We start from the raw sequence: 56,301 nt of genomic DNA, 5'->3' as shown, positions 1-56,301 counted from the left end.
CCACGCCCCGGCCCATGCCCCGGCGCCGCCCCGGTCGCCCGGCGCGGGCACCCTCCGGCCGCGCCGTACGGCTCCCTGGCAGGCCGACCCGTACACCGACGCGCTGCGCACCGGCCGGGGCCCGCTCTTCCTGCGGCGCTCCGACGGCTGGCTGCTGCCGCTGGAGGTGGAGCGCTGGTGCGGGGAGCCCGACAGCGCGGATCTGACGGTGCTCGAACGCTGCCGGGGCACCGTGCTCGACATCGGCTGCGGACCCGGCAGGCTCGTGGCGGCGCTGGCGTCCCGGGGCCGCCCCTCCCTCGGTATCGACATCAGCCCGGCGGCCGTGGCACACGCCGTGCGCGCGGGCGGCAGCGCGCTGGTGCGGTCGGTGTTCGATCCGCTGCCGCGCGAGGGCGGCTGGCACACCGCGCTGCTCATGGACGGCAACATCGGTATCGGCGGGGACCCGTTGGCGCTGCTGGCCCGGCTCACCGGGGTGGTCCGCTCGGCCGGTTCGCTGATCGTCGAGACGGCCGCGGCCGGGATGGACGCCGAGCTGGACGAACGCGTGCGGGTACGGGTCGACAACGGCAACGGCGCCCCGGGCGAGGCGTTCTCCTGGGCCCGCGTCGGCGCCCGCGCGCTCATACGACACGCCCGCGCCACGGGCTGGACCCCGTCCGAGCAGTGGACCGCGGCGGGCCGCCGCTTCGTCGCACTGGAACGTCCGGGCTGATCCCGCCCACCCGCTCGTGGACCTCGTGGACCTCGTGCGTCGCGTGGGCCGCGTGCGCCGGTCAGTCGTGGTACTGCCGCGCGAGCCAGGGGAGATAGAAGCGCGGGAAGTGCTGGGGGGTGGCGGGGCACGGCACACGGCAGCGCTTGCCGCTGAGGTAGGCGTCGAAGAGCCGTTGTTTGGACGCGGTGACTCCCACGTTCAGGTTCGCGAGGAGCGACGCGCTCGGGTATCCGAGATAGTGCACCAGCCGTTCGATCTCTCCGGCCCGGAGCGCGGACACCGCGCTGGTGACATACCTCCCCACTTCCGTGTGATCGGAATGATCCCTGCCGGTCGCGTGAAATCGCGCCATCACGGAGCCCGGGTCCAGCGTTCTGACCGTGTCGGCGCCGGATTCGGCGATGAGGGTCCCCAGGGTGTGTGTCAGCTCCTCGGACGTGAGGCTGTTGACGCCGTCCACCGAGACCATGCGGGGAATCTCCCCCTCCGCGAGTTTGCGCAGGCTCTGCCAGTGCCGCGCCCTGTCGCCGGTGCCGTGGCTGTGTCCGTCGGGGAGCCGCAGGAACGTCAGATGGACTCGGGGACGGTGGGGAACGGCCAGTTCGTAGCCGAGGAAGCGACGCCCGTCCGCCCACGTGTCGGCACGGCGCCAGCGCGGGGCCGCATCGGCGAGTGCGGCGTAGGCGGCGCGCATCCCTCGCTCGCGGGAGAGGGTGTACTCCATGGGCTTTCCGGCGTCGCCCGCGGTCACGTACACGACACGCAGACATCGGCCGTGCTTGAAGTCATCCATCAGGTCGGGGTTGAGGAACAGAAGATCGTCGTCCTGGTGGGCCACCACCGCCACGGTCGAGCCCCGGCAGGGGGCACCGCTCTCCCGGGCCGCCGCGCCGGGGGATACGCCGCACAGAGCGACCAGGATGGCGATACCGGCGCGGAGTGGGGTTCGCATGGCCCATCTTCGGTTCGCCCGCGCGTGACGCGCCAACCGGGTACGCCACTCAGCCCACGTACACCCAGGCGCCGTCGTGCCGCGCGAACCGGCTGCGCTCCTCCTGGACACCCGGTTCGCCGCGCCGGGTGAAGTGGGCCCGGAAGGTGACCGTGCCCGTGGTGTGGAACGGGCTTCCGTCGGTGGTGTCCAGGATCTCCAGGCCCGTCCACCGTGTCGCGGGGTCGAGATCGATGGCCGGCGGCCGGGTGGCCGGGTCCCAGGAGCGCAGCAGATACGCCGCGTCGAGGACGGCGAAGGCGCTGTAGCGGGAGCGCATCAGCAGCTCGGCGGTGGGCGCGGTGGCGGCACCCGCGTGGAACCGCCCGCAGCACGCGCCGTACGTGGCGTCGAGTCCGCAGGGGCAGGGCGAGTCGGCGGTGACGGCGGACCGGCCGGACGGGCTGGACCGGCCGGGGCGGGCGGAGCGTGCGGGGCGGTTGGTGCGGGCGGAGCGTCGGGCCATACGCCCATTCTCGCCGCTGATCGGCGCTCGCCGTACCCGGGGCCGCCACACACGGGCCCGACGCTTCACCCTCCACGGTCACCGCCGGCTCATCACCGCCCGCGGTGACCGAGCCGCGCCGAGAGCGCGCCCGCGCCCTTCACCGCGAGCTGGGCGAGCTCCTCCTCGCGCGCGTCGCTCCACCGGATCATCGGGACGGAGATGGACAGGGCCGCGACGACCCGGCCCGCGCTGTCCCGCACCGGCGCCGCCACACAGCTCACATCGGGGTTGGACTCGCGGTGCTCGACGGCGACGCCGCGCTCCCTGATCCCCGCCAGCTCCGCCCGCAGCACCTCCGGATCGGTGATGCTGGCGGGCGTCATCGCGGTGAACTCCCGTCCGGCGATACGGTTCTCCAGCTCCGCGGCGGGCAGTGACGCGAGCAGCATCTTGCCGACGGAGGTGCAGTGGGCGGGCAGCCTGCGACCGGCCGCCGAGACCATTCTGACCGCGTGCGTGGAGTCCACCTTCGCGATGTAGATGACATCGGTCTCCTCCAGGATCGCGACATGCACGGTCTCGTCGCAGGTCTCGGCGATCTCGCGGGCGACATGCCCGCCCTCGGCGGCGAGATCGAGCTGTTCCGCGTATCTGCTGCCGAGTTGGTAGGAGCGCACGCCGAGCCGGAAGCGGCCCGGCTGGCCCGGGACCGCCGCCAGATACGAGCGGGCCGCGAGCGTGGTGAGCAGCTCGTGCACCGTGGTGCGCGGCAGTTCGAGCTTTCTGATGACATCCGGCGCGGAGAGCGTGCCGTCGCCCTCCAGGAACAGTTCGAGTATGTCCAGGGCCCGCGTCACCGCGGGGACCAGCCGTCCCACGACCGCTCACCCACCCCTCTTGTTCGGTACTTCGGCCATCGACCGGAATGACGAACACAGGCTAACCGCCGCGCAACCCATTGACACCCCTCGGAGTGCCTGAATACCGTCACGCCACGATTTCGAACGTGTGACGAAATACCGAACGAGCCGAGGGGCAACTGCCGTGCGCATGACGGGAATCAGCACACACGTGGTCGGTACGCCCTGGCGTAACCTCACCTATGTCCTCGTTCATACGGACGAAGGACTCACCGGGGTCGGCGAGACGCGGATGCTCGGCAGGACGGACGCGCTGCTCGGCTATCTGCGCGAGGCCGAGGCCAACCACATCCAGGGCTCCGACCCGTTCGCCGTCGAGGATCTCGTGCGGCGGATGAAGTACGGCGATTACGGGCGGGCCGGCGAGATCGTGATGTCGGGCATCGCGGTGGTGGAGATGGCCTGTTGGGACATCAAGGGCAAGGCGCTGGGCGTGCCGGTGTGGCAGCTGCTCGGCGGCAAGGTCACCGACCGGGTCAAGGCGTACGCCAACGGCTGGTACACCACGGAACGGACCCCGGAGGCGTACCACAAGGCGGCCGAGGCGGTGATCGCGCGCGGCTACCGGGCCCTGAAAATAGACCCGTTCGGCACCGGCCACTACGAGCTGGACCGGGCGGCGTCGAACGAGGCGGTGGCGCTGATCGAGGCGGTACGGGACGCGATCGGGCCCGACGCGGAGCTGATGCTGGAGATGCACGGCCGGTTCAGCCCGTCGACCGCCGTACGGCTGGCGCGCGAGCTGGCGCCGTACGCCCCGGCCTGGCTGGAGGAGCCGGTGCCGCCGGAGAACCTCAAGGCGCTGAGCAAGGTCGCCGACAAGGTCGAGCTGCCGATCGCGACCGGTGAACGGATCCATGACCGGATCGAGTTCCGTGAGCTGTTCGAGTCGCAGGCCGCCGACATCATCCAGCCCGATGTGGGGCACATCGGCGGCATCCTGGAGACCCGGAAGCTGGCCGCGACCGCCGAGACGCACTACACGTTGATCGCGCCGCACAATGTCGGCGGTTCGGTGCTGACCGCCGCGAGCCTTCAACTGGCCGCCTGTACACCCAACTTCAAGATTCTTGAGCACTTCAATGACTTCGCGGACGCGGAGATCAAGAAGGTCGTCACCGGCGCTCCGGAGGTCGATCCCGAGACGGGGTGCTTCGAGGTGTCGCACGCGCCGGGCCTCGGGGTCGAGTTCGATGTGGCGGCGGCGGCCGAATTCCCGCAGCAGCACGCGCGGTTCGACCTGTGGGCCGAGGGCTGGGAGAAGCGCGAGCCGAAGGAGCCGCGATGACCCGGCGCCGGCCGCCGGGCCCGGCGGCGGACGCGGCGGACGCGGCGGACGCGGCGGTCGGCCGCGCGATCGTCGTCGACCGGCCCGGCGTCCACCGGCTGGTGACCGGTCCTGTGCCCGTCCCCGGGCCCGGCGAGGTGCGGGTACGGGTCGCCGCCGCCGGGATCTGTATGAGCGACCGCGAGGTGTACGACGGCCATCGCGACGCGGCCTATGTGCGCTATCCGGTGACGCCCGGTCATGAATGGGCGGGGACGGTCGACGCGGTGGGTGAGGGGGTCGATACGCGGCTGACCGGCCGCGCGACGGTCGCCGAGGGGTTCCGTGCCTGCGGAACCTGCGCGCGGTGCCGGGCCGGTGAGACCTCGCTGTGCGCCGGCGGCTACGAGGAGACGGGCTTCACCGTCCCCGGCGCCTTCGCCGACCATGTCGTGGTGCCCGCACGGCTGTTACATCCCCTCGCCGATGACGCGGACCTGCGGGCCGCCGCCCTGCTGGAACCGGCCGCCGTGGTGGCCGCGGCGGTACGGTCCAGCCGGCCGGAGCCGGGTGAGCGGATCGCCGTGGTCGGCGCGGGCACGCTGGGGCTCCTCGCCGTACAACTGCTCGCCGCCTCCTCCCCCGCCGAGCTGGCGGTGATCGATCCACGGACCGAACGGACGCTGCTGGCAACGGAGTTCGGCGCGACCCTGATCGGGACCCCCGAGGACGCGAAGGAACTGCACGGCGGTTACGACCTGGTGGTGGAGACCGCCGGGGCACCATCCACGGCCGCCTCGTCCTGTCTGCTGGCCCGGCGCGGCGGCCGGGTGGTGCTCACCGGGATGTTCACCCCCGGCGCCACCGGGATCGATCCGGTACTGCTGACACTGAATCAGCTGACGGTACGGAGTGTCTTCGGCGCGCCGTCCGCCGCCTGGGCCTTCGCCGTACGGGCGTTCACCGCCGGGCTGCTGGCCCCGGCCCCGCTGATCACCCATGAATTCCCGCTGGAGCGGTACGGCGAGGCCGTGTCGCTGGTCGGCGGCGGCGCTCCCGGCACCGGGAAGGTGCTGCTGCGCCCCTGACCCGGATCCGTACCACCACGCGCTCCACTGAACCGAAGGACTCGTCCGTGACCGACGTATCAGCCCCCGCCCCCCGCCGCCCCGGCGAACAGGCGCTCGCCACGCTCGGACTGGCCGCGCCCGCACCCCACCCGGCCGACGCCTCCCCGCACGCCTTCCCCGACGGTGGCCGCTGGCGTACCGAGATCCCCTCGGTCGAGGGCCCCGAGAGCCTGGCGGAGGTCCTCAAGGAGTCCGCCCGGCTCGATGTGCCCATCCACCGCGTCAGCCAGGGCAGCGGCGTCTGGATGCTCTCCGACGCCGATATCACCGAGATGGCCGACGCCTGCGCGTCGCGTGACATCGAACTGTGCCTGTTCACCGGGCCGCGCGGGACGTGGGACACCGGCGGCTCGACCCGTACGGACTCCGGCGGCGCGGGGCTCCGCGCCCGGGGTCATGACGCCCTGGCCGGCTGTGTCGAGGACGCCCTGCGGGCGACGGGACTCGGGGTGAAGTGCCTGCTCGTCGCGGACGAGGGCGTGCTGTGGACCCTGCACCGGCTGCGGGCCCGGGGCGTGCTGCCCGCCGACACCACCTTCAAGGTGTCGGCGCTGATCGGCCCGGTCAACCCGGCGTCGTACGCGGTGTTCGAGCGGCTGGGCGCCGACTCGGTCAATATCCCCTCGGACCTGGCGCTCGCGCATTTCAGCGAGATCCGCCGGACGAGCCGCGCGCCGATGGACCTCTATATCGAGGCGCCCGACGATCTCGGCGGGTATGTGCGGATGTACGAGACGGCCGAGCTGATCCGGCGCGGCGCGCCGCTCTATCTGAAGTTCGGACTGTCGAAGTCGCCGGGTATCTATCCGTACGGCGCCCAGCTGCGGGACACCGCCCTCAGCAGCGCCCGTGAACGGGTCCGGCGCGGCCGGCTCGTCCTCGATCTGCTCTCCCGGCACGGCGCCGACGGCGGAATGTCGCCGCTCGGCTCCCGGCTGCCCGGTCCGCTCAGCCGCTTCCCCCTGACCCCAGACCAGCCATGACCCCAGACAAGGACTGATGCATCCATGCGTACTCGCCGAGCCGCACTCGCCGTCACCGCCGTATCGCTGGCCCTCTCACTCGCCGCCTGCGGGCAGAGCAGTGAGGGCGGCAGCAAGGACGACACGAAGGGCGGGGAGGGATCCACCATCGGCATCTCGATGCCCACCAAGTCGTCGGAACGCTGGATCGCCGACGGCAACAACGTTGTCAGCGAGCTGAAGAAGCTCGGCTACAAGACCGACCTCCAGTACGGCGAGGACAACGTTGCCCAACAGGTCGCCCAGATCGAGAACATGATCACCAAGGGCGTGGACGTACTGGTCATCGCGGCCATCGACGGCAGCGCCCTGAGCGATGTCCTCCAGCAGGCGGCGGACCAGAACATCAAGGTCATCTCGTACGACCGGCTGATCCTCGGCACCGAGAACGTCGACTACTACGCCTCGTTCGACAACGAGAGGGTCGGCGTCCTCCAGGCCACCTATCTGATCGACAAGCTGGGTCTGAAGGACGGCGGCGAGAAGGGCCCGTTCAACATCGAGCTGTTCGCCGGCTCCTCCGACGACAACAACACCCAGTACTTCTTCAACGGCGCGATGAAGACCCTCAAGCCGTACCTGGACGACAAGCGGCTCGTCGTCCGGAGCGGACAGACCCAGCTGAACCAGGTCACCACCCTGCGCTGGGACGGCGGCACCGCGCAGAAGCGGATGGACGACCTGCTCACCAAGTCGTACGGCTCGCAGAACGTGGACGCGGTGCTCTCGCCGTACGACGGCATCTCCATCGGCATCCTGTCGTCGCTCAGGTCCGACGGCTACGGGACGTCCGCGAAGCCGTATCCGGTGGTCACCGGACAGGACGCCGAGGTCGCCTCGGTGAAGTCGATCATCGCCGGCCAGCAGACCATGACCGTCTACAAGGACATCCGCCTGCTGGCCAGGACGGCCGCTCAGATGACGGACGCGATGCTGAAGGACAAGAAGGTCGAGGTCAACGACGAGAAGTCGTACAACAACAAGGCCAAGGTCGTCCCGGCCTATCTGCTGAAGCCGGTCAGCGTCGACAAGGAGAACTACCAGAAGGAACTGGTGGACTCCGGCTACCTCAAGGCGAGTGACCTGAAGTGACGGCGCCCGTCCTGGAGATGCGCTCCATCGTGAAGACCTTCCCCGGGGTCAGAGCGCTCTCCGATGTCAGCCTCACGGTCGCGCCCGGCGAGGTGCATGCCATCTGCGGGGAGAACGGCGCGGGCAAGTCCACCCTGATGAAGGTGCTCAGCGGCGTGCATCCGTACGGGAGTTACGAAGGAGAGATCCTCTTCGAGGGCGTTCCCTGCGCCTTCCGCGACATCCGGGCCAGCGAGGCCCAGGGCATTGTGATCATCCATCAGGAACTGGCCCTGATCCCCTACTTGTCGATCGCGGAGAACATCTTCCTCGGCAACGAGCACGCCACCCGTGGCTTCATCAACTGGAACGACACCCTCAGACACGCGGCCTCGCTGCTCAAGCGGGTGGGTCTGGACGAGCATCCGCAGACGCGGGTCGCCGATATCGGGGTCGGCAAGCAACAGCTCGTGGAGATCGCGAAGGCGCTCGCCAAGCGGGTGAAGCTGCTGATCCTGGACGAGCCGACCGCCGCGCTCAACGATGGCGACAGCGCCCAGCTCCTGCGGCTGATCGGCGAGTTGAAGGAGCAGGGCATCACCTCGATCATCATCTCGCACAAGCTGAACGAGATAGCCGAGGTGGCCGACTCCGTCACGATCCTACGGGACGGCCGGACCATCGAGACCCTCGCGGTGAAGGCCGGGTCCACCACCGAGGACCGGATCATCCGGGGCATGGTCGGCCGCGATCTCGACCACCGCTTCCCCGAACGCACCCCCTACGAGGGCGATCCGGGCGCGCACCCCGCGCTGGAGGTGCGCGACTGGACGGTGCACCACCCGATCGACCAGCAGCGCAAGGTCGTCGACGGCGTCTCGGTCCAGGTCCGCAGGGGCGAGATCGTCGGGATCGCGGGGCTGATGGGCGCGGGACGCACGGAACTGGCGATGAGCGTCTTCGGCCGCTCGTACGGCAGGAACATCAGCGGCACCGTACTCAAGGACGGCCGCGAGATCGGTACGCGGACGGTGCCGGAGGCCGTCGCGCACGGCATCGCGTATGTCACCGAGGACCGCAAGCAGTACGGGCTCAACCTCATCGACACCATCGGCCGGAACATCACCCTGAGCGCTTTGTCGAAGGTCGCCCGGCGCGGGGTGGTCGACGAGCACGAGGAGACACGGGTCGCCGAGTCGTACCGGGGAAGCATGAACATCAAGGCGCCCACGGTCTTCGAACAGGCCGGCCGGCTGTCGGGCGGCAACCAGCAGAAGGTCGTCCTCAGCAAATGGATCTTCGCGGGTCCCGATGTGCTGATCCTCGACGAGCCCACGCGCGGTATCGATGTCGGCGCGAAGTACGAGATCTACACCGTCATCGACCGGCTCGCGGCCGAGGGAAAGGCCGTCATCTTCATCTCCTCCGAACTCCCCGAGCTGCTCGGTATGTGCGACCGCGTCTACACGATGGCGGCCGGCCGGCTCACCGGTGAGATCCCGCGGGCGGAAGCGACCCAGGAAGTCCTGATGCGTCACATGACCAAGAACACGAGGTAGTCGACATGGGTCCGGTCACCACCGATACGCCGAAGGGCGACACACCGAAGGAATCCCCACCGTCGCCTCCGTCCGGGCGGAGCGGTACGGGGGCGCTCCTGCTGGAGGCCGCGCGCCGCAATATGCGGCAGTACGGCATGCTGATCGCGCTCGGCCTGATCGTCGTCCTGTTCGAGATCTGGACCGACGGCGTCCTCCTCAAGCCGAACAACGTCACCAATCTGGTGCTCCAGAACAGCTACATCCTGGTCCTCGCCATCGGCATGATGATCGTCATCATCGCGGGCCATATCGATCTCTCGGTCGGCTCGCTGGCCGCGTTCGTCTCCGCCGCCTGCGCGGTGATGATGGTCGAGCACGACATCCCGTGGGTGCTCGCGCTGGTCCTCGGGCTGCTCATCGGGGCGGTCGCCGGGGCCTGGCAGGGGTTCTGGATCGCGTATGTCGGTATTCCGTCGTTCATCGTCACGCTCGCCGGGATGCTGCTGTTCCGCGGCGGTACGCAGATCTTCCTGGGGTCGCGTTCACTCGGACCGTTCCCCGAGGGCTTCCAGAAGATCTCGACCGGCTATCTCCCCGAGATCGGCCCGGCCACCAACTACCACAATCTGACGCTGTTGTTGGGGCTGGCGCTGCTGGCGTTCGCGCTGTTCCAGGAGTTCAGGGACCGGCGCCGGCAGCAGGCGTACGACCTGGAGGTGCTCCCCCGTAACCTCTTCCTCGTCAAGTGCGTGGCGCTCGCCGCCGCCGTACTCGCCTTCACGATGACGCTGGCCAGCTACCGGGGTGTGCCGGTCGTCCTGCTGCTGCTCGCGGCGCTGCTGATCGGCTTCGGCTATGTGATGCGCAACGCCGTCGTCGGCCGCCATGTGTACGCGCTCGGCGGCAACCAGGCCGCGGCGAAGCTGTCCGGGGTGAAGGACAAGCGCGTCACGTTCCTCGTCTTCGTCAATATGGGGGTACTGGCGGCGCTGGCCGGAATCGTCTACGCGGCCCGGCTCAACGCGGGGGTGCCCCAGGCCGGGATCAACTTCGAACTGGAGGCCATCGCGGCCGCGTTCATCGGCGGCGCGTCGATGAGCGGCGGTGTCGGCACGGTTCTCGGCGCGATCATCGGCGGGCTGGTGCTCGGCGTGCTCAACAACGGCATGTCGCTCGTGGGCATCGGCACGGACTATCAACAGGTCATCAAGGGGCTGGTGTTGCTGGCGGCGGTCGGCTTCGACGTCTGGAACAAACGCCGGGTGGGTGCCTGAGCCGTCAAAAAAAGGGGGTCGGCGCGGCGCCGCAGCACACCTGAATTTGTGCTGCGACGCCGCGCCCCCGTTACCGGTTACAGCTTGCGTGCCACCGCCGCGTACCCCGGGATCGGCTCGTTGCCGGAGACCGGCACGACCTCACCCAGCTCAGGACGCCAGTCGGCGGCCAGCGAGACCCCGGGCTCGACCAGATCGAGCCCGGTGAAGAACGCGGCGAACTCGTCCCGCGAACGGAGGGCCAGGGTCAGACCACGCTGCCGGTACAGCGCACGGGCCTGGTCCGAGCTCTCCCGGTCGAAATCCCCCGTGGCGTGGGAGATGACGAGACAGCTGCCGGACGGCAGCGGATCGAGCAGCCGGCGCACCAGCTCGTACGCGCCGTCCTCGTCCGGGACGAAGTGGAGCAGCGCGACGAGCGAGAGCGCGACCGGACGGGTGAGGTCCAGGACCGCGCCGGCGGCCGCGATGATGCTCTCCGGCTCGCGGACATCGGCCTGGACATACTCGGTGACGCCCTCCGGGGTGCTGCGCAGCAGCGCCTCGGCATGCCGGAGGACGATCGGGTCGTTGTCGGTGTAGACGATCCGGGAGTCGGGTGCGACCTCCTGGGCTATCTGGTGGAGATTGGGCTCGGTGGGGATGCCCGTACCGATGTCGAGGAACTGGCGCACCCCGCCCTCGGTGCAGAGCCAGCGGGTGGCGCGGTGCATGAACGCCCGGTTGACCCGGGCCATTTCGGGCCCCCGGGCGTCCAGTGCGAGAAGCTGCTTCGCCATCTCCTCGTCCACCGGGTAATTGTCCTTGCCGCCGAGGAACCAGTCGTACACCCGGGCCGGATGCGGCTTGGTGGTGTCGATCGGGTCATGCCCGGTCATGTGCGCTCCATGAGTCTCAGGTCAATGAGTCGATGAGTGGACAGGTGGAGAGAGCGGGGGCTGAGCAGGATCGGCTGAGGGGATCAGGTGAGCAGGAAGTCCGCCTGGCCCGACTTGGCACCCTGGATGAAGGCGGCGATCTCGTTGGTGGTGTAGATCAGTGCGGGGCCGTCAGGGTCGGCGGACTGGCGCACAGCGACTCTGCCGTCGGCCAGCTTCATGGCCTCGATGCAGTTGCCGCCGTTGCCACCGCTCCACGGCTTGTGCCAGCCTTCGGCGCCGAGGTCGGCGGCGGGCATGCCGTTGTATATGGGATCCATTCACAGCTCCTTGCGGACATCCTTGAGGATCTCCTTCGTGCGTTGTGCAGTTGCGGCCTGGGCCGCCATCCGGTCCATGACCTCCAGGTGGGTGGCCACTTCGGGACGGGCATCGAGATAGACAGCACCGGTGAGGTACTCGCTGTAGACCATGTCCGGCAGCTCCGGTACGGCGAAGCGGAAGATCACGAACGGCCCGTAGGTACCGGGGTGGTGTCCGGACGAGAATTCCGCGATCTGCAGGGTCACATTGGTCAGGTCGGTGGCTTCGAGCAGCCGGTCGACCTGTTCGCGCATGATCTCCGGGTCCTCGCCCACCGGGCGGCGCAGCACCGTCTCGTCCATGATCACCCAGAACTTCGGCGCGTCCGCACGGGTCAGCAGCGACTGGCGTTCCATCCTGAGCGCCACATGGCGCTCGATGTCCTCCGGCTGCGCCTGTCCCACGGCGCCGGCGTTCATGACGGCGCGCGCGTAGCCCTCGGTCTGGAGCAGCCCGGGGACGAAGTGCGGTTCGTACGCCCTGAGCAGCGCCGCGGCCCCCTCCAGGCTCACGTACATGCTGAACCAGTCGGGCAGGATGTCGTGGAACCGCTGCCACCAGCCGGGCTTATTGGCTTCCTCGGTGAGTTCGACGAACGCGTCGGCCTCGTCCTCGGGGATCCCATAGGCCCTGAGCAGCACCTGCACATAGGGGATCTTGAGGGCGACCTCGGCCGTCTCCATCCGGCGTATCGTCGCCGACGCCACGCGGAGGAGCTTGGCGGCCTCCTCGCGTTTCAGGCCGGCGCGCTCACGCAGGTCCTGTAGGCGTCTGCCCAGTACGACCTGTCCCACGGTCGGGGCGGACCGCGGTTCGCTCACTTTTGGGTCCTCCCCACGCACGGTTGACAGCAGTCTGCCATGTCTCCACCACGAAGAATACGGCACTCTGGAAAATTCAGAGTGCCACTTGCCAAGTGTCCTCGGCGGGTGGAGAGTGGGTCGGTGAACCAGTTCACACGGTTGTCGCGCTCTGCCACGGGAGAGGTCTTGCGCGCGACTGCCGCTCCCCCACCGTTAGGAATCGGTCGTGGCACCTGGTAACGCGCTCACCCCCCAGCTCATAGCCCTGTGCCCCGGCAACGTCGTCCGCCGTTACGGGTTCCAGTTGCCTGCTCACGCGGAGTCCGTCAGCCGCGCGAGACAGCTGACCCGTGACCGGCTCGGCACCTGGGACGTGGACGAGGAGACCCGCGAGACCGCGGTGCTCGTCGTGTCGGAACTGGTCACCAACGCGGTGGTGCACGCCGCGGGCGACCATGTCATCTGCGAGATACGGCAGAGCAACGGAAAGCTGCGGATCGCCGTGGAGGACCAGGGGTACGGACCGACCGGGCCGCAGCTGCACCGCACCGCGGAAGGCGAGTGCGAGGGCGAGGGCGGCCGGGGACTGTTTCTCGTCGATTCCATATGCAGCGGCTGGGGAGCCCACGACACCTCGGGATACGGACCTGGACGTGTCGTCTGGGCGGAACTGTCACACGGAGCGGAGCAGTCATGCTGAAGACCGCGCTGCGGCGCCTTTCGCGCGGCCTGAGCCACGAGTCATCTCCCGGACACGTACAGCTGCCACTGCCGCCGACCCTGCCCGCCTCGCTGGGGTGTGACGCCGTGGGTATCCCGGCGCAGCACGGCTTCCGGCTGATGGCGCGGCTGCCGCGGAAGGGCTGTATCTTCGCCGACGCCGAGTGGTGGTGGTGGATCGTTCCGGCGGGCTCGGACCTCGATCTGACCTGGCCCTCCCCGGCCCGCTATGTCGCGGGGACGACCGTGCCGGCGGCGCACCCCCGGCTGATCCACTGGCCGGAGGACCCCACGCCGTACACCCCGCCGATCCCCCTCTATCTCATGGTCTGCCAGCTGACGGGCACGGCCCCGTCCTGGGCGCCGGACGGCACGGCGGGGACGGTCCCGGCACAGCACGGCTAGGAGATATTCCGGAGCGGGGACCGGCTGATCGGCCGGTCGGCCTGGCGCTCCGCTCCCCCCACCGCGGGCCGATCACATAGGCTCGTCCGCGAGATGAACAACAACCACACCTCCCTCGGTCCGAAGGCCGACAAAGAGACCGTGCGCCGGCACAATCTGAGCCTTGTGCTGCGGGCGGTACGGGACGAGGGCGAGGCGACCAGGGCCGGTGTCGCGGCGCGGGTGGGTCTGACCCGGGCGGCCGTGTCGTCGCTGGTCGAGCAGTTGCTGGACAGCGGGTTCCTCTCCGAGTCCGGCAAGACGTTCAGCGGGCAGGCCGGGCGCCCCGGCACCGTGCTGAAGGTGACCCGCACGGGACCCGCGGGGATCGGCGTCGAGATCAATATCGACTATGTGTCGGTGTGTGTGGTCGACCTGTCCGGCACCGACCGCGTCCGGCTGACCGAACACCTCGACAACAGGGGCTCCCGGCCGGCCGAGGTGCTGGCCCGCTGCGCCAGGATCGCCGCCCGTACCCTGGACTCCGCCGCCGAACAGGACTTGCTGCCGGTCGGGGTCCAACTCGCCCTGCCGGGGCTGGTGTCGGGCGGTACGGTCCGGCAGGCCCCGAACCTCGGCTGGAACCTCGTTCCCACCGACGAGATGTTCGCCGCCGCGCTGGCCGAGCTGCGGCCCGATCTGCCCCCGCTGCCGGTGAGTTCGGAGAACGAGGCCAATCTCGCGGCGCTGGCGGAGCTGTGGTTCGGTGAACTCGGCCCGCTGCGCACCTTCCTCTATCTGACGGGCGAGATCGGCGTCGGCGGCGCGCTGGTGCTCAACGGTGAACTGCTGCGCGGGGCCCATGGGTTCGCCGGGGAGATCGGCCATGTGGTCGTCGATCCGGAGGGGCCGCTGTGCCGTTGCGGCTCCCGGGGGTGTCTGGAGCAGTACGCGGGCCAGTCCGCGCTGCTGCGGGCGGCGGGGATCGACGAGAACGCCGGGGTGCCGGGCGTGGCCGAGCTGGGGCTGCGGGCGGACGCGGGCGACCCGCAGGCCATCGCCGCCGTGGAGCGGGCCGGGCGGACGCTGGGCCGGGTGCTGTCGGGTGCGGTGAACCTCTTCGATCCGGACGCGGTCGTCCTCGGCGGGATCTACCGGGAGCTGATGCCCTGGCTCTCGCCGGCCGCGGACCGGGAGCTGACCGCCCGGGTGGTGTCGGGGCTGTGGGAGAGCGGCAGCGGGCGGCTGCGCGGGTCCTCCTCGGCGGGGGACGCGGCTCGCGGCGCGGCGGCCCTGGTCGTCCAGGCGGTGCTGGCCGATCCGGTGGCGTACGTGCACCGCGAGGCGCGCGGGACAGGCTGACGTACGACACGGCCGAAGCGACGCGGGACGGGCCGGCGTACGCCCGTCCCGCGCGCCCGCTGCACGGCTCCCGGGGTCAGCGGACGCCGAGGAGGTGGTCCATGGCGAGCTGGTCGAGGTGCTCGAACGCCATGCCGCGCGCGGCGGCCGCGTCGACGTCGAACTCCTCGTAGGCACTGCGGTCGGCCAGCAGCGCGGCCACGCCCTCGGGGGCGGTGGGTCGCGCCAGTTCGTCCACGCGGGAAGCGCGCAGCGCCTCCTGGACGAGCGGGTCGGCGCGGAAGGAGGCGGCCCGCTCCTTGAGGATCAGATAGTTGCGCATACAGCCGGCGGCGGACGCCCACACCCCGTCGAAGTCCTCGGTGCGCGGCGGCTTGAAGTCGAAGTGCCGCGCGCCCTCCCAGCCCGCGTTCTCCAGCAGATCGACCAGCCAGAAGGCGGCGCGCAGATCGCCGGCGCCGAACCGCAGGTCCTGGTCGTAGCGGGTGCCGTGCTGGCCGTTCAGGTCGATGTGGAAGAGCTTGCCCGACCAGAGCGCCTGGGCGATGGCGTGCGGGAAGTTGAGCCCGGCCATCTGCTCATGGCCGACCTCGGGGTTGACGCCGAACAGCTCGGGGCGCTCCAGCCGGTCGATGAACGCCAGGGCGTGGCCGACGGTGGGCAGCAGGATGTCGCCGCGCGGCTCGTTGGGCTTGGGCTCGACGGCGAACCTGAGGTCGTAGCCCTGCTCGACGACATACTCCCCGAGCAGGTCGAACGCCTCCTTCATCCGGTCGAGGGCGAGGCGTACATCCTTGGCGCCGCCCGACTCGGCTCCTTCACGGCCGCCCCAGGCGACAAAGGTCCTGGCGCCCAGTTCGGCCGCGAGGTCGACATTGCGCAGCACCTTGCGCAGGGCGTAGCGGCGGATGTCGCGGTCGTTCGCGGTGAAGCCGCCCTCCTTGAAGACGGGGTGGGTGAAGAGGTTGGTGGTGACCATCTCGACCGTGATGCCGGTCTCTTCGGTCGCCTGCCTGAACCGCTTGATGTGCGCGTCGCGCTCCGCCTCCGTCGAGCCGAACGGAATGAGGTCGTCGTCGTGGAAGGTCACACCCCATGAGCCGAGATCCGCGAGTCGGTGAACCGATTCGACGGGATCCAGCGCGGGGCGGGTCGCGTCGCCGAACGGGTCCTTGCCCTGCCAGCCCACCGTCCAGAGGCCGAAGCTGAACTTGTCCTCGGGGGTGGGTGTGAAGCGTTCCGTCATGACTCTGGCCGCCTTCGATACCTCAGGTCCGGCACGTGCCGACCTTATTTGTTTCCTGACATGACTAATAATGCACGGGGATACGGGTGCGCAAAAGACCCCGCACGCCCGTGGACCCAAGATGATGATCGTCGGCACGGTTCCCGTGTGCCACGCCATCGCGTAATTTGTTTTCCCGACGCTCAATCTGGAGGTACGCCCATGTCGCGGAACCCGGTCGTCATCGGCGTGGACAGCTCCACCCAGTCCACGAAGGCCGCCTTCACGGACGCCGCCACAGGCCGGCTGCTCGCCGTGGGCCGCGCGCCGCACCGGGTGACCGGCGAGGGCGGCGCCCGGGAGACGGACCCGGAGGTGTGGTGGAACGCGCTGCGTGAGGCGGTCGCCGCCGGTCTGAAGGAATCCGGGACGGACGCCTCGGCCGTGACCGGCATCGCCGTCGCCGGACAGCAGCACGGTCTGGTCGTGCTCGACCGTACCGGCCGGCCGCTGCGCCCCGCGCTGCTCTGGAACGACACCCGCTCGGCCCCGCAGGCAGCCGCGCTCACCGACGCGCTCGGCGGCCCGGACGCCTGGACGGCGCGCACGGGCTCCGTACCGGTGGCCTCGATGACGGCCTCCAAGTGGCAGTGGCTGCGGGAGAACGACCCCGCCATCGCGGAGGCCACGGCGGCCATCCGGCTCCCCCACGATTTTCTCACCGAACGGCTTTCGGGCACCGCGGCCACCGACGCGGGTGACGCCTCCGGCACCTGCTGGTACTCCACCGCCACCGGCGAGTACGACCCCGAACTGCTCGCGCTCCTCGGTCTCGACGCCGATCTGCTGCCCGCCGTCGCCACGACCGGCGCCGCACGCGTCGGCTCGCTCACGGCGGGCTCCGCGGCGGAACTGGGGCTGCCCGCGGGCATCGCCGTCGCCGCCGGTACCGGCGACAACATGAGCGCGGCCGTCGGTCTCGGCTTCGGCGGCGCCGGTCTGCTGGACCATCCGGTACTGAGCCTCGGCACGTCGGGTACGGTCTTCGCCGCCACCCGCACCCGCCCCGGCTCCCCCGCGCTCGCCGGGTTCGCGGCGGCGGACGGTACGTATCTGCCGCTGGCCTGCACGCTCAACTGCACGCTCGCCGTCGACAAGATCGCCTCGCTGTTCCGGCTCGACCGGGAGGACGCGGTGCCGGGCGGCGAAGCCGTACTGCTCCCCTACCTGGACGGCGAACGCACCCCCGATCTGCCCGCCGCCTCGGGCCTGCTGACCGGGCTGCGCCATGACACCAGCCCGCAGCAACTCCTGGGCGCCGCCTACGAGGGCGCGGCCGTCACCGTACTGCGCGCGCTGGACGAGGTGCTGCGCTCCTGCGGCCTGGACCCCGCGTCCCCGGACGCGGCGGGCCGCCCGCTGCGTCTGGTCGGCGGCGGCGCTCAGGGCCGGATGTGGGTGGATACGGTCCGCCGGCTCTCCGGCCGCCGCGTGATCGTCCCGACGAGCGGCGAACTGGTCGCGCTGGGCGCCGCCGCGCTGGCCGCGGGCGCGGCGACGGGCGAGGACCCGGTGGCGATCGCGACCTCCTGGCGGACCGGCGAAGGACCCGAACTGCCCGCGGTGGAGCGGGACATGGAGACCTGGGAGCGGGTGGGATCGGTACTGGACAGGGCGGCGCCGAGCCTCCTGAGCTAGGGCGGGGCACTGCGACGGCCGACGCGTCGTCAGTCCGTCGTCACGCCGCCCGCCGCCCGCGCCAGCGCGTCCAGGACCGGGCGGATCAGCGGGTGCGTCTCCGCGCCCCGGCGTACGGCGGCGAAGACCCTGCGGGTCGCGGCCGGGCCCGCCACGGGGCGTACGACCGTACCCTTCAGCTCCATGCCGCGCAGCGCGGAGCGCGGGACCAGCGCGACTCCCGCGCCCGCGCCCGCGAGGGCGACGACCGCCCGGAAGTCGTCGGAGGAGTGCGCCAGACGGGGCTGGAAGCCCGCCAGTTCGCAGGCGAGCTGGATCACGTCATGGCAGGGGTTGCCGGGGTACGGGCCGATCCAGTCGCTGTCGGCCAGCTCGGCGAGCACGACCTCCGCGCCGAGCCCGAGCGGATGCGCCGCGGGCAGGACCGCGTCGAACGGCTCCGCGTACAGCGGCATCCGCCACAGCCGCAGATCGTCCTCGCGCGGGGCGCCCCGGTACTCGACCGCGACCGCGAGATCGGCCTCTCCGTCGAGCACCATCGGCAGGCTCTCGTCGCCCTCGGCGTCCCGTACGCGTACCCGTATGTCGGGGTGCGGTCCGGCGAGCAGCTGGAGGGCCGGGGCCAGTACCTCCGCGATGCCCGTGGCGAAGGCGGCGACCGTGACCTCGCCCGCCGTCCCGCCCGCGTACGCCGCGAGCTCCGCCTCGGCGCGCTCCAGCTGGGCGAGGACGGCGTGCGCGTGGGTGAGCAGGATCTCGCCGGCGGCGGTCAGCCGTACGCCCCGGCCGCTGCGGGTCAGCAGCGCGTGCCCGGTCTCGTGCTCCAGCGCGGCGAGCTGCTGGGAGACGGCCGAGGGCGTGAGATAGAGCGCGGCGGCCGCGGCGGTCACCGTACGGTGGTCCGCCACGGCCCGCAGGACACGCAGCCGCCGAGGGTCGATCACCCGGCCCATTTTGCCAGGTCTGCCCGGAACTCCACCCCCACGGGCACCGACCGCCCCACCGGCACCGGCGCTCAGCCCTCCCGCTTCATCGCCTCGCGCGCGTCGACGAACGCCGCGACCGCCCGCTCCACATCGGCCGTGGAGTGCGCGGCGGACAGCTGCACCCTGATCCGCGCCCGGCCCATGGGGACCACGGGGTACGAGAAGCCGATCACATAGACCCCGCGCTCCAGGAGCAGTTCGGCCATCCGGGCCGCCTCGGCGGCGTCGCCGATCATGACGGGAGCGATGGCGTGGTCACCGGGCAGGATCTCGAACCCCGCGTCCGTCATCTCCGCACGGAAGAGCGCGGTGTTGGCGTTCAGCCGGTCCCGCAGTTCGCCCGCGCTCTCCAGCAGATCGAGGACCTTGATCGACGCGGCGGCGATGACCGGCGCGAGGGAGTTGGAGAAGAGATACGGACGGGAGCGCTGGCGCAGCAGCGCGACGATCTCGGCGCGGGCCGCGACATAGCCGCCGGAGGCGCCGCCGAGCGCCTTGCCGAGCGTGCCGGTGATGATGTCGACCCGGTCCATGACGCCGTGCAGCTCGGGGGTGCCCCGGCCGCCGGGGCCCACGAAGCCGACGGCGTGCGAGTCGTCGACCATGACCATCGCGTCGTACCGGTCGGCGAGATCACAGATCTCGGCCAGCGGGGCGACATACCCGTCCATCGAGAACACGCCGTCCGTGACGATCAGCCGGCGACGGGCGTCCTGGGACTCCTTGAGCCTGGTCTCCAGCTCGGCGAGGTCGCGGTTGGCGTACCGGAGGCGACGGGCCTTGGAGAGCCGGATGCCGTCGATGATGCTGGCGTGGTTGAGGGCGTCGGAGATGACGGCGTCCTCCGGGCCGAGGAGCGTCTCGAAGACCCCGCCGTTGGCGTCGAAGCAGGAGGAGTAGAGGATCGTGTCCTCCTGGCCGAGGAACGCGGACAGCCGCTGCTCCAGCTCCTTGTGGATCTCCTGGGTGCCGCAGATGAAGCGCACGGACGCCATGCCGTAGCCCCAGCGGTCGAGCGCGTCCTTGGCGGCGGCGACGACCTCGGGGTGGTCGGCGAGTCCGAGGTAGTTGTTGGCGCAGAAGTTGAGGACATCACCGGGGGCGCCGCCCGCGGTGACGGCGACGGAGGCGCTCTGCGGGGTCGAGATCACGCGCTCGGGCTTGAAGAGACCGGCGTCGCGGATCTCGTCGAGGGTGGCGGACAGGTCGTCCCGGACGGACGCGTACATGAAGGGCTCCTTCTTCTGGGGCTCGGTGCGCTGCCTGCTGCGGCTCGGCGCTACTGCGGGGGCCGATGCGCCGCGGGGGCCGGTGGGGCGGTCAGACGCTCCAGTCGAGAATGATTTTTCCGCTGCGTGCGGAGGACGCCTCGTCGAACGCCGCGTCGAAGTCCTCGTATCCGTAGCTGCCGGTGATGACGGGCGTGAGGTCGAGCCCGCCTTCGAGCAGGACGGTCATCGCGTACCAGGTCTCGAACATCTCGCGTCCGTAGATGCCCTTGACCGTGATCATCGAGGTGACGATCTTCGACCAGTCGACGGCGAACTCCTCGGCGGGCAGCCCGAGCATGGCGATCCGGCCGCCGTGCGTCATGTTGTCGACCATGTCGCGCATGGCCTCGGGGCGGCCCGACATCTCCAGACCGATGTCGAAGCCCTCCTTGAGGCCGAGCTGCCGCTGCGCGTCGGCGATGCCGACGTCGGCGGGCGAGACATCGAGGGCGAGGGTGGCGCCGGCCTTGCGGGCGAGTTCCAGCCGGTGCGGGCTGACGTCGGTGATCACGACATTGCGCGCACCGGCGTGCCGGGCGACGGCCGCCGCCATGATGCCGATGGGGCCCGCGCCGGTGATCAGCACGTCCTCACCGACGAGCGGGAAGGAGAGCGCGGTGTGCACGGCGTTGCCGAACGGGTCGAAGATCGCGGCGACATCGAGGTCCACCTCGGCGCGGTGCACCCAGACGTTCGCGGCGGGCAGGGAGACGTACTGCGCGAAGGCTCCGTCGCGGCCGACGCCGAGCCCGACGGTGCTGCGGCACAGATGCCTGCGGCCCGCGAGGCAGTTGCGGCACTTGCCGCAGACGAGATGGCCCTCACCGCTGACCAGATCGCCGACGGCGATGTCCTGTACGGCGGCGCCGACGGCGGCCACCTCGCCGACGAACTCGTGGCCGAGGACGCGGGGTGTGGTGACGGCCTGCTGGGCCCAGCCGTCCCAGGACCGGATGTGCAGGTCGGTACCGCAGATGCCGGTACGGAGCACCTTGATCAGTACGTCACCGTCCCCGTACTCCGGCTCGGGCACGTCCATGAGCCACAGCCCGGGCTCGGCCTTCTGTTTGACAAGTGCCTTCATGGGGGGCGGCTCCCGGGGTGGTGGTGCGTGGCGCATGGCGCTGAGCGGTGATCACTGTTCGGTGGTCGGGCACCAATCTGCCGAGCGGCGCCCGTTCAGTCCATCGAGGATTTCTTAAGCGGCCCAACAGCGCAGCTTCACGCGCCGCGGCGCGCCGGGAAGACGACCGGGTGGCGGGCGAGAGGCATACCGCTATCGGTGGGTGCGGTCCCCGCGGCGACGCGCACACCGGCGTTCCCGGAGCGCCCGTCCCGGCCTCAGCGGGTGCGGTCGCCAGGACGGCCGCGCGGTGAGCGGGCCGGGCGGCGCGGCACCCTGCGCCGCCGCACCCGGGCCCGGCCCCGCGGCGGCCGGCTCCAGGGCGCGGCCGCCGGGGTCGGGGCACGCAGGCGGTACGGCGGACCGCTGTCCGGGCAGCCACGCCGCGGGTACCTCCGTGATCGTGGCCGGCATCGCGGGTGCGGTCGCCGCCGTACGGGTCAGCAGCACCACGCCCCGCGCGGCGAGCACCGCGCCGAGGAGCGCGGCCGTCACGCCCGGGACGCCGCCCTGGAGGCGCTCGCCCAGCAAGGTCAGGCCGATGACCGCCGCCGCGAGCGGGTTGGCCAGGGTCAGGACCGCGAGCGGGGCTCCGAGTCCGCCGCGGTAGGCACGCTGGGAGAGCAGCAGACCGCCGGACGCGAAGGTCGCGACGACCAGGGCCACGGCCGCCACCTGCCACATCGGCAGGGCGTCCGCGTCGCGCGCGGTGGCGGCGACCGTCACCGTCTGGGTGAGGGCCGAGGCGACGCCCGAGGTGATGCCGGAGGCCGCCGCGTGGCGGAGGCCGGATCCCGTGCCCGGCCGGGTCAGCAGCGCGACCAGCGCCAGTGCCACGCCCGCGACGCCGAGCGCCTGGGGCAGGCTGAGCGTCTCGTCGGGGGCGCTGCCGGCCGCGGCGAGCAGGATGGCCGCGAGGCCGGCCAGGGTGAAGGCCGTGCCGCGCCACTCGCCCCGGCTGACCTGCCGCCCGGCGCGCCGGGCGCCCAGCGGTACGGCCGCGACGAGGGTGAGCGCGCCCAGCGGCTGGACGACCGTGAGCGGTCCATAGGTCAGCGCCACGACATGCAGCAGCGCGCCGGCCGCGTTCAGCCCGACCGCCCACCACCAGGCGCCGCGGGCCAGCAGGGTGAGCAGCCCGGCGCCCGGCTCCGTACGGGCCGCGAGCCGCTCCTGCGCCACGGCGGCGGAGGCGTACGCGACGGCCGAGACCAGCGACAGCGCCACGGCCACGGCCGTCGCGCCGTTCATCGGCCGGCCCCCGAGGTGACGGGAGCGACAGCTGAGGCGGCCTGCCTGCCGAGTTCGCAGAGGAGGAAGAGTCCGGCGACGAGCGACAGCTCACGTGCGAGGGGCGGTCGGGCGGAAGTCTCCGGCTTCCGTGCGGCGGGCCCGGTGCGGGCGTTTCTCACCCGACCCCCTTACCTGGACAACACGGCGCGGCGGAACGTCGTGGCGGTGCGGCGGCGCGGCCTGGACCGCGCCCTATCGATACGCCAGTGTACCGATACGCTTACGTATCGGTACACTGGCGTATCGATACACTGACGTATCGCCGCCGGAGCCGCACCGGACCCCGGACGGCGGAGACGGGGAGAGATGATGACGCCGCGGCGCCGCTCCAAGATCACGCCGGAACGGGAGCTGGAACTCTACGAAGCCGCCCTGGACCTGCTCAGGGAGAGCGGCTACGAGGCACTGACCATGGAGGGCGTCGCCGCCCGTTCCCGCTGCGGCAAGTCCACGCTCTACCGTCAGTGGGGCACGAAACCGCAACTGGTCGCGGCGGCGCTCCGCGGCACCCGCTGCGTCAAACTCGCGGAGGTCGACACGGGCGGCCTCGTCGGGGATCTGCGGGCGGCGGCCCGTGCGGCGGTGGCGGGCGCGGGCCGCGACACCGCGCTGATGCACGCGCTCGGCCACGCGGCCCTCCAGAATCCGGAGTTGCTGCGCGCCCTGCGCGAGAACCTCATCGAACCGGAGGTCGCGGCGATCAACGCCATGATCGAACGCGCCGTGGCCCGCGGCGAGATCGCGGCCGACAACCCGGCGGCGGAGTTCGTGGCGGCCCAGCTGATGGGCGTCATGCGCGCCCGGCCGATGGTGGAGGGCCGGCCGGCCGACGAGGCGTATCTCCAGCGCTTCCTGGAGGCCGCGGTCTTCCCCGCACTCGGCCTGCGGGCCACCTCGCGAGTCACCTCGCACCCCTGACCGGTGCGTCGTCGTCCGAGCGGATGACGACGACACACCGGCGCCGCACCGTGGGGACGGGAGCGGCGCGCTCCATGCCTGTGGGCCTCTTCTCCGGAGGGGGCCCACAGGCATGCCGGGAGGCCGGAGCGGTGGTGTGCGGAGAGCGTTCTCGTACATTCGTCTCCGTGCATGACCGTTTCAATGACGTAGCGATAACGATCAGAATGGCGACGGCATCAGGTGGGAGCCGTTTACGAGCCGTTACGAAAACGGCCGGTTGGCGGCGTACCACGGGGCGCTCGGGGAGGCTGGTGGGCGGTAGTGGAGTGGCGTGAACCGCCCTTGCACGGCGCGTGCGCGGGCGCTGCGCGGGCGCAGTGGGGGTGGTGCGCGGGCGCATCGACTCGCGAGCGGAATTGATCACGTCGGTTCACAATGAGTCAAATCCAGCCAATGGCACGCCAGTTGCGCAGTTGTTGACGATCCGACTTGGACAGATACGCTCCATCCGAACGGCATCGCCCCTCATCCGCGCACCGTATTACCGCCCTTGCCGTACCAGGAGGCCGATCATGACCTGTGTCTCGGAACAGCGCTTGGTCCAGCTTCCGGCTGTGCCGTTCTACTGCCCCGTACCGCCCGCGAGACATCCCTCGGTCGAGATCCTCAATGACCAGACCGTGCGGTGGATGCTCCAACAGCGCCTCGACAGCGACGAACATCAACTCAAACGTCTGGCCGTCTGCGACTTCGGCGGTCTCACCGCCTCCACCATGCCGTACGGAGCGCTCGAACCGCTCACGCTGATGGCCAAATTCCACGCCGTGCTCTTCTCGCTCGACGACGGCGTGTGCGACGAGTCCGAGGCCACGGCCGATCTGATGGCCCAGGAGACCTCGCGCATGATGCGCGCCGTGGAGGCGCCGAACGCGCGGTCGCTCGGGGACTCGCCGCACACCGCCGCGCTGCGCAGACTACGGCTGGAACTGGAGCAGTACGCGTCGCCGCGTCAAGTACGCCGTCTGACGGAAGCCATGCGCGTCTACACCTCCGGGCTGGTGTGGGAGGCGTCCTGGCGCCGCAATCCGGAACTCCCCTCGCTCGACGACTACGTCACGCTGTGGATGCGGGCCATCGGCATGGCGCCCTCCACCGCGATGATCGAGGTGGTCGGCGGCTTCTCCGTGGCGGACGAGGACATGCAGGACTCGCGGGTACGCGCGCTCACGGAGATCACCTGGACGCTGGTCAGCTGGGACAACGACCTCTACTCCCGCAACAAGGAGCTGCTGCGGGCCGACGACAATCTGAATCTGATCGACGTCCTCTGCCAGGAGCAGCACTGCGACCCGCGTCGCGCGCTCGTACGAGTGGTGGCGATGCGGGACCGCGTGATGGTGCTGTTCGACCGGCTGGCCCAGCAGGTGCTCAAGGAGGCGGACGACGGTCTGCGCCGCTATGTGGAGGGGCTCGGCCAGTTCGTCCGGGGGCATCTCGACTGGGCGTCGATCTGCCCCCGCTACTCCGTGCCGTCGGGTCCGCGGGCGACCCCGGGCGGGTGGTGGAAGCAGCAGCCGGCCGACAACAGCCTGGAGCCGCTTCCCATCCCGACGATCGCGTGGTGGTGGGACCAACTGGCCCCGGAGCACTGAGCGTTCAACACACTGAGCTGTCGGCGCGCACTGAGCGGTGAACGGGTCGGCCGGCCGCCTCCGTCCGCGCTCCGTCAGTGGCCGCGCCACCAGCGCGCCACTGCCCGCCAGGCCCGCTTCGGAGCGCTGCCCGCGTGCTGTTCCGCGCGCTGTTCCGGGATCGCCCCCGTTGCCTCCGGGGTCGCCCCCGCCGCGTCGGTGCCGGCCTCCGCGGGCGCGGGGACCGCGGCCCGAGCCGGTGGCCGCACCACGTCGGGGCGGGGCGAATCCACCTGCCACTGCGGTCGCGGTACGGCGGCCGACGCGCTGGGCGGACCGGTGACATCCTGCGGCGGACGCGGCGCGAAGGTCACCGGAAGCTCCACCAGCTGACGTGACATCAGCGCGCCCTCGTACCGCAGTTCATGCTCCTCCACAGCGAGCTGGATGTCGGGCAGCCGCAGCAGCAGCGCGTCGATCCCGGTGTCGGCGATCGCCCGCCCGATGTCCTGGCCCGGACACTCGTGCGGGCCGCCGCTGAAGGCGAGATGGGCCCGGTTGCCCTGCATGGAGGCGTTGAGATCGGGCCGTACCACCGGGTCCACATTGGCCGCGGCGATCCCGACCACCAGCGCGTCGCCCGCCTTGATGCGCTGCCCGCCGAGCTCGGTGTCGCCGACCGCCCAGCGGCCGAAGATCGTGGTGAACGGCGGCTCGTCCCAGAGTGTCTGCTCGACCGCCTCCGGCAGGGTCATATGGCCACCGCTCAGCTGCGCGCGGAAGCGGGGATCGGTGAGCACCATGCGCAGCACATGGGCGAGGAGGTTCGCGGTGGTCTCGTACGCCGCGATGAGCACCAGCCGCAGATGCTGGCTGACCTCGTCGTCGGTGAGTCCGGCCGGGTGTTCGGTGAGCCAGGTCGCGAAGTCCTCCTCGGGCGCGATACGGCGGCGCTTCACCAGCCTGGTCAGGGTGGTCATCACATACGCGTTGCTCTCGTTGGCGGTCGCGGTGCCCTTGATCATGTCGCGGGCTGCCTGGACGAGACGGTCGCTGTACTCCTCCGGCATCCCGAGGATCTGCGCCATCACCATCATCGGCAGATGCTCGGCGAACCTGCTGACCAGATCCGCCCTGCCGTCCCGGCAGAACTCGTTGACCAGCCTGTTGCTGTAGCGGTTGATATAGCGTCGGACGCCCCGGTGGTCGATCCGCGCGATGGAGTCGGTGACCGCGCCGCGCAGCCGCTCATGCTCGGCGCCGTCGGCGAAGACACAGATGGGCTGCCAGGTGAAGATGGGCGCCAGGGGGTGGTCGGGGGGCGCGGTGCCGTCGTGCAGCGCGCGCCAGCGCCGGGAGTCCCGGGAGAACTGCGACGGCGTGCGCGTCATATGCAGATTGTCGCTGTGCCCGAGGACGAGCCAGGCGGGTACGTCGCCGTGGAGCAGCACGGGCGCGACGGAGCCGTGTTCGGCGCGCAGCTTCTCGTACAGCCCCATGGGGTCGTTCTCGGCCTCGGGCCCGTACAGCCGCCGCAGTCCACCGGCGGCGAGGCCGTCCAGGGTGGGCCCTATGGTGTCCTGGCCGCCGTTCGGGCCAGGGGAGTTGAGCTCATCGGCGGTCATGCCATGGGCCGGGCAGCCGGGGGGCGGCGCCATGGGGCCGTCCGGCCCGGGCCGATGGGAATAAGGGGTGGTCACGGTCGCTCCAGGGATCAGGCCGGAAGGTGTACGTGTACGTGTGTGCGCGTATGCGTGTGTGCGTACGCGTGTACGCGGATGGCGCGCGGCGCGGGGTGCGCGGAAGACCGGGCGCGGCCGGTCAGGCAGTCGGCAGCGCCAGTGAGTGCAGATAGTGCATCAGCGTCAGCAGCACATCGCGGCTCGACGCCCGCAGCCGTGCGTCGCAGTCGACCATCGGGACCTCGTCGGGCAGGTCCAGAGCCGTCCGCAGCGCCTCGACGGGGTGGTGCGGCGCGTCCGGGAAGGTGTTGACGGCGACGACGAACGGTACGCCGCGTTCCTCCAGGCGTCCGATCACATCGAAGCTGACTTCGAGGCGGCGGGTGTCGACGAGCACCACGGCTCCGAGTGCACCCTCGAAGAGGCCGTTCCACAGGAACCAGAAGCGCTCCTGGCCGGGCGTGCCGAAGAGATAGAGCACCAGCTGTTCGGTGATGCTGATCCGGCCGAAGTCCATCGCGACGGTGGTGGCGGTCTTGGTCTCCACACCGGAGTTGTCGTCCACCCCCACCCCGGCCTGGGTCATGGTCTCCTCGGTGGTGAGCGGGCGGATCTCGCTGACCGAACCCACCATCGTCGTCTTGCCGACCCCGAATCCGCCCACGATCACGACCTTCACCGCGGAGGTGGCCGTGGTGGGCAGGACGTCTTCGCTCCTGGGACCCGTGATCGTGTCAGAGTTTCTGAAGTCCATGCATCACCGCTTCGAGAAGGGACCGGTCGGGAAGTGCGGCGCGGACTATGGGCGCGCGCGATTCGACCAGTTCGGCCGCGAGGAGTTCGGTCAGCAGCGCGGTCACCACGCTGAAGGGGAGGCTGAGATAGGCGGAGATCTCGGCCACGGACAGCGGTGCCCGGCAGAGCCGCAGAATGGCGGCCTGTTCCGGCTGCACCGTCGGCGACGGATCGTCGCGGGCCACGATCATGGTGACGAGATCGAGCGGCGCCCGTTCGGCGCCGTCGGGGCCACCGGTGATCACGTACAGCCGTTCCGGGTCCCCCACATCCGCCTCGGGGCGCCGGCGTTCTCGTCGGGGAGGCGTGCTCATCCGGCCTGCCCGTCATGGCGCGGCGGACTCGTCAGATGCGCTCCGATACGCACCACCATGTCCCGCATCCGGGCCCCCACCAGCCCCGCGTCCACCGTATCGTCGGCGAGGACGGCGAGATACGCGCCCGCTCCGGCCTCCATCAGATAGAAGAAGCCTCCCCCGACCTCGATGACGACGAGCCTCATCCGGCCGTCGCTGGAGGGGATTTCGGCGGCGACGGCCGCGGCCAGACTCTGCAGTCCCGCGCAGGCGGCGGCCAGCCGGTCGGCGACATCCGGGTCGCCGCCGTGCCGGGCGATCCGGAGTCCGTCGGCGGAGAGCACCACGATCTGCTGGATCTGCGGCACCCCGTCGGCGAGTTCCTTGAGCATCCAGTCCATGTTCGCCCGCTGCTGGATCACTTCAGATCTCCCTTGCCCCACACATCGTCGGATTCGCCCTGGTCACCGGGGTGGCCCGGCGCCTCCCCCGCCCCGGTCGACGGCTCACGCGGAGTGCCGTTGACCGCTTTGGTGAACGCTTCGAGCCAGATGCCGGGACCGGGCTTCTTCTCCGGCGTACCGCCCTCGCCGTGCTGTGCGTCGTCCGGCGCGCCGCCCGGGGCGTCGCCGCGCCCGCCGTTGTACGCGCCGTACCCGCCGCCGTACCCGTTGCTCCGGCCGTTGGCCAGGCCATTCGCGGGCGGCCGACGGTCGCTCCGGCCGTCGCCTCCCGTGGCCGCCGGCGCGCGGCCGGTGTTCTGGAGGCCGAGGTTGTGGGAGCCGAGCGGGGCGCGGCCACGGCTGCGCCGCTGCGGCAGCCCGTTCTCGGTCCACTCCGTGACCACGGGAATGTCGTCCTCCATGGACCCGGCCACCGGCGCCGACGGCTGTGGTCCGGTGACCGGCCGCGGCACGCGGTTGGCGGGCCGCAGTACGTCCGTCGTGGGCAGTCCCGCACCACTGCCGCGGGGCAGCGCCGAGGCGCCGATGCCATGGGCGATCCCGGGCGCGGGTCCGGTGGTGACGACATCGCGCGGCACGATGAGAACGGCCCGGACACCGCCGTACGCCGACTGCCGCAGTGAGACCTGGAGGTTGTACATCTGGCAGAGCCGGCCGACCACGGCCATGCCGAGCCGGGGAGTCTCGCCGAGGTCATTGAGGTCGATACCGGCCTGGGCCCGCGCGAGCATGGTCTCGGCCCGTGTCCGTGCCTCCTCACTGAGGCTGACGCCGCCGTCCTCGATCTCGATCGCGATCCCGGTCTGCACCTCGACGGCGGTGACATGGACGCGGGTCTGCGGCGGCGAGTAGCGGGTGGCGTTGTCGAGGAGTTCGGCGCACGCGTGGATGAGGGGTTCCACGGCCGTGCCGATGATGGCGACCTTGGCGATGGAGTGCAGATCGACGCGCTGGTACTCCAGGATCCGGGACATCGCGCCACGCAACACGCTGAACAGCGGTACGGGCTTGGGCCATTGGCGTCCGGGACGGGCCTTGCCGAGCACGGCGATACTGTCCGCGAGCCGGCCGATCAGCGCGGTGCCGTGGTCGATGCGCAGCAGGTCGTCGAAGACCTCGGGGTTGCGGCCGTGCGCCTCTTCCATCTCCCGCAGCTCGCTGGCCTGCTGGTGCACGATGGACTGGACGCGGCGGGCGATGTTCACGAAGGAACGCTGCGCGGACTCGCGCATGGCTTCCTCGTCGTCCACGATCTTCAGTACGGAGCGGAGCAAGGACCGCTGCGCGATGGGGAGTTCGCGGTAGCGCTCGTCCCCGTCCACCACGGCGCGGATGACCTCGTCGGGCGATTCGCCCTGCCGCAGCCGGTGGATGGCGGCCGGCATCAGCTCCTTGCCGAGCCGTACGGTCTCCTCGTCGTGCTCGGCGAGACGCCGTTCCAACTGTGCGAGTCGGTACGCGTAGTGCTCGTGCAGCGTACGGACGGTCCTGGCGCGCCGGGACAGTTCACCGGCGCACCAGGTGACGACGATCGTCGCGATCGCGCCGTATACCACGAGCGGTATCCGGGCGGCGTCGGGCACAAGGGCCACCGCGGCCCCTGTGGCCGCCACGATCAGGGCGGCGGGGAGTACGAGCGCGCGGACGGACGGGGATGCTTGATCACTCGGGGGTGCTTCAACACGAACCATGTAAGCCCTCTGGCGGTCGATTCAGATCAGATAATTCGAACGATCAAGGCACATGGGGAACAAGTGCCTGATTGCGTATCAACTCGGCGCGCTCCGCGAGAGCTTAGCCCGAGGAAATCGGCGCATCGGCATATTCACGCAACCTCGTGCGCGGGCAATGCCGTTGGGCATAGACTCGCGCGCCTGCACGCTAAGCTGCCGTGGAGGCACGAAGAGTAACGGATCTGAGGCATGACAAGAGGCCCGATATCGGTGATCATCGGGTGATCGCGCTCGTCTGACAGGCTGGGAGTGTGTGATGGCTGAGGATGTCGCCGAGCTGGTGGCGGTGATCCGCGTGCTGGACCGGGCCGCGAGGTTGCTGGGCGAGGAGAGTGAACACCTGAGCGGTGTGTACGGGACTCCGCCCGCCCATGGGCTTGAGGCCGGGGGGCCAGCGCAGACGCTGCTGGGGATCGCCGAGCTGCACTCCGCCATGAGGAAGTCCGTGGAGGATCTGGCCACGGCGATCGGTTACGCCACGGCCGGCATGGACCGGGCGGCGAGCCGCTCCGTGAAGTCGGCCCGGCTGGGGCCGATCGGCCTGCCGAGCGGAGCGGACCGGATGGCCCGCCCCCTGGGCGAGCGCACCGTTCGGGCGCTGGAGACCGTCAGGGACATCGGCACGTTCTTCGAGCGCGACCTCGCCACGGAGATCGACATCTGTCTCGCCGCCCCGCAGGCCACCTACCCGCCCGAGGACTGGTCCACCTACCGCGGTCGCCAGCACGCCCGTTGAGGCGCGTGCGCTCGCATGCGCTTCCGTGGCCCAGGGACGCCCGCCGGGTGGTTATCGTGGCGGGTCGGAATGGGCGGCGGCGGACAACGGCGCGGAACGGGGGAGGACGGGCGGTGGGTGAGGGGCGGGCCGGCTGGGTCCGGGTGCCGGTGGGGGCCGACTCGGCGCGATGGACGACCCGGGGGCGGTGCAAGCTCGTCCTGTTCGTCGTGCACAACGTGACCTCGGCGACCCGGCTGCTCGATGTCCTGCCGCTGTTCCGCGACGATCTGCGGGTGCAGCTGCTCGCCACCTGGACCGGTTCGTCGCCGTTCCGGGCCGGGGTGGCCGAGCTGCTCGCGGAGACCGGCATACGGGTGCTGCCCTGGGAGCAGGCGCTCGAACTGCCGGTGGATCTGGCGATCTCGGCCAGCTTCGGCGGTGAACTGCACGCGCTTTCAAAGAAGTTGACCGTTCTCTCGCATGGCGTTGGCTACAATAAGAGGCTGGCAACACCGGACACCGGACACCGGACACCGGACACCGGATGCCCTTCGCCCGAAGCCGCGAGCCGTACGCCCGATGCCGGGTCGCCGCCCGTCTTCGGGCTCTCCCCCGACTGGCTGCTCGCCGACGGCTCCCCCGTCGCCGACGCGCTGGTCCTCTCCCACCCCGAACAGCTGGAACGGCTGCGCGCCGCGTGCCCCGAGGCGGTGCCCACCGCCGTACTCGCCGGGGACCCGTGTTTCGACCGGATACTGGCGGCCCTGCCCTATCGCGAGCGCTTCCGCCGGGCCCTCGACGTACGGCCGGGACAGCGGCTCGTCCTGCTGAACTCGACCTGGAACCCGGACTCCCTCTTCGGGGACGGCGGCGAGGACATCCTGCCGTCACTGCTGCCACGGCTCACCGCGGAACTGCCCGCCGACGAGTACCGGCCGGCGGCCGTGCTGCACCCCAATATCTGGCACGGTCACGGGCCCGGCCAGATCCGCGTCTGGCTGGACCGGGCCCGGCGGGGCGGGCTGGCGCTGGTGGATCCGCTGGAGGGATGGCGCCAGGCGCTCATCGCGGCCGATGCCGTCATCGGGGACGGCGGCTCGGTCAGCTACTACGCGGCGGCTCTCGGCACGCCCGTGCTGCTGGGCGCCTCGTCGCCGGACGGGCTCGACGCGCGGTCGCCGGTGGCCGCGTTCGTACGGCAGGCTCCCCGGCTCGTGCCGTACGCCCCGCTGCGGGCCCAGCTGGAAGCGCTGCTCGACGGACCGGGACGGCGGCAGCGCCAGACAGTCCCCGGCCCGGCCGAACTGGTCTCCTCGGCTCCGGGTGAGTCGGCGACGCTGCTGCGTGGCCTCTTCTACCGGCTCATCGGTATCCCCGAGCCCGAGGAGCCCGCCCTGCTCGACCCGCTGCCGCTCCCTCCGTACGAGCGGGTGGTGCGGACGGCCCCGCTGCGGGTGCTGACCCGGCTGCTCGGGACCGGTGAGATCGAGGTGAGCCGGTACGCGGATCCCCGGTCGGAGCCGGCGGGTGACGGGGACGCGCATACGGCCGTGCACGAAGACACCCTGGACCCGGACCGACGCGCGCTCGCCGATGTGATCTTCCGGTACGGCACGGCGGACGATCCCCGGTACGGCACCCCGGAGGAGTGGACGGCGGAGGTAATGGCCCGCCATCCCTACTGCGCGCTGGCGGCGCTGGTCACCGACCGCGGCGGCTGTACGGTCCGTACGCGGGCGGGTGTACTGCTGCGGCTCTCGGGCGCGCCCGCCGCCGCCGACCCCGCCGCGTATGTCTCCGCCCTGTACGCCTGGCTGGCCGCGGGCAAGGCGTGGGAGGAGCTGGCGGCGGGCGGGATGACCGTACGCACCGGCAGCGGCGGCCCGCACCAGGTGTCGGTCACACCCGTCACGCAGGTCACACCGGTCGGTATGCCCCATCCGGGTGGTCCAGGTGGCCCCAACTCCCCTCTCACTGACCCGAGCTGAGGCAGCGCTCGCGCAGCGCCCGCAGATGCGCGAGATGGTGGGCGGCCTTCTCCGCGTCGAGCGTGGCCGCCGCCTCATCGATCAGCGGCAGCGCGCTCCGCGGGTCCCCCTCGGCGAGACGGGTCTCGGCGAGGTCGGTGAGCGTCCTGGCCGTGTTGTACGGCTCCCTGGCGGTGTCACGGAAGAACACCAGCGCGGTGTCGAGCCGCTCATGCGCCTCGGCGTAGCGGCCGAGACCACGCAGGGCCCGGCCCCGGTGCCGGTCCAGCAGGGCACGGGCGCGGGGCAGATCACGCTCGCCCTCGTCCCCGGGACCGATGCCGTCGAGGATCGCCCCCGCCGCGTCGAAGTGGTCGTACGCCTCCTCGAAGCGCCACTGCCGCAGCCGCAGCAGGCCCAGTGACTCCACGGCGGAAGCGTGTCCGCGCAGATGCCCGGACCGCTCCTCGGCCCGTGCGGCGGCGGCCAGTTCGGGCTCGGCCTCCTCGTAGCGCCGCAGCTCCATCAGATCCAGCGCCAGCAGCAGATGTGTCCGTCCGGCCATCCGGGAGCCGGGGTCATGGGCATCGGCGACGCGCGCGCCCGCTCGCAGCGCGGGGAGCAGTTCGTCGTGGTACCCCGCCTTCAGCTGGAGCGGCCAGAGGGCCTGGCACAGCTGGTAGACCGCGTCCGGCCGGCCGAACTCCTCGGCCGCGTGGACCGCCTGGACGAGATTGCCCAGCTCGGCCGCCAGCGCGGAGAGCGCTTCGCCCTCGTCGGCGTACGGGCTGGGGCTGCCCGCCAGCTCCTCGTAGAGCGGGCCGATGCCCCAGCCTCCCGGCAGGGCGGCGAGCCTGGCCCGTACGGCGAAACGCAGATGCCAGTCCACCGTCCGCTGGACCGCCGCGGAGCAGGCCGGGATGCCGTCCACGCGGACGGCGGTCTCCTCGGCATGGCCGCGGACCACGGGGCGGTAGCGGTAGCGGTCGGTGTCCACGGACTCCAGCAGCCCGCGCCCGACGAGTTCGCCGAGGATACGGACGGCTTCGGCCTCCGGCAGGGCGACGGTGGCCGCGACGGCGGCGGGGCCGAACGCGGGCCACTCGCGCGGTGACATCAGCCGGTAGACCTTGGCGGCGGCGGGCTCCAGCTCTCGGTACAGACCCTCGACGGCGGTACGGACAGGGCCGCTGTCGGACACCGTGGGCTCCTCCTCCCGTCGGTTCGGGCCGGGGTCCGTGCCGGACGGTCCGTGCGGCTGGGCCAGCCGCGGCGCCGCCGCCCGCAGCGCATACGGCGAACCGGCGCACCGCTCCAGCACCCTCGGCAGTACGGCGCGGGCCGCCGCGACCGTCTCCCGGTCCGTGAGGTCGGTGAGCAGCCGGCGCGCGTCCTTGTCGGAGAGCGGCCCGACGGGGATCCGCAGCGCGTCCAGACCGGGCAGCGGCCTCGGTGCGACCACGACCGTGAACACCTCCGGCGCGGCCGTCAGCAGCGGCCCGACCTGCGCCGCCGACTGGGCGTGGTCCAGCACGACGAGCAGACGCCGGCTCGCGACAGCGCGCCGGAACCACTCACGCCGGTCCGCCGCGCCCGGCGGAATCTCGTCCCGCGCCATCCCCAGCTGGACGAGCAGGCTCCGCAGCACCGTGGACGCGTCCAGCGCGGTGCTCGCGGAGGCACCGCGCAGATCGGCGTACAGCTGCCCGCCCGGAAAGAGACGCTCCGCTTCCCGGCATCCCCAGTGGATGGCGAGGGCGCTGGTGCCGATGCCTTCGGGGCCATGGATCAGCGCGACGCGTGGCCGGCCGTCCGCCGTGCGCGAGGCCTCCCGCTCCAGGAGCTTCATCGGTCCCTGACGGTCCGTGAAGAACCGTATGGAGGCGGGCAGCGCCGGCACGGCGTCGGCCGTCGCCGGGCCTGGGGCAGTACGGGCGAACGCCTCCCAGGCGCGGGCGCGCGCGGGGTCGGTCCGTACCACCGCGTGGACAAGCTCGGCCACGGCCGCCAGCTCGTCCGGGCCGTCGGGCGCCGTCACCTGCCGGCCGACGATGCGGCGCACCAGACCACCGGCCGACTCCCAGGCCCACTTCCCGGCCTCATTGGCCATTCCCGCGCCCACGGCGCTCAGCACCCCGGCGATCGCCGCCAGTGACATGGGCTCCAGCATGCCCGCTCCCCCATTCCCCGTTCTCCCGGTCCCTGGCGACGCACCCCGCCGAGGCCGCGCGCCACGTTCCGGATCAACCGTAATCGCGATCACGGCGGTACGGGGGCCGTTGGCGAGTACTCGCAACCCCTGTTGCCGAAGGGGACGTTCGGGGAAGGAGCGACCGGTCGGCCGGAGGTCGCGGAAGGGGCGGTGGAAGCCCTCCGGGAGAGCGGTTGAGGAGGGGGTGCCGGGGGCGCTCCCTGCGGAGGTACCGGGCGGTATCAGGCGGTTGCCGCCGTACGCGCTGATACTGACCCCATGACCCGACACGGAGAGCTGGGCACGGCCCTGCACCGCTGGCGTGACCGGATCGCTCCGGCCGAAGCCGGGCTGCCCGCGGGCGAGCCCGGCCGGGCCGCCGGGCTGCGGCATGAGGAGCTGGCCCAGCTGACCGGTCTGTCCGTGGACTATCTCGTCCGGCTGGAAGAGGGCCGGGCGACCTCCCCCTCCGTCCAGGTCCTCACCTCGCTGGCCCGTGCCCTGCGGCTCTCCGACGACGAGCGCAGACATCTGTTCCTGCTCGCCGGGCAGTCACCGCCCGCCCTCGGACGGGTCTCGGACCATATCCCGCCCAGTGTGCGGCGGCTGCTCGGCCGGCTCCCCGGGACCCCGCTGGGGGTCCATGACGCCGCCTGGAATCTGATCACCTGGAACCCGCTCTGGGCGGCGCTGCTGGGGGATCCGGCGGCGGTCCCCGGGCGGGGCCGCAACGCCGCCTGGCTGCATTTCACGGGCCAGCCCAGCCGGATCGGCCAGACCGTGGAGCAGGAGGCGCGGTTCGAGGCGGCGCTCGTCGCCGATCTGCGGTCCGCGACGGTCCATTACCCCACCGACGTACGGCTGCGCTTCCTCATCGGGGAGCTGCGGCGGGTCAGCAACCGGTTCGCGGTGCTGTGGAACTCCCGTATCACCGACTCCCACGACACCGGTACCCGGACCATCCATCACCCGGATGTCGGACCGGTGATCGTGGACTGCGACACCCTCACCGTGCCGGGCTGCGATCTGCGTATCGCCGCGTACTCCGCCGCCCCGGGCACGGACGCCGCCGACAAGCTCAGGCTGCTCGATGTGATCGGCACGGAGATGACGGAGATGGCCGAGCTGACGGGCCAGGGCCCAGGCCCAGGTCCCGGTTCCGGTTCCGGCCCAGGTCCCGGCCCCGGCCCAGGTCCCGGCCCCGGGCCTGTCTCCGGGACTGATCCCAGCGCCACCGCGCCGGAGCCCGCCGACCGATGAGGGCGAACAAGGTCTGCACCGGCGCCAGCATGTCGCTGGACGGCTATATCGCGGGCCCGGAGGAGACGGGCTTCGACAAGCTGTTCCGTTGGTACAGCAACGGCACGGTGCGCGTGCCGACCACCCGGGACGACCTCACCTTCACCATGTCCCCGGTGAGCGTGGAGGCGTGGCGCGGCACGGTCGAGCGCACCGGCGCGCTGGTGGTCGGCCGACGGCTCTTCGATCTCACCTCGGGCTGGGAAGGAAATCACCCGATCGGGTGCCCGGTGGTCGTGCTCACGCACCAGGTGCCGGAGGACTGGCCGTACGAGGACGCGCCCTTCACCTTCGTCACGGACGGTATCGAGAGCGCCGTGGAGCGGGCCAAAAAGCTCGCGGGGCCCGGCAGGACGGTCACCGTCAACGGCGGCACGATCGCACGGCAGTGCCTGGACGCGCGGCTGCTCGACGAGGTGTGGATCGATCTCGTACCGGTGCTGCTCGGCGCCGGGACGCCGTTCTTCGATCAGCTGAAGAACGTCCCGGTGGAGCTGGAGGGGCCGCTGTCGATGGCCCAGGGCATCGGCGTCACCCATTTGCGCTATCGGGTCCGCTATCCATGACGGGCGCGCGCCCGCCGAAACGTGGAACCACCGATCGGACAGCGATACATCCGGTCGGCTCACGTGAGGGGCGCGCGACGCGGTCCGTTCCTACCGTGGCGGAATGATCAACAGATCCGTGACGCGCTCCGCGCTCTCCTGCACGGTGGCTCTCGCAGCCACCGGCCTGCTGGTCCTTCTGCCGCCGTCCCCGCCGGCCGCCGCGGACTCCCGCAGCGATCCGGCCGTACGGGCTCCGGGCCTGCCCCGCGTCCCCGCGGTCGCCGGCTCCCCCGGCGTCCATGGCCCAGCCGGATCTCCCGGATCTCCCGGATCTCCCGGGTCCCATGGATCCCCTGGCTCCCCCGGCGCTCCTGGTTCTCCCGGACCTCATGGATCCCGCCGGTCCGTCTCCGCCGTACACGGACCGGCGGCGGGCGCTCATGGCCCCGCGAGCGCCCCGGGAGCCGATATCGACCGCGCGCTGCTGTACCGGCCGGGTACGCACGCGCGGCCCAAGCCCGGCACGCACGCCCCACCGGAACTCTCGGCGATGTCCTGGCTGGTGGCGGACGCGGGTACGGGCGATGTCCTCGCCGCGCGCGACGCGCATGTCAAACTGCCTCCGGCCTCCACCCTGAAGACGCTCTTCGCCCTCACCGCGCTGCCGCGTCTGGCCGAACACTCCCGGCACACCGTCAAGGACGAGGAGCTGGACGACATCGGCCCCGGCAGCAGCACGGTGGGAATCGTCAGCGGCGAGTCGTACGAAGTGGCCGATCTGTGGCGGGGCGTGTTCCTCAGCTCCGGCAATGACGCGGTGCGCGCGCTCTCCGCGATGAACGGGGGCTGGGATTCGACGGTTGCCCAGATGCGGAAGAAGGCCAGGCAACTGGGTGCGACGGACACCCATGTCGTGTCCCCGGACGGCTACGACGCGCCGGGCCAGGTCTCCTCGGCGTACGACCTGTCGGTGTTCGCCCGTGCGGGCCTGGCGTCACCGGAGTTCGTGCGGTACAGCTCGACCGTCGACGCCGAGTTCCCCGGCGAAGGCGGCATCGTCAACACCAACCGGCTGCTGAGCGGCGAGGACGGTGTCGAGCCCTACAAGGGGCTGATCGGTGTCAAGAACGGCTTCACCTCCGACGCCGGCTACACCCTGATCGCGGCGGCCAAGCGCGGCGGGCGCACGCTGATCGCGACGGTGATGAACCCGCAGTGGGGTGGCGTCCACGCGGTGTACGAGGAGGCCAGGGAGCTGCTGGACTGGGGCTTCACCGCGGGGAGGCGGGCCGTCCCGGTGGGCACGCTCAAGCCGCCTCCGCCGCCCGTCCCGCCGATGCCCCCGACCTCGCCGGCGCCGGCGGGTCCGGGGTCGAGTCCGATGGCGAAGGTGGCGGGAGCGGCGCCGGGGGCGCGGTCGGTGAGCGTGGCGCGGTCGGTGGACGAGAGTTCCGGGTCCGGCTATCTGGTGCCCGCGGCCTTCGTCGGATCGGCCTGTCTCGCGGCCCTCGGACTCTTCGTCGTACGGCGCTCGGGCCGGCGGCGGCCGGAGGAGGAAGAGATCATCCACTGAGCGCGCCGCCGACGACGGGGAGTTGGACATCCGTGGGGGGCGCCTACCAGTGCGCGGGGCGCGTGAGTGACGGCGGGAGTCTGGTCGCCGCGTCCCCCTTCGCCGCGTTGACCTGGGTCTGGACGAGGAAGATGCTGCCGGTCAGATCGGCGCCCCGCAGATCCGCGTCCCTCAGGTCGGCCCCGATCAGATCGGCCAGGCGCAGATCGGCCCCCCGCAGATCGGCGGCGATCAGATACGCCCCGCGCAGATCGGCGCCGCGCAGGTCCGCGCCCTTGAGCTTGGCGCCGAAGAGGTCGGCGCCCCTGCGGTTCTTCCGCTTGCCCCGGACCTGGGCCCGCACCAGCTCGCTCGTGCGCAGCAGCAGGGGGTTGACGGCCGCGCGCCGCTCCGCCACGTCCAGTTCGAGCAGGGTCTCGGGGTCGCTGCGGGTGAGGCGTTCGGTCTCGTCCAGGGCACGTCGGAGCGCGTCGTGGAGCGTACGGGCGGGCTCCAGCGCGAGGGCCTCGTCGAGGTACCACAGCAGTTCCTGGAGCTGCCGCATCACGGGAAGCGCGGCGAACATCCGCTCGGCGGTCTCCGGGGCCTGCCGCCAGTCCCGTCCGCCGAAGGTGAGCCGCGAGACCTTCTGGCCCGCGCCGAAGCAGTCGTAGACCGTGCACCCCTGGAAGCCCCGCTCCCTCAGGGTGCGGTGCACACCGCAGCGGAAGTCGGTCCGCAGATGGCGGCAGGGCTCTCCGGCGGCCTTGTCGACCGGGAAGTCCGCCGAGACCGAGAAGGTCAGGGCGACACAGCAGAGCCCGAAGCAGTTCGCGCAGTCGGCCCGCAGATCGAGACCGGAGGGCCCGGGGCCGTGAGCGCCCGAGCGGAGGGAGGCGTCTGAGGGGTCGGGCTGCTCTGACAAGGGTCCCGGTCTCCTGTACCTGCTGGACGGCGGTCGCCCCACGGAGCGTACCCGCCGGCCCCGACGCAGCATGCGCAACGGGGGGTTGACCGCCTTCTGTCCTGGGTCTAGATTCCTCGCACCTCGCAGGTGTATCGATAAACCATCTGGCCGGTGTCCCACTCAGCACTCCCGTAGGAGGCCCTGCGCCGTGCGCTCCCCGTTGAACCGCCGCGGTTTCCTAGCCGCCGGCGCAGCCCTCGCCGCAGGCGCCGCCGCACCCGCGCTGTCCGGGTGCGGCGCGCTGGCCGCGGCCGACTTCGACCCCGACACCCTGGTCATCCACAGCCAGCTCGGCGGCACCGCTCCCGGTTCCGCCACCTTCCGGGCCGTGCTCGACACCTTCCGCCGGGAGAACCCGCGGATCGCGGTCAAGAGCCTGGTCAACGGTGATGAGCTCGGGCCGGTGTACGAGACGTCCCGGCTGGCGAAGAAAGAGGCCGACGTCGTCATGGTCAACCTCTACGACAAGACCGTGGCCTGGACCGAGTTGGGCGCGACCGTCCCGGTCGGCGGCTATCTCGACGCGTGGGGGCTGCGCGAGCGCATCATCCCGGGCGCCCTCAAGGAGTGGACCGATCCCAAGGGGCGGCTGCGCGCCCTCCCTTACATCAGCAGCAACTGGCCCGTCGCCTTCAACACCTCGCTGCTGCGGGCCGCCGGCGTCGAGGCGATCCCCACCACCGGCGACGAACTGATCGCGGCGGCAAGGAAGCTGCGTGCCAAGGGCACCGCCCCCGTCACCATCGGCGGCAACGACTGGACGGGGCAGAAGCTCCTCGCCCAGATCATCCAGACGTTCCTCACCCCCGAACAGGCCCGCACCCTCTACTCCACGGGCGACTTCAGCGGTCTCCCCCAAGCGCGCGACGGCGTCGCCTACTTCGTCGAGCTGCGCGACGCGGGGGTGTTCACGGACAAGGCGCAGGGCCTGACCACGGACTCCATGACGACCCAGTTCAATACGGAGGCCGCCGCCATGGAGTCGGCGATGTCCTCGGCGCTCGCCCGGGTCCCCGGAAAGGTCGCCGCGCGCACGGAGGTCGGCGGCTTCCCGCTCGCTCCGGGCGCCGCGCACGCGAAGCCGACGATCCTGCGGACGTACACCGTCTCCGGGTTCTGGATCAGTCCGAACGGCACGAAGAAGATCGAGAACGTGGAGAAGTTCGTCCGCTTCATGTACCGGCCCGATGTGATCTCGCGCTTCGTCTCCGAGGGCGGTCGTGACATGGCCGTGAAGACCGACACCCTCAGCGACAACTTCCCGCTGGTGGCCAAGGCGCAGCAGCTCGGCGACAGCGTCAGCCAGGTGGTCCTGCCCGATCTGTATCTGCCGCCCTCGGCCGTGCAGCCGCTGATCCAGGCGACCAGCACCGCGTTCACCCCGGGCACCAGCGCCCGCCGCATCCTCGCCCTGCTCGACGGTGCGTACCGCCACGCCTGAACATGTCCGACGCCCCACGGGAGTTATCCAGTGACAACGATGTCCGTCAGGTCTGCCACCGGGCAGACCGCACCGGCCGATCCGGGCCCGGGGCACCGGAAGCGGCAGCGCGGGCCGCGCACCACGATCCTCGCCCTGCCCGCCCTCGCCTGGTATCTGATCTTCATGGTCGGCCCGATGGCCGCCATCTTCGTGATCGCGGCCATGAACTGGCCGGGGATGCTCCAGCCCGTCTCGTTCGCCGGGCTCGACAACGTCCGTACGGTGCTGGGCGATCCGGTCTTCTGGCAGGCGGTACGGAACACCGCCGTCCAGCTCGCCATCGCCCTGCCCGTCATGATCGTCTGCGCGTACATGCTCGGCTACTACGTGGCGCAGAAGCCGCCGGGCCACCGGGTGATCCGCTATCTGCTGTTCGTACCGGGGCTGATCTCGACCCCCGCCAAGGCCATGGTCTTCTACGCCGCGCTCTCCCCGGACGGACTGCTCAACGGCGCGCTCCAGGCCGTCGGCCTCGGCTCGCTCACCGATGCCTGGCTCGCCAACTCCAGTACCGCGCTGTTCTGTCTGATCGCGCTCGACATCTGGGCCGGGATCGGCTTCACGGCCGTGCTGTTCGCGGCACGGCTCGACAGCGTCCCCGATGAACTGGGCGAAGCCGCGCAGTTGGACGGCGCGGGGCACTGGCGCACGATGTGGCGTATCCACTTCCCGGTCATCAAGGACTACATGGGGGTGGTGACGATGCTCCAGTTCCTGTGGACGCTCTTCGGCTCGGCGCAGCAGGTGCTGCTGCTCACCCAGGGCGGGCCGGCCAACTCCTCGACGACGCTGTCCTTCCTCGTCTACCAGAAGGCGTTCATCGAAACGGATCTGGGCTACAGCCAGGCCATCGGTGTGGTCCTCTTCCTGGTCGGGCTGGTGGGGCTGCTCTCCATCCGCCGCGCCTTCCGCCAGACGTACTGACGTACTGACGTACTGAGGTACTGACGCAACAGCCACCGATCGGAGCTGTCTCCCGTGTCCACCATGAAGTTCAGGAAGTCCTGGCTGCCCGCGCACATCCTGGTGTGGACGTACGCGGTACTGCTGGCCGTCCCGCTCTACTACTTCCTCGCCTCGGCCTTCAAGTCGAACGAGCAGATCTTCGCGACCCCGCTCTCACCGCCCACCTCGTTCGGTCTCGGCAACTTCCGTACGGCCTTCGAGAGCGCCGAACTCGGGCCCGCGATCCTCAACTCGGCGCTGGTGACGGTGTTCTCGCTGGCCCTGACCCTGGGTCTGGCGATACCCGCCGCGTTCGCGCTGGCCCGTTCGACGGGCCGGCTGGCGTCCGCGATGGAGAAGGTGTTCTCGCTCGGTTTCCTGATCCCGACCTTCGCCGCGCTCTTCCCCACCTTTCTGCTCTCGGCGGCCACCGGTCTCTTCCACACCCGCGCGTTCATGGTGCTGTTCCTGCCGGCGACCGCGATGCCGCTGTCGGTGGTGATCCTGGTGCAGTTCATGCGGACCATTCCGCGGGAGATGGAAGAGGCGGCGCGGATGGACGGCGCCTCGACGTTCGCCGTCCTGCGGCACATCTACACACCGATGTGCGTGCCCGGCATCGCCACCGTACTGCTGCTGAATTTCCTCAGCTTCTGGAACGAGTATCTCTACTCGCTGGTCATCATCGGCCCGGATCCCGAGCTGCGCACCGTGCAGGTCGCGTTGCCGACGCTGAAGTCCCAGATCGGCACCGACTACGGTGTACTGACAGCCGGTACGATCCTCACGCTCGTACCCGTCTGGATCGTGTACACCATCCTCCAGAAGCGGATGCAACAGGCGCTGATCAGCGGTGCGGTGAAGATGTGAGCGGAAGCGACAGCGCGAGCACGGACAAGAGCGCGGCCAGGAACAACGGCGCGAACAGGAACAACAGGCCCACCATCAAGGACGTGGCGGCCGAGGCGGGCGTCTCGGCGACCGCCGTGTCCAAGGTCTTCAACAACACGGGCCGCATTTCGGAGCCGACACGGCTGCGTATCGTCGAGGCGGCGGCGCGGCTCGGCTGGTCGCCGAGCGCCGCGGCCACCGCGCTGCGCCGGTCCCGTACCCATACGGTCGCGATGGTGGTCCGCCGTCCCACCGATGTCCTCGGCGCGGATCCGCACTTCTCCGAGCTGATCACCGGTCTGGAGAGCGAGCTGTCGCCGCGCGGCTACGGTCTGCTGCTGCACATGGCGAGCGGAGTGACGGAGGAGACGGCGCTGTACGAGCGGCTGGCGGCGGAGGGACGCGTCGACGGCGCGGTCCTCACCGACCACAGGACGGACGACCCCCGTCCGCCGCTGCTCAAGCGACTGGGGCTGCCCGCCGTGCTGTTGGGCACACCGCACCACGCACTGCCGGTACGGAACATCACACTCGGGAACCAGGACGCCGGCATCACCGAGGCCGTACGGCATCTGCTGGACCTCGGCCACCGGCGTATCGCCTACGTCGCGGGCCCCGCCGAGCTGGTGCACACCGGCTTCCGTCTGCGGGTCTTCGAGCGGGAACTCGCCGCGGCCGGAATCACTCCGGCGGCCGTGCGGCACACCGACTTCACCGAGGCCGCGGCCCACACCGCCACCGGACAGCTGCTCGCCCTCTCCCCCCGGCCGACCGCGATCATGTACGCCAATGACTCGATGGCGGTGTGCGGTATCGGCGCGGCCCAGCGCGCCGGGCTCTCGGTGCCGGACGATCTCTCGGTCGTCGGCTACGACAATCTGCCGCTGGGGCACTGGCTGCACCCCCGGCTGACCACCATCGACCAGCAGGTGCGGGAGGTCGGCGCCGCCGCCGCGCGGGCGCTGCTCGCGGAGTGCGGCGAGGACGTCGACACCCGGCCGCTCACCGGCCGCCCCCGGCTGGTGGTCCGCGAGTCGACGGGCCCCGGCCCGAGCTGACCAGGACCGGCCGTCCCGGACCCGGATGCCCGGCCCGGCGGCCCCGCAGAGACCGGAAGAACCACCCCCCCGTCACGGAGAACACCATGCGACGCCACAGCGCCCACCTCACCCACGACGACCGCGTCCTGCCCTGGGTCGGCGCCAACTTCTGGTCCCGCACCGGCGGTCCGTTCATGTGGCGCGACTACGACGGCGCCGTCGTGCGCGAAGAGCTCGCCGTCCTGCGCGACCACGGGCTCTCGATGAGCCGTTCGTTCTTCTACTGGCCGGACTTCCACCCGGAGCCGCACCGGATCGACGAGGAACTGTGCGACCGCTTCCGGGACTTCCTGGACGCCCACAGCGAGCTGTCGATGGGTACGGTCCCGACGTTCATCGTCGGCCATATGTCGGGGGAGAACTGGGATCCGGTCTGGCGCGGCGACCGCGATCTCTACGAGGACGTGTGGATGGTGGGCCGGCAGGCCTGGTTCGTGAGCGAGATGACCCGGCGCTACAAGGACCATCCCGCGGTGACCGGCTGGCTGATCACCAACGAGATGCCGGGGTACGGGCGGATCTACCAGGTCGATCCGCCGTCCTCCGACGTGGTGACGGCATGGGCGCAGTTCATGTGCCAGGCCGTCCGGGCGGCCGGGGGCACCCAGCCGGTATCGCTCGGCGACGGCGCCTGGGGTCTGGAGGTGACCGGCCGTGACAACGGTTTCTCACTGCGCGAGACGGCACACTACGTGGACTTCGTCGGCCCGCATGTCTACCGCTCCGACACCGATCTGCCGCGCCAGCACTACCGAGCCGCCTTCGAATGCGAACTGGCCGCCGTCACCGGACAGCCCGTGATCCTGGAGGAGTTCGGCCTCTCCACCGACACCGTCTCGGCGCGCAACGCGGGCGTGTACTACCGGCAGACGCTGCACAACTCACTGCTCGGTGGCGCGACCGGCTGGATCGCCTGGAACAACACCGACTACGACCATCTCTGGGACCGGTCGCCGTACGACCACCACCCCTTCGAAATGCACTTCGGCATCACGGACAGCGCCGGCCGCCCGAAGGAGCCGCTGCGTGAACTGGCCGCCTTCACCGAGGTGTTGCGACGGATCGACTTCGCCCGCTGCCGGCGTACGGACGCGCCGACGGCGCTCGTCGTGCCCGCCTTCCTGGAGCGCGGCTACCCATACAGCCGGCCCGCCGACCGGCCGCTGATCTTCAGCTCGCTGCATCAGGGCTATGTGGCGGCGCGCGGCGCGGACCTGCCGGTCGCGTTCGCACGGGAGGCCGACGGTCTTCCCATGGACGGTCTGCTGTATCTGCTGCCCTCCACACGCCAGTTGACCACCCGCACCCGGCGGGACCTGGAGCGGCGGGCGCGGGACGGAGCGACGGTCTATCTCTCCTTCTGCTCGGGCGAGCATCCCGGCACGCGCGGCCCGTGGTTCCACGATCTGGACGGGCTGTTCGGGGTGGAGCTCCAGCTCTCCTACGGTGTCGCCGAGCCGATCGAGGACGACACCCTGGAGATGACGTTCCAGGAGGACTTCGGGACGATCGCCGCCGGTGAGACCCTGCGCTTCGCGGTGGCGGGCAACGAGGACAGCCGCGCCTATCTGCCGGTGGTACCGGCCGGTGCCCGGGTGGTGGCGACCGACGCGCACGGCCGGCCCGCGCTGCTGCGCCACCGGCTCGGTTCGGGCGAGACCGTACTGGCGACCTACCCGCTGGAGCACATGGCGGCCCGTACGGCCCGGGTCAATCCCGAGCGTACGCACCGGCTGTACGAGGCACTCGCCGAAGTGGCGGGCGTACGGCGGCCGGTGACGGTCGGCACACCGCTGGTGGGCGCCGATGTGCTGGTGCATGAGGACGGCAGGCGCTTCGTGTGGCTGGTGAGCCAGTCGGAGCGGGAGCTGACGGTGCGTCCGGAGACCGGCGACGCCACGCTCCATGATCTGGTCTCCGGTGAGCGGCTGGAGCGGGTGGAGATCGGTCCGTATGGCGTACGGGTGCTGGAGCTGCGCCCGTACACCACGCCCTGAGCCCCTGGGTCCTGACCGGCGTCCGCACCCGGACGCCGGTCGGCGAGGTCCGCGTCAGCGGGGCGCCGGGCGGGCGTCCATCGCACCGCGGGCCCGTTCCGCGAGACCGTCCGCGCCACAGCTCTCGGCCAGTTCGAGCCCGCAGGCCAGCTCGGCCGGGAACCCGGCGGCGATGCCGTACTCCACCCGGGCGACGGCGAGTTCGTACGCGGAGGGTGACGCTTCGAGATGAGCGACGGCCTGCGCCAGCAACTCGGTCTTCTCCGTGCCCTCCTTCAGAGACGCCGCGCAGCACAACGCGACCCCGATGGCGGTGTGCGTGCCGAAGCGTTCCGCCCGGTCCCTGGCGTACGAGGCGAGATGGGCGGCGCGGCGCGGATCGTCGTCGGCGACCGCACGCGCGAGGTCACACGCCCAGGGAGCCATGACGGTGTTGTGACGGCCGCGGGCGGTCAACGCCTGCCCGGCCGCCTCCAGTTCGGCGACGGCTTCCTTCGTACGGCCCAGGGCGAGCAGCAGCCGGCCCCGGACCGACGGTGCGTCGGGGATGACGATCGAGGAGGAGTACGGCGGGGCGAACGCGTGGCGCTCGGCCGCCTCCAGGGCCTTGTCGACATGACCGCGTGCGAGCAGGGTGTCGATCAGCATGCAGGCGGCGTCCCAGTGCATCGGCAGCCCGTTGCCGACCCGGTCGGCCAGCCGCAGGCTCTCGCGCAGATACGCCTCGGCGTCCGCGAGCCGGCCGCGTCTGCGATGTCCGTAGCCGACGAGGGCATGGGCGAACGCCAGATGGCCACCGCTCCAGCCGGAGATCTCGAAGGCCCGCAACCCTTCCTGGAACAGGCTCTCCGCGCGGTCGAGCCGGTCGGCGAAGGCGTACGAGAGCCCGAGCAGCGCCGGTGGTTCGAAGCCCCACGCCGTATCGGCCCAGCCGACTCCGGGCGCCAACCGGCCTTCGATCAGGGCGCGTTCGCCGATCTGGACGTTCTCCTCGGCGCTCTCGCCACGGGCCGTAGCGTCGAAGGCGCGCAGCATCAGCAGAACGCGTTCGGTGTTGTCACGTCCGGTGAGCCCGTCCGCCAGCCGGGCGAGCCGGCGGGAGCGTTCGGGCCCGTCCTCCTCGATGGCCTGCACGCCCTCCCACAGGAAGTGGGCGCCCTGGAGCCGCATCCTGGCGGGTCCCTCTTCGGTACGCGCGACCTCGGTGGCGACCACATGCGCGGCGTCACCGGTCTGGTTGTTGTGTGTCAGCGCCTGGGCGAGCCGGAACACCACATCCACGCGCAGACCCTCGTCCAGCTGCGCGGTGTCGAGCGCGGCGCGCAGATGTCCGACGGTGGTGGCCGGTGAGGTGAGCAGCGTGGCGCAGCCCAGCTCGTACCGCACCTGTGGCCGTACGGACTCCAACGGCGGTTCCGCCAGGGCGCGTTCGAGGCAGCGGCGGGCGGCGTCCGGTGCGCCCACCGCGAGATGTTCGGCGGCGGCTTCGCGCAGCTGCTCGACCAGTTCGGGGTCGCCGTCCGGATGCACTTCGAGGAGGTGCGGCGCGGCCGCCGCCGATCCCCGGCCGCTGCGGGAGACCGCCCAGGCGGCGAGTCCGTGCATCGCGGTGCGCACACCCGGCGGGATCGCCCGGTAGACGGCGCCCGCGATGAGCGGGTGGACGAACTCCAGTGGGTCGGTGCCCACGAGGATGCGCGCGGCCCGCAGCCGTTCCGCGCACGCGGAGGCGTCATGCTGGCTCATACCCGACAGTGTGATCGCCAGATCGAGGGAGATGTCGGTGCCCAGAACGGCGGCGGCCCAGGCGAACCGGGTGGTGGGCGTGCCCAGTTCCTCCAGCCGGGCGATGAGGCCGGTGCCGCGTGCCGAAGCGCCGAGGGCGCGCAGTTCGCCGGCGAAGCGCTCGACGGGTTCGAGACCGGTGTCCCGCACCTTGGCGAGCAGTTCGACGGTCTCGTACGCGTTGCCGCCGGTCACCGCCCAGACCTCACGGCAGAACGGATCGTCCGCGTGTTCGCCGAGGGCGGCGCGGGCGAGTTCGGCCGTGGCGTCGGAGGTCAGCTCGCTGAGCGTGACCAGCAGCCTCGCCGCCACTCCGATCTTCTGGAGAAACCATTCGGTCTCGCCGATGGCCTCTTCGGTGCGGTACGCGACGACGATGAGGACGGGCAGCCCGCCGGCCGGGCGCTCGGCGAAGGAGGCGAGCCAGGCGAGGGTCTCCAGGTCGGCCCACTGCGCGTCGTCGACGAGGAGGACGAGCGGTCCGTGGACCGCGGCGAGCCGCTCGACCAGGGCGTCCAGACCGTCCCGCACACCCTGCGGATCGGCGTGCTGCTCGCCCGGTGGCGCTATGCCGAGGGCCGGTCCGACGATCTCGTACCGGTCACCGAGCAGTTCCCGCGCGTCCGTGGGACCGCCGGCCGGTCCGGACGCCGGTTCGGCGTCGGTCAGCGCGGGCTGGAGCAGTTGTCGTACGACATGGAACGGGACGGAGGTGACGGTCTCGCCGCCGCGCGCGGACCACACCGCACAACGCCCGTCGGCGAGTCGGCGCACCTCGGAGAGCAGCGCCGTCTTACCGAGCCCGGCGGCACCCCGGTAGACGAGCAGCCCGCCGGAGCGCTTGTTTCCGCACAGTGCGTCCACGGCGTTGGCCGCCGCGGCGAGTTCGGGCTCACGCTCCAGCAGCGGGAGGGTGACCGAGTTGTCCGGCCGGTACACCGGCATCCCTCGCTTTCTCGAACAGTGCGCAGTTCAAGTGTCGAGGGTAGCCCCGGAGCGCCCCGAGTGGACCCGAATCAGCACGAATTCGGCCGTTCGACTGCGCGAGGGCGGTTCAAGAGGTAACGAAAATGCGGACGTGTGAGGTCCCTGGCGGCCCCTCGTCGTCACGAAGTGGCCCGCCGCACCGTCGAGTTCGTTCCGCGGACCGCGCCCGGCGTACCGCAGGCCGGGCAATCCGGTCTGCGGTCGTACCGCTCCTCCACGGGTTCGGAGAGCGCCATCAGGTTGAGGCCGAACCGGAAACCCGGTTCCATCTCCGGTACGCCCGTGAGCAGCGCGATCGCCGCGTGGACGAGGAGATGGCCGGAGAGGCCCGCGGTCACGGCGTTGACGGGGTTCCACTCCATGCGGGGGGAGGCGGCCTCCTCGTCCTGTCCCGCGGCGAGCCGCAGATCGCGGCGGTCGACCTCGCCCGCGCGGTGGCACTCCCAGCACGCCCCCCGGCCGGGCGCGTGGACCCCCACGGTGACGAGCGGTCCTCGGTAGCCGGCGTCGAGCCAGGGGATTCCGGCGGCCAGACAGACGCGGTTGGCCCAGCGGCGGATCTCCGGCGGCCGGTCGGCGCAGAGCAGCAGCAGATCGTAGCCCGGGGCGAGCAGCGCGGCGATGTCGTCGGGCCCCCGGACCGCGCGGTGTTCCGTGGTCAGTGCCACCCGCGAGTTGACCGCCCGCAGGGCCGCGCCGGCGGCAGTGGCCTTGGGCCGGCCGATGTCGCTCTCGTGGTACAGGGGCTGCCGGTTGAGATTGGACAGCTCCACGACATCACCGTCCACGCAGTGCATCCGGCCCACGCCCGACGCGACCAGACCCTGGGCCGCGAAGCCGCCCGTACCGCCGAGGCCGAGCAGCAGGACCCGGGCCGAGCGCAGCCGGGCCTGCAACTCCCAGGCGGTCGGGTGCGGTGACAGATCCATCCACCGCAGCAGCGTCACCCCGCGGCTGTACCGTACGCGGTCCTCGTCGGTGAGGGTGTCCGGCGGCTCCGCCTCGGCGTCCTCCAGGAACCCGGCCTCGTACAGCTCGGCGATCGCCCGGACGACCGCGCCCGGTTCGACGCCCGGGTGCCGGGCGAGCACCGCGTCGACCGACTCGGCCTGGCCGCGGGTCCCGTCCAGCGCCTCGGTCAGCGTCCAGATCCAGCCGTCGGGGTCGGCGACCTCGGCCCCGATCCCGTACACGACGCTGCCGATCCGTACGTTCCCGTCCACGGTGCGGTAGGCCCGGTGTTCGGGCTTGACGCGAGGGCGCCGTAAGCCGGACACCGGCGGCGGGCGCCGGTCCGCTGTCACGCCCGTACCGCCCTCGGCTCCCTGAACCGGGCGGCCAGTTCGGAGGCGGCCAGCACGATTCTGAACTGATGCTCCACCTGGTCGTGGACCGGGATCCAGCGGGCGCGGCAGTCCGCTTCGAACGCGTCGCAGCGCCGGGTGAGGAACAGGTCCAGACAGGCGCGTACGTCGGTCACGTCCGCGCCGTCGATCGCGCCCTCCGCCGCGCCGGAGTCGTGACCGGCGGCGAGCATCTGGTGCAGCAGCCCCGCCGTACGGACGACGAGCCGCCGGGCGGCGATCCGCAGCGCCATGATCCGCGCCCGGTTCAGCGGCGGCAGTCCGCCCGTCTCGCGGAGGGCCGCTTCCGGCGCCCATTCGTCCGCCAGCCCGCCGCAGATGGCGAGGTACTCCTCGACCGGTGCGAGCAGCGGCCCCACGGTGCCGGACAGGCCCGGCCGCACCCGCTCCAGCAGGCCGGCGAGGAACAGCGCGTCCTGCCGGAGCGCATCGCTGATGATCTCCAGAGCACCGGCCGGGTCCGGGTGCACCGAGGTGTCGCCGACTTCCTCGACCCCCCACATCGGCGCCTCGACGACCGCCGTAACGGTGCCGTACGCGTGCGGATGGAACCAGGTGGAGGTGGCGGTGGCGGCCGGCAGCGAGTGGAACTGGTCCGTCTCCTGGGGCCGTGGCATGTCATAGACCCCCGGCCCCGGGCTCGGCCAGAAGAAGGCGTCGTACGGTCCCAGCTCCACCGGGATCCGCAGATCGGCGGCGGACCGGCCGAGCCGTTCGGGGAGGCCGGGCAGCCGGCGGGTCAGTTGCACGAAGCTGCCGCCCACGTCCACGCCGTGCAGGGAGCACTGGAGGTAGGGCCGCAGCTCGTCCTGGAGATCGAGGAGGGCCCGGGTCTCGGGCATCGGTTGCGCCCCGGGCTCCGTGGGCAGCCATTCGGGCTGTTCCGCGAAGCCGGGGCGGAAGAAGTGGCGGTAGTGCTGGGCGAAGGTCATCGGTCCCTTGAGCCACCGCTCGTTGCGGCGGGCTCCGTCGGGATCGAGACAGAGGACGAAGTGCCAGGTCGTGTCCATGGCCCGGCCCGGCCGGTCGGGCCGGGCGAGATACCGGGCCAGTCGCAGGGCCGTCATGCCGCCGACCGGTTCATTGGCATGCGGCCCCGCGACCACCAGTGCGTGCCGGCTCCCCCGTCCTATGGACAGCAGCCGTATCGGCTCCCCGGCCCGTGAATATCCGATACGCCGCAGGACGGCGCGGTCCGGGTGCGCCGCGGCCAGGCCCCGGGCGCGAGAGGTCAGTTCGTCGACGGTGAGATAGCGACCCGGCACAGCTGTCCGTTCAGGAACCGGTCGAGTTGCTGTCGCCCGTGGTCTCTCTCCGGTCGAGACGCCGGATCTTGATGGTGGTCTGCTTGGGACGTGCTGCGCTGTCGCTCTTGGCCATTTTCCCCATGGACCGCTCCTTCGACACCCCAGTGCCCAACTCCCCGTCAAGCACCCTTATTTGATGGTCCGTCACCGATTGGAGCACGTCAACACCCGGGATGATGTGGAATGTGATATGCGGATACATGCCGGAAGGGCCTGTCCGGGGAATATCTCGCTGCCGCGTCGGCGGACCGGGCCCCCGGGCGGCCCGGCGCTGTCCGTGCCTGATCCGTCACACACGGTGGCATCATCGGTGACCGCCGGGGCCGACGGAGGAGGACGGACGCGTGCCCGAAGACCACGATCCACCGCCCGCGCACACACCGCCCCCTTCAGGAACGCCCGGTGAGCCCGGCGAGCCCGGTGGGCCCGGCGAGCCCGGTGGGCCCGGTGGGCGGGGCGCGCCGGGTACGCCCGGCGGCCCCGGACCGCACGACGCGTGGCTGACCACCGGTGTGGGCAGCGTCGGAGTGACCAGCTTCCTCTCCGACGCCGGCCATGAGATCGCCACCGCCGTCCTCCCCGGCTTCGTGACCGGCGTCCTGCACGGCTCCGCCGCCTCGCTCGGGGTCATCGAGGGCGTCAGCGATGCGCTCACCGGTGTCAGCAAGCTCGCCGGTGGCCCGCTCGCCAATGACCCGCGCCGGCGCCGCCGGATGGCCACCGGCGGCTATCTCGGTACGGCCCTCGCGACCGGGGCCATCGGCTTCGCCACGGCGGTGTGGCAGGTCGGTGTCCTGCGCGCCGTCGCCTGGACGTCCCGGGGGCTGCGTTCGCCGTCGAAGGACTCCCTGCTCGCATCCCTGGCGCCGCCGCGCGCCTTCGGCCGGGCGTACGGCCTGGAGCGGGCCGGGGACAACCTGGGGGCGGTGGCCGGCCCGCTGGCCGCCGCGGGGCTGGTGGCCTGGCTGGGCATCCGGCCCGCGCTCTGGTTCGCGTTCCTCCCGGGCATCCTCGCCGCCGTCACCATCACGATCGCCGCCCGTGAGGCCCGCCGCCGTCACGCCGACGGCTCCCGCGAGCCGATCAGGCTGCGTTTCGCCGGGCTGCGGGGTGCCGGGGTGCTCCGGCCCATGCTGCCGGTCCTGCTGTTCGAATTCGGCAATCTCGCCGTCACCCTGCTGATCCTGCGGGCCACCCAGCTGCTGCACACCGACGGCCGCTCCGCGACCGCGGCGGCGTCGCTGGCCATCCTGATCTACGCGGCGCACAACGCCGTCGGCGCGGCCGTCGCGTACGCCGGCGGCCACTGGATCGACCGGGCGGGACCGCGCGTCGTGTTCGCCACCGGCTCGGCCCTCTATGTGCTGGCGTACACCGGTTTCGCGGTGGGTTTCCACTCCTGGTGGGTGCTGCTGATCTTCTTCGGCCTCGCGGGGGCCGGTATCGGCTGCGCCGAGACCGCGGAGTCGGCGCTCATCGCCCAGCTGCTGCCGGACCGGCTGCGCGGCAGTGGTTTCGGGCTGCTGGGCGCCGTACAGGCGGTGGGGGACGTGGTGGCCACCGTGGTCGTCGGCGTCCTGTACACCGCTGTCTCCCCCACCGCCGGGTTCCTCTACGCCGCCGGCTGGATGCTGCTCTCCGTCCTCGGCGCCGGCGCGCTGGCGTCCGGACGCCAGGCACCCCGGCCGCGCGGAGGCGGGACCTGACGGGACCGGCGCCTCCGAGCAGGTCGCACAGTGGGGATACCATCTGACATATGGCCGTTTGCGCCGTATGTCCCGTCCGGCCCGGTCACGCGGTTCGGCAAGGAGGTACCCCACCATGGCTCCCGCGACGCGTCTGTTGACGGTGCTTCCCACCGGCCACAGCGAGATCCTGATGAGACTGGCCCGCTACGTCTCCTTCCCCCAGGACACCAGGATCTTCGAGGAGGGCGACCCGGCGGACCGGTTCTGGGTGATCCGCTCGGGCGCCGTGTCCCTGGACATGTTCGTACCCGGCCGCCGGCGGGTGATGGTCGAGACGCTCGGTGTCGGGGATCTGCTCGGCTGGTCCTGGCTGGTCCCGCCGCACCGCTGGCACTTCGGGGCGGAGGCGTTCAGTCCGGTGCGCACCCTGGAGTTCGACGGGAAGGCGGTACGGACCCTGTGCGAGAACGATCCGGCGCTCGGCTACGCGCTGACCCGCTCCGTCGCGGAGATCCTGGCCCGCCGTCTTGAGGTGGCGCGTACGAAACTGATCGACCAGTACATGCGCCATGGCGGCCCCGGGCTGTGAGCCGCCGCCGGAATCGCGCACGGTCCGGATCCCCGCGGCCCGGTTCGGCGCCGCCCGTATCGTGCCGCTAGCCTGGGGTCAGTGGTGGCCCCGGCGGGCGACCACGCGGCGGTGGGGCCCGCCGTACCCGAACCGCGGTGACCTGCCGCCAACGGTCCCTACTTGCGAAGGAGCGCGCCCGCGTACGGGCGCCCGGCGAGTAGGAGACGTATGCCCATGGGAAGCCCTCGGCCCCGCGTGGTGAACGAGCCCACCGGATCCGACGCGCGTCCGCCCACGGCCGGTATGCGGAAGCGGTGTGCGCGGGCGAAAGCTCTCTGGCCGGTCGTCGCCGTCGTATCGCTCGGCGGGGCGATCGGCTCGGCGGCCCGCTACGGGGCGGCTCTGCTCTGGCCCACCGCCTCCGGCGCCTTTCCGTGGACGACGCTGACCGTGAACGTGGTGGGGTGCGCGGTGATCGGCGTCTTCATGGTGGTGATCAGCGATGTGTGGGCCGCGCACCGGCTGGTGAGGCCGTTCTTCGGGACCGGTGTGCTGGGCGGATTCACCACGTTCTCCACCTATGCGGTGGACATCCGGCTCCTGGTGGGCTCCGGACGGCCCGCCACGGGCATGGCGTATCTGGGACTGACGCTGGTGGCGGCTCTCGCCTCGGTGTGGAGTGCGGTGTGGGTGACGCGCCGCGTAGTCGCGTGGAGGCAGGCATGAACGGGCTGTGGAGGCGGACATGAACGGGCTGATGGGCAGCGCCCTGCGACTGACGGTCCTCATCGGCGAATCCGATGTGTGGCACCACCGGCCCCTCTATACGGAGATCGTGCACCGTGCGCACCAGGCGGGACTGGCGGGCGCGAGCGTGTTCCGCGGGATCGAGGGGTTCGGCGCGTCCTCGCTGATCCATACGCAGCGGCTGCTGTCGCTGAGCGAGGAGCTGCCCGTCGCGATCGTGATCGTGGACACCGAGGAGAAGATCCGGGACTTCCTTCCGCGACTGGACGAGCTGGTCCGCGAGGGGCTGGTCACGCTGGAGAGCTGCGAGGTCGTCCGCCATGCCGGCCGGCGGGAGGCGCGGTGAACTGGCTGCTGGTCCTGGCCGGGGCGGCCATCGGTGCCCCCTTGCGTTTTCTGACCGACCGGAGCGTGCAGCGCAGACACGACACCGTCTTCCCGTGGGGGACCTTCGCCGTCAACGTCGTGGGCTGTCTGGTCCTCGGGCTGCTGACCGGCGCGGTCGCCGCCGGGGCGGCGTCCTCGCGCACGCAGCTGTTCCTCGGCACCGGCCTGTGCGGTGCGCTGACGACGTACTCGACCTTCAGCTACGAGACACTGCGCCTCGCCGAGGACGGCGCGAAGCTGTACGCCGCCGCGAATATCCTCGGCAGCGTGGTGGCCGGGCTGGGCGCGGCCTTCGCCGGGGTCGCCCTCGCGGAGGCGCTGTGGGTGTGAGCCGCCACCGGTACGGTGCGGTGGTGGTCCCCGGGGCGGGGCGGCCGACGACGGCGAAGACGGCGGCGGCCGGGGCCTTTCCATGGACGGGACCGCGCCGGACGGCCGAGCGAGGAGTACGTGAAGGCGATGCCCGCAGCAGACGACGCACCCGTGATCCTGGGCGACGAACCCGGCTCTTTCGCCCGGGGAGTGCTGACCGACCGTCATCCGGCCCTCATCCAGCGGGTACGCGACGCCTTTCCCTGTACCCCCGCCCAGCACCGGGCGCTCGACGCCCTGCTGCGCTCGGTCACCGACGGGGTGATCGAGCCGCTCGCCCCGGACGCGCACGACCGTGCCCAGTGGGAGATCTGGGGACGTGACTCCGCCGGGGGCTCCTGGTTCGGCCGGTCCTGGTTCGACGTACCGTTCCTGTGGTCCGAGAGCTACTTCTACCGCGTACTCCTCGACGCCATGGGCTACTTCACCGACGGCCCCTGGCGGGGCGTCGACCCCTTCGCCCCGTTCAAGGACGCCGAGCTGAGCGGCCCGGCGGTGGACGGCGAACTCGCCGCTCTCGACGGGCTCGCCGGACGGTCCGCCGGTGAACAGGCGCTCGCGCTGGCGCACGCCTCGCTCTGGGGCAACCGCGCCGACCTCAGCTTCGGGATCGCGTCGGGCGCCGCCCCCGCCGACGGAGGTACGGATCCACGCCTCGTGGCGGACGACGGCCCTCTGCTGTGGTCCCTGCTGCCCGTCGGAGCGGCGGGTACGGTGCATCTGATCGCCGACAACGCCGGCCGGGAACTCATCCCCGATCTCGTACTGCTCGACCATCTGCTCCACACCGAGCGCGCCTCCCGCGCCGTCCTGCACGTCAAGCCCTATCCGTACTACGTCTCCGACGCGACGATGACGGACGTCGTCGACGGTCTGCGGCGGCTCGGGGCGGCGCCCGGATACGCGGCCGAGATCGGCGAACGGCTCTGGTCCGCCATGGCGACCGGGCGGCTCGCGGTGCGCGCGCACAGCTTCTTCCGGGCGCCGCTGCCGTACAGCGCGATGCCCGGCGATCTGCGCCGGGACCTCGCGGAGGCCACCGTGACGATCCTGAAGGGCGACCTCAACTACCGCCGTCTCGTGGGTGATCAGTACTGGGCGCCCACGGCCTCGTTCGCCGGCCGGACCGCGTACTTCCCCGGACCCGTCGCCGCGCTGCGCACCCTCAAGTCCGATGTGATCGTCGGCCTCGACGTCCGCACACTGGATGCCCTGGAAGCGAGCGGAGAGCCGTGGCGCACCAGCGGCACGCACGGGCTCGTCCAGGCCCGGCGCTGAGGCTTTCGCCGCCCTGTGTTGTCGTGGCACGGGGAAGGGGCGCCCCCCGGGCCGGGGGCCCCCCGGCCCCCGCCCCGCGGGCCGCCCCTCCTTCCGTGCGCCGCTCAGCGGTGCGTACGCAGCAGCGTGCGCATCGTCCGCATCGCGACCGAGAGATTCGCCAGC

50 protein-coding genes (1 of these 50 only partly in view) are annotated in these 56,301 nt (G+C 71.2%); 29 read left to right on the top strand and 21 right to left on the bottom strand.

The features are described 5' to 3' along the window. On the top strand, positions 1–718 hold the 3' portion of the coding sequence (locus tag ACFRKB_RS01690) for a class I SAM-dependent methyltransferase (RefSeq protein WP_383102367.1). The gene continues 53 nt to the left of window position 1, outside the view; only the last 718 of its 771 coding nucleotides appear in the window; its start codon lies off the left edge, out of view; it ends in the stop codon at positions 716–718. A 61-nt stretch (positions 719–779) separates the two neighbouring features. Here ACFRKB_RS01690 and ACFRKB_RS01685 read toward each other — a convergent pair whose 3' ends face one another. The 3 genes from ACFRKB_RS01685 to ACFRKB_RS01675 form a co-directional block, all read right to left on the bottom strand. Continuing rightward, entirely contained in the window at positions 780–1,673 is an 894-nt protein-coding gene (locus ACFRKB_RS01685; RefSeq protein ID WP_383102365.1) for a PIG-L family deacetylase, read from the bottom strand. Between the two features lie 49 nt (positions 1,674–1,722). After that, entirely contained in the window at positions 1,723–2,178 is a 456-nt protein-coding gene (locus ACFRKB_RS01680) for a YchJ family protein (RefSeq protein WP_383102364.1), read from the bottom strand. 92 nt (positions 2,179–2,270) lie between these two features. Further along, a complete protein-coding gene (locus ACFRKB_RS01675; RefSeq protein WP_383102362.1) occupies positions 2,271–3,038 on the bottom strand; it encodes an IclR family transcriptional regulator in 768 nt (255 codons plus the stop codon). A gap of 166 nt (positions 3,039–3,204) precedes the next feature. Between ACFRKB_RS01675 and ACFRKB_RS01670 the strand changes: the two genes are divergently transcribed. The 6 genes from ACFRKB_RS01670 to mmsB are packed head-to-tail and all read left to right on the top strand — an operon-like array spanning position 3,205 to position 10,385. Beyond that, positions 3,205–4,368, top strand: coding sequence for a mandelate racemase/muconate lactonizing enzyme family protein (locus ACFRKB_RS01670; RefSeq protein ID WP_383102360.1), 1,164 nt, complete (start codon positions 3,205–3,207; stop codon positions 4,366–4,368). Then, a complete protein-coding gene (locus ACFRKB_RS01665) occupies positions 4,365–5,435 on the top strand; it encodes a zinc-dependent alcohol dehydrogenase (protein WP_383102358.1) in 1,071 nt (356 codons plus the stop codon). The genes ACFRKB_RS01670 and ACFRKB_RS01665 overlap by 4 nt, the downstream gene beginning before the upstream one ends. Before the next feature lie 47 nt (positions 5,436–5,482). Further along, positions 5,483–6,460, top strand: coding sequence for a hypothetical protein (locus ACFRKB_RS01660; protein ID WP_383102356.1), 978 nt, complete (start codon positions 5,483–5,485; stop codon positions 6,458–6,460). Positions 6,461–6,484: 24 nt separating this feature from the next. Then, a complete protein-coding gene (chvE, locus tag ACFRKB_RS01655; protein WP_383102354.1) occupies positions 6,485–7,591 on the top strand; it encodes a multiple monosaccharide ABC transporter substrate-binding protein in 1,107 nt (368 codons plus the stop codon). Continuing rightward, positions 7,588–9,129, top strand: coding sequence for a multiple monosaccharide ABC transporter ATP-binding protein (gene mmsA, locus ACFRKB_RS01650; protein ID WP_383102352.1), 1,542 nt, complete (start codon positions 7,588–7,590; stop codon positions 9,127–9,129). Before chvE ends, mmsA begins: the two co-directional genes overlap by 4 nt. Positions 9,130–9,134: 5 nt before the next feature. Then, entirely contained in the window at positions 9,135–10,385 is a 1,251-nt protein-coding gene (gene mmsB, locus ACFRKB_RS01645) for a multiple monosaccharide ABC transporter permease (RefSeq protein WP_383102350.1), read from the top strand. 77 nt (positions 10,386–10,462) lie between these two features. Here the strand turns inward: mmsB and ACFRKB_RS01640 are convergent, their stop codons facing one another. The 3 genes from ACFRKB_RS01640 to ACFRKB_RS01630 form a co-directional block, all read right to left on the bottom strand. Next, the gene (locus tag ACFRKB_RS01640) at positions 10,463–11,263 is read right to left on the bottom strand and encodes an SAM-dependent methyltransferase (protein WP_383102349.1); all 801 of its coding nucleotides are present in this window, start codon (positions 11,261–11,263) and stop codon (positions 10,463–10,465) included. A gap of 83 nt (positions 11,264–11,346) precedes the next feature. Then, a complete protein-coding gene (locus ACFRKB_RS01635) occupies positions 11,347–11,583 on the bottom strand; it encodes a DUF397 domain-containing protein (RefSeq protein ID WP_030350290.1) in 237 nt (78 codons plus the stop codon). Then, positions 11,584–12,447, bottom strand: a complete 864-nt coding sequence (locus ACFRKB_RS01630) for a helix-turn-helix domain-containing protein (RefSeq protein ID WP_383102347.1) — start codon at positions 12,445–12,447, stop codon at positions 11,584–11,586. A gap of 208 nt (positions 12,448–12,655) precedes the next feature. Here ACFRKB_RS01630 and ACFRKB_RS01625 point away from each other — a divergent pair, with 208 nt between their 5' ends. The 3 genes from ACFRKB_RS01625 to ACFRKB_RS01615 all read left to right on the top strand — a co-directional run bounded on the left by ACFRKB_RS01625 (position 12,656) and on the right by ACFRKB_RS01615 (position 14,895). After that, positions 12,656–13,129, top strand: a complete 474-nt coding sequence (locus ACFRKB_RS01625) for an ATP-binding protein (protein ID WP_383102345.1) — start codon at positions 12,656–12,658, stop codon at positions 13,127–13,129. Further along, entirely contained in the window at positions 13,123–13,554 is a 432-nt protein-coding gene (locus tag ACFRKB_RS01620) for a hypothetical protein (RefSeq protein WP_383102343.1), read from the top strand. Before ACFRKB_RS01625 ends, ACFRKB_RS01620 begins: the two co-directional genes overlap by 7 nt. A 93-nt stretch (positions 13,555–13,647) precedes the next feature. Continuing rightward, complete coding sequence (locus ACFRKB_RS01615) at positions 13,648–14,895, top strand: ROK family transcriptional regulator (RefSeq protein ID WP_383102341.1); 1,248 nt, start codon at positions 13,648–13,650, stop codon at positions 14,893–14,895. 76 nt (positions 14,896–14,971) lie between these two features. On the opposite strand, the gene xylA is transcribed toward ACFRKB_RS01615, so the two are convergent. Next, positions 14,972–16,141, bottom strand: a complete 1,170-nt coding sequence (gene xylA / locus ACFRKB_RS01610) for a xylose isomerase (protein ID WP_383102339.1) — start codon at positions 16,139–16,141, stop codon at positions 14,972–14,974. 201 nt (positions 16,142–16,342) lie between these two features. On the opposite strand from xylA, the gene xylB reads away from it, so the two are divergent. Then, a complete protein-coding gene (xylB, locus tag ACFRKB_RS01605; RefSeq protein WP_383102338.1) occupies positions 16,343–17,818 on the top strand; it encodes a xylulokinase in 1,476 nt (491 codons plus the stop codon). Between the two features lie 29 nt (positions 17,819–17,847). On the opposite strand, the gene ACFRKB_RS01600 is transcribed toward xylB, so the two are convergent. The 4 genes from ACFRKB_RS01600 to ACFRKB_RS01585 all read right to left on the bottom strand — a co-directional run bounded on the left by ACFRKB_RS01600 (position 17,848) and on the right by ACFRKB_RS01585 (position 22,449). Then, positions 17,848–18,762, bottom strand: coding sequence for a LysR family transcriptional regulator (locus ACFRKB_RS01600; RefSeq protein ID WP_383102336.1), 915 nt, complete (start codon positions 18,760–18,762; stop codon positions 17,848–17,850). Positions 18,763–18,833: 71 nt separating this feature from the next. Further along, a complete protein-coding gene (locus ACFRKB_RS01595; RefSeq protein ID WP_383102334.1) occupies positions 18,834–20,033 on the bottom strand; it encodes a glycine C-acetyltransferase in 1,200 nt (399 codons plus the stop codon). A 91-nt stretch (positions 20,034–20,124) separates the two neighbouring features. After that, entirely contained in the window at positions 20,125–21,159 is a 1,035-nt protein-coding gene (gene tdh / locus ACFRKB_RS01590) for an L-threonine 3-dehydrogenase (protein ID WP_383102332.1), read from the bottom strand. A gap of 192 nt (positions 21,160–21,351) precedes the next feature. Beyond that, complete coding sequence (locus ACFRKB_RS01585) at positions 21,352–22,449, bottom strand: DMT family protein (RefSeq protein ID WP_383102331.1); 1,098 nt, start codon at positions 22,447–22,449, stop codon at positions 21,352–21,354. Positions 22,450–22,797: 348 nt separating this feature from the next. Between ACFRKB_RS01585 and ACFRKB_RS01580 the strand changes: the two genes are divergently transcribed. Further along, a complete protein-coding gene (locus ACFRKB_RS01580) occupies positions 22,798–23,409 on the top strand; it encodes a TetR/AcrR family transcriptional regulator (protein ID WP_383102329.1) in 612 nt (203 codons plus the stop codon). Between the two features lie 554 nt (positions 23,410–23,963). Beyond that, complete coding sequence (locus tag ACFRKB_RS01575; protein ID WP_383102328.1) at positions 23,964–25,043, top strand: terpene synthase family protein; 1,080 nt, start codon at positions 23,964–23,966, stop codon at positions 25,041–25,043. 74 nt (positions 25,044–25,117) lie between these two features. Here the strand turns inward: ACFRKB_RS01575 and ACFRKB_RS01570 are convergent, their stop codons facing one another. The 5 genes from ACFRKB_RS01570 to ACFRKB_RS01550 all read right to left on the bottom strand — a co-directional run bounded on the left by ACFRKB_RS01570 (position 25,118) and on the right by ACFRKB_RS01550 (position 29,950). After that, positions 25,118–26,722, bottom strand: coding sequence for a cytochrome P450 (locus ACFRKB_RS01570; RefSeq protein WP_383102326.1), 1,605 nt, complete (start codon positions 26,720–26,722; stop codon positions 25,118–25,120). A 121-nt stretch (positions 26,723–26,843) separates the two neighbouring features. After that, the gene (locus ACFRKB_RS01565; protein WP_030350305.1) at positions 26,844–27,458 is read right to left on the bottom strand and encodes a GTP-binding protein; all 615 of its coding nucleotides are present in this window, start codon (positions 27,456–27,458) and stop codon (positions 26,844–26,846) included. Further along, positions 27,439–27,813, bottom strand: a complete 375-nt coding sequence (locus ACFRKB_RS01560; protein WP_383102324.1) for a DUF742 domain-containing protein — start codon at positions 27,811–27,813, stop codon at positions 27,439–27,441. The genes ACFRKB_RS01565 and ACFRKB_RS01560 overlap by 20 nt, the downstream gene beginning before the upstream one ends. After that, positions 27,810–28,217 carry a roadblock/LC7 domain-containing protein gene (locus ACFRKB_RS01555; protein ID WP_382525956.1) on the bottom strand — a complete coding sequence of 136 codons (408 nt, stop codon included), beginning with the start codon at positions 28,215–28,217 and terminating at the stop codon, positions 27,810–27,812. Before ACFRKB_RS01555 ends, ACFRKB_RS01560 begins: the two co-directional genes overlap by 4 nt. Beyond that, positions 28,214–29,950: a sensor histidine kinase gene (locus ACFRKB_RS01550; protein WP_383102322.1), complete on the bottom strand. Its 1,737-nt coding sequence runs from the start codon at positions 29,948–29,950 to the stop codon at positions 28,214–28,216. Before ACFRKB_RS01550 ends, ACFRKB_RS01555 begins: the two co-directional genes overlap by 4 nt. A gap of 298 nt (positions 29,951–30,248) precedes the next feature. On the opposite strand from ACFRKB_RS01550, the gene ACFRKB_RS01545 reads away from it, so the two are divergent. Next, entirely contained in the window at positions 30,249–30,728 is a 480-nt protein-coding gene (locus ACFRKB_RS01545; RefSeq protein ID WP_383102320.1) for a hypothetical protein, read from the top strand. A gap of 113 nt (positions 30,729–30,841) precedes the next feature. Continuing rightward, positions 30,842–32,698 (top strand): hypothetical protein, encoded by a 1,857-nt coding sequence (locus tag ACFRKB_RS01540; RefSeq protein WP_383102319.1) that lies wholly within the window; start codon positions 30,842–30,844, stop codon positions 32,696–32,698. Here ACFRKB_RS01540 and ACFRKB_RS01535 read toward each other — a convergent pair. Then, complete coding sequence (locus tag ACFRKB_RS01535; RefSeq protein ID WP_383102318.1) at positions 32,682–34,847, bottom strand: tetratricopeptide repeat protein; 2,166 nt, start codon at positions 34,845–34,847, stop codon at positions 32,682–32,684. The two genes, ACFRKB_RS01540 and ACFRKB_RS01535, sit on opposite strands and share 17 nt — an antisense overlap. 300 nt (positions 34,848–35,147) lie before the next feature. Between ACFRKB_RS01535 and ACFRKB_RS01530 the strand changes: the two genes are divergently transcribed. From ACFRKB_RS01530 to ACFRKB_RS01520, 3 genes are all read left to right on the top strand, one after another. Next, on the top strand, positions 35,148–36,128 hold the full coding sequence (locus tag ACFRKB_RS01530) for a helix-turn-helix transcriptional regulator (RefSeq protein WP_383102316.1): 981 nt from the start codon (positions 35,148–35,150) through the stop codon (positions 36,126–36,128). After that, on the top strand, positions 36,125–36,733 hold the full coding sequence (locus tag ACFRKB_RS01525) for a dihydrofolate reductase family protein (RefSeq protein ID WP_383102314.1): 609 nt from the start codon (positions 36,125–36,127) through the stop codon (positions 36,731–36,733). Before ACFRKB_RS01530 ends, ACFRKB_RS01525 begins: the two co-directional genes overlap by 4 nt. Before the next feature lie 103 nt (positions 36,734–36,836). Beyond that, the gene (locus ACFRKB_RS01520) at positions 36,837–38,288 is read left to right on the top strand and encodes a D-alanyl-D-alanine carboxypeptidase family protein (protein WP_383102313.1); all 1,452 of its coding nucleotides are present in this window, start codon (positions 36,837–36,839) and stop codon (positions 38,286–38,288) included. A gap of 43 nt (positions 38,289–38,331) precedes the next feature. Here the strand turns inward: ACFRKB_RS01520 and ACFRKB_RS01515 are convergent, their stop codons facing one another. Then, positions 38,332–39,192: a pentapeptide repeat-containing protein gene (locus tag ACFRKB_RS01515; protein WP_383102311.1), complete on the bottom strand. Its 861-nt coding sequence runs from the start codon at positions 39,190–39,192 to the stop codon at positions 38,332–38,334. Positions 39,193–39,382: 190 nt separating this feature from the next. On the opposite strand from ACFRKB_RS01515, the gene ACFRKB_RS01510 reads away from it, so the two are divergent. The 5 genes from ACFRKB_RS01510 (at position 39,383) to ACFRKB_RS01490 (ending at position 45,650) form a co-directional block, all read left to right on the top strand. Beyond that, the gene (locus ACFRKB_RS01510; protein WP_383102309.1) at positions 39,383–40,675 is read left to right on the top strand and encodes an ABC transporter substrate-binding protein; all 1,293 of its coding nucleotides are present in this window, start codon (positions 39,383–39,385) and stop codon (positions 40,673–40,675) included. A 39-nt stretch (positions 40,676–40,714) separates the two neighbouring features. Next, on the top strand, positions 40,715–41,641 hold the full coding sequence (locus tag ACFRKB_RS01505) for a carbohydrate ABC transporter permease (protein ID WP_383102307.1): 927 nt from the start codon (positions 40,715–40,717) through the stop codon (positions 41,639–41,641). Between the two features lie 63 nt (positions 41,642–41,704). Beyond that, entirely contained in the window at positions 41,705–42,532 is an 828-nt protein-coding gene (locus ACFRKB_RS01500; RefSeq protein ID WP_383102306.1) for a carbohydrate ABC transporter permease, read from the top strand. Positions 42,533–42,615: 83 nt separating this feature from the next. Beyond that, complete coding sequence (locus tag ACFRKB_RS01495; RefSeq protein ID WP_383102560.1) at positions 42,616–43,611, top strand: LacI family DNA-binding transcriptional regulator; 996 nt, start codon at positions 42,616–42,618, stop codon at positions 43,609–43,611. An 86-nt stretch (positions 43,612–43,697) separates the two neighbouring features. Beyond that, a complete protein-coding gene (locus ACFRKB_RS01490; RefSeq protein ID WP_383102304.1) occupies positions 43,698–45,650 on the top strand; it encodes a cellulase family glycosylhydrolase in 1,953 nt (650 codons plus the stop codon). 54 nt (positions 45,651–45,704) lie between these two features. Here the strand turns inward: ACFRKB_RS01490 and ACFRKB_RS01485 are convergent, their stop codons facing one another. The 3 genes from ACFRKB_RS01485 to ACFRKB_RS01475 form a co-directional block, all read right to left on the bottom strand. Continuing rightward, the gene (locus ACFRKB_RS01485; protein WP_383102302.1) at positions 45,705–48,380 is read right to left on the bottom strand and encodes an ATP-binding protein; all 2,676 of its coding nucleotides are present in this window, start codon (positions 48,378–48,380) and stop codon (positions 45,705–45,707) included. A gap of 161 nt (positions 48,381–48,541) precedes the next feature. Next, positions 48,542–49,726 (bottom strand): HesA/MoeB/ThiF family protein, encoded by a 1,185-nt coding sequence (locus ACFRKB_RS01480; RefSeq protein ID WP_383102301.1) that lies wholly within the window; start codon positions 49,724–49,726, stop codon positions 48,542–48,544. Next, on the bottom strand, positions 49,723–51,051 hold the full coding sequence (locus ACFRKB_RS01475; RefSeq protein ID WP_383102299.1) for a M14 family zinc carboxypeptidase: 1,329 nt from the start codon (positions 51,049–51,051) through the stop codon (positions 49,723–49,725). Before ACFRKB_RS01475 ends, ACFRKB_RS01480 begins: the two co-directional genes overlap by 4 nt. Positions 51,052–51,437: 386 nt before the next feature. Between ACFRKB_RS01475 and ACFRKB_RS01470 the strand changes: the two genes are divergently transcribed. The 6 genes from ACFRKB_RS01470 to ACFRKB_RS01445 all read left to right on the top strand — a co-directional run bounded on the left by ACFRKB_RS01470 (position 51,438) and on the right by ACFRKB_RS01445 (position 56,136). Further along, on the top strand, positions 51,438–52,799 hold the full coding sequence (locus ACFRKB_RS01470; RefSeq protein ID WP_383102297.1) for an MFS transporter: 1,362 nt from the start codon (positions 51,438–51,440) through the stop codon (positions 52,797–52,799). 115 nt (positions 52,800–52,914) lie between these two features. Beyond that, entirely contained in the window at positions 52,915–53,370 is a 456-nt protein-coding gene (locus tag ACFRKB_RS01465; RefSeq protein ID WP_383102295.1) for a cyclic nucleotide-binding domain-containing protein, read from the top strand. A gap of 216 nt (positions 53,371–53,586) precedes the next feature. Beyond that, positions 53,587–54,078, top strand: a complete 492-nt coding sequence (locus ACFRKB_RS01460; RefSeq protein WP_383102293.1) for a fluoride efflux transporter FluC — start codon at positions 53,587–53,589, stop codon at positions 54,076–54,078. A 19-nt stretch (positions 54,079–54,097) separates the two neighbouring features. Then, positions 54,098–54,445, top strand: a complete 348-nt coding sequence (locus ACFRKB_RS01455) for a DUF190 domain-containing protein (RefSeq protein WP_383102292.1) — start codon at positions 54,098–54,100, stop codon at positions 54,443–54,445. Continuing rightward, complete coding sequence (gene crcB, locus ACFRKB_RS01450; RefSeq protein ID WP_383102291.1) at positions 54,442–54,816, top strand: fluoride efflux transporter CrcB; 375 nt, start codon at positions 54,442–54,444, stop codon at positions 54,814–54,816. The genes ACFRKB_RS01455 and crcB overlap by 4 nt, the downstream gene beginning before the upstream one ends. A 129-nt stretch (positions 54,817–54,945) precedes the next feature. Further along, entirely contained in the window at positions 54,946–56,136 is a 1,191-nt protein-coding gene (locus ACFRKB_RS01445; protein WP_383102289.1) for a damage-control phosphatase ARMT1 family protein, read from the top strand. Positions 56,137–56,301: the final 165 nt, after the last annotated feature.

The organism is Streptomyces scopuliridis (assembly GCF_042790125.1).
Lineage (GTDB): Bacteria > Actinomycetota > Actinomycetes > Streptomycetales > Streptomycetaceae > Streptomyces > Streptomyces scopuliridis_A.
This window is presented reverse-complemented; position numbering and strand designations above follow the sequence as displayed.

What these genes read in the sequence shown, in the direction of transcription:
- xylB (WP_383102338.1), top strand. Translation starts at nt 16,343, where the DNA reads ATGTCGCGGAACCCGGTCGTCATCGGCGTGGACAGCTCCACCCAGTCC.
- ACFRKB_RS01465 (WP_383102295.1), top strand. Translation starts at nt 52,915, where the DNA reads ATGGCTCCCGCGACGCGTCTGTTGACGGTGCTTCCCACCGGCCACAGC.
- ACFRKB_RS01640 (WP_383102349.1), bottom strand. Translation starts at nt 11,263, where the DNA reads ATGACCGGGCATGACCCGATCGACACCACCAAGCCGCATCCGGCCCGG.
- ACFRKB_RS01565 (WP_030350305.1), bottom strand. Translation starts at nt 27,458, where the DNA reads ATGGACTTCAGAAACTCTGACACGATCACGGGTCCCAGGAGCGAAGAC.
- ACFRKB_RS01460 (WP_383102293.1), top strand. Translation starts at nt 53,587, where the DNA reads ATGGGAAGCCCTCGGCCCCGCGTGGTGAACGAGCCCACCGGATCCGAC.
- ACFRKB_RS01620 (WP_383102343.1), top strand. Translation starts at nt 13,123, where the DNA reads ATGCTGAAGACCGCGCTGCGGCGCCTTTCGCGCGGCCTGAGCCACGAG.
- ACFRKB_RS01680 (WP_383102364.1), bottom strand. Translation starts at nt 2,178, where the DNA reads ATGGCCCGACGCTCCGCCCGCACCAACCGCCCCGCACGCTCCGCCCGC.
- ACFRKB_RS01535 (WP_383102318.1), bottom strand. Translation starts at nt 34,847, where the DNA reads ATGCTGGAGCCCATGTCACTGGCGGCGATCGCCGGGGTGCTGAGCGCC.
- tdh (WP_383102332.1), bottom strand. Translation starts at nt 21,159, where the DNA reads ATGAAGGCACTTGTCAAACAGAAGGCCGAGCCCGGGCTGTGGCTCATG.
- ACFRKB_RS01545 (WP_383102320.1), top strand. Translation starts at nt 30,249, where the DNA reads ATGGCTGAGGATGTCGCCGAGCTGGTGGCGGTGATCCGCGTGCTGGAC.
- ACFRKB_RS01520 (WP_383102313.1), top strand. Translation starts at nt 36,837, where the DNA reads ATGATCAACAGATCCGTGACGCGCTCCGCGCTCTCCTGCACGGTGGCT.
- chvE (WP_383102354.1), top strand. Translation starts at nt 6,485, where the DNA reads ATGCGTACTCGCCGAGCCGCACTCGCCGTCACCGCCGTATCGCTGGCC.
- ACFRKB_RS01505 (WP_383102307.1), top strand. Translation starts at nt 40,715, where the DNA reads ATGTCCGTCAGGTCTGCCACCGGGCAGACCGCACCGGCCGATCCGGGC.
- ACFRKB_RS01585 (WP_383102331.1), bottom strand. Translation starts at nt 22,449, where the DNA reads ATGAACGGCGCGACGGCCGTGGCCGTGGCGCTGTCGCTGGTCTCGGCC.
- ACFRKB_RS01615 (WP_383102341.1), top strand. Translation starts at nt 13,648, where the DNA reads ATGAACAACAACCACACCTCCCTCGGTCCGAAGGCCGACAAAGAGACC.
- ACFRKB_RS01580 (WP_383102329.1), top strand. Translation starts at nt 22,798, where the DNA reads ATGATGACGCCGCGGCGCCGCTCCAAGATCACGCCGGAACGGGAGCTG.
- ACFRKB_RS01530 (WP_383102316.1), top strand. Translation starts at nt 35,148, where the DNA reads ATGACCCGACACGGAGAGCTGGGCACGGCCCTGCACCGCTGGCGTGAC.
- ACFRKB_RS01455 (WP_383102292.1), top strand. Translation starts at nt 54,098, where the DNA reads ATGAACGGGCTGATGGGCAGCGCCCTGCGACTGACGGTCCTCATCGGC.
- ACFRKB_RS01525 (WP_383102314.1), top strand. Translation starts at nt 36,125, where the DNA reads ATGAGGGCGAACAAGGTCTGCACCGGCGCCAGCATGTCGCTGGACGGC.
- ACFRKB_RS01550 (WP_383102322.1), bottom strand. Translation starts at nt 29,950, where the DNA reads ATGGTTCGTGTTGAAGCACCCCCGAGTGATCAAGCATCCCCGTCCGTC.
- ACFRKB_RS01485 (WP_383102302.1), bottom strand. Translation starts at nt 48,380, where the DNA reads ATGCCGGTGTACCGGCCGGACAACTCGGTCACCCTCCCGCTGCTGGAG.
- ACFRKB_RS01595 (WP_383102334.1), bottom strand. Translation starts at nt 20,033, where the DNA reads ATGTACGCGTCCGTCCGGGACGACCTGTCCGCCACCCTCGACGAGATC.
- ACFRKB_RS01635 (WP_030350290.1), bottom strand. Translation starts at nt 11,583, where the DNA reads ATGGATCCCATATACAACGGCATGCCCGCCGCCGACCTCGGCGCCGAA.
- ACFRKB_RS01500 (WP_383102306.1), top strand. Translation starts at nt 41,705, where the DNA reads ATGAAGTTCAGGAAGTCCTGGCTGCCCGCGCACATCCTGGTGTGGACG.
- ACFRKB_RS01445 (WP_383102289.1), top strand. Translation starts at nt 54,946, where the DNA reads ATGCCCGCAGCAGACGACGCACCCGTGATCCTGGGCGACGAACCCGGC.
- ACFRKB_RS01490 (WP_383102304.1), top strand. Translation starts at nt 43,698, where the DNA reads ATGCGACGCCACAGCGCCCACCTCACCCACGACGACCGCGTCCTGCCC.
- ACFRKB_RS01560 (WP_383102324.1), bottom strand. Translation starts at nt 27,813, where the DNA reads ATGAGCACGCCTCCCCGACGAGAACGCCGGCGCCCCGAGGCGGATGTG.
- mmsB (WP_383102350.1), top strand. Translation starts at nt 9,135, where the DNA reads ATGGGTCCGGTCACCACCGATACGCCGAAGGGCGACACACCGAAGGAA.
- ACFRKB_RS01575 (WP_383102328.1), top strand. Translation starts at nt 23,964, where the DNA reads ATGACCTGTGTCTCGGAACAGCGCTTGGTCCAGCTTCCGGCTGTGCCG.
- ACFRKB_RS01665 (WP_383102358.1), top strand. Translation starts at nt 4,365, where the DNA reads ATGACCCGGCGCCGGCCGCCGGGCCCGGCGGCGGACGCGGCGGACGCG.
- ACFRKB_RS01685 (WP_383102365.1), bottom strand. Translation starts at nt 1,673, where the DNA reads ATGCGAACCCCACTCCGCGCCGGTATCGCCATCCTGGTCGCTCTGTGC.
- xylA (WP_383102339.1), bottom strand. Translation starts at nt 16,141, where the DNA reads ATGACGGAACGCTTCACACCCACCCCCGAGGACAAGTTCAGCTTCGGC.